The organism is Mycobacterium sp. (genome assembly GCF_052144515.1).
GTDB lineage: Bacteria > Actinomycetota > Actinomycetes > Mycobacteriales > Mycobacteriaceae > Mycobacterium.
In genome coordinates, this window is the sequence record NZ_JBKQQD010000106.1 from 1 (window position 1) to 57,671 (window position 57,671).

Annotated in this window: 46 protein-coding genes and 5 pseudogenes (1 of these 51 running past the window's edge); 21 read left to right on the top strand and 30 right to left on the bottom strand. The window is 66.4% G+C overall.

The genetic code is table 11. The annotated features are described in order from the left end of the window. Both ACLP9N_RS06040 and ACLP9N_RS06045 read left to right on the top strand, forming a co-directional pair. Positions 1–128 (top strand): annotated as a pseudogene (locus ACLP9N_RS06040) (acyl carrier protein); the annotation flags it as partial. 274 nt (positions 129–402) lie between these two features. Then, positions 403–3,000, top strand: coding sequence for a PEP-utilizing enzyme (locus tag ACLP9N_RS06045; protein ID WP_442406536.1), 2,598 nt, complete (start codon positions 403–405; stop codon positions 2,998–3,000). A 1-nt stretch (position 3,001) separates the two neighbouring features. Here ACLP9N_RS06045 and ACLP9N_RS06050 read toward each other — a convergent pair whose 3' ends face one another. The 5 genes from ACLP9N_RS06050 to ACLP9N_RS06070 all read right to left on the bottom strand — a co-directional run bounded on the left by ACLP9N_RS06050 (position 3,002) and on the right by ACLP9N_RS06070 (position 8,869). Continuing rightward, positions 3,002–5,239: an MMPL family transporter gene (locus tag ACLP9N_RS06050; protein ID WP_442406537.1), complete on the bottom strand. Its 2,238-nt coding sequence runs from the start codon at positions 5,237–5,239 to the stop codon at positions 3,002–3,004. A 122-nt stretch (positions 5,240–5,361) separates the two neighbouring features. Beyond that, positions 5,362–6,843, bottom strand: a complete 1,482-nt coding sequence (locus ACLP9N_RS06055; RefSeq protein WP_442406538.1) for an aldehyde dehydrogenase — start codon at positions 6,841–6,843, stop codon at positions 5,362–5,364. A 41-nt stretch (positions 6,844–6,884) separates the two neighbouring features. After that, positions 6,885–7,655 carry a class I SAM-dependent methyltransferase gene (locus ACLP9N_RS06060; protein WP_442406539.1) on the bottom strand — a complete coding sequence of 257 codons (771 nt, stop codon included), beginning with the start codon at positions 7,653–7,655 and terminating at the stop codon, positions 6,885–6,887. Between the two features lie 36 nt (positions 7,656–7,691). After that, positions 7,692–8,438 carry a hypothetical protein gene (locus ACLP9N_RS06065; protein ID WP_442406540.1) on the bottom strand — a complete coding sequence of 249 codons (747 nt, stop codon included), beginning with the start codon at positions 8,436–8,438 and terminating at the stop codon, positions 7,692–7,694. A gap of 80 nt (positions 8,439–8,518) precedes the next feature. Beyond that, positions 8,519–8,869, bottom strand: coding sequence for a hypothetical protein (locus ACLP9N_RS06070; RefSeq protein ID WP_442406541.1), 351 nt, complete (start codon positions 8,867–8,869; stop codon positions 8,519–8,521). 115 nt (positions 8,870–8,984) lie between these two features. Between ACLP9N_RS06070 and ACLP9N_RS06075 the strand changes: the two genes are divergently transcribed. Further along, positions 8,985–10,139, top strand: coding sequence for a glycosyltransferase family 4 protein (locus tag ACLP9N_RS06075; RefSeq protein WP_442406542.1), 1,155 nt, complete (start codon positions 8,985–8,987; stop codon positions 10,137–10,139). A gap of 53 nt (positions 10,140–10,192) precedes the next feature. Here ACLP9N_RS06075 and ACLP9N_RS06080 read toward each other — a convergent pair whose 3' ends face one another. The 3 genes from ACLP9N_RS06080 to ACLP9N_RS06090 form a co-directional block, all read right to left on the bottom strand. Then, positions 10,193–10,549, bottom strand: coding sequence for a type II toxin-antitoxin system HicB family antitoxin (locus ACLP9N_RS06080; RefSeq protein ID WP_442406638.1), 357 nt, complete (start codon positions 10,547–10,549; stop codon positions 10,193–10,195). 158 nt (positions 10,550–10,707) lie between these two features. Next, complete coding sequence (locus ACLP9N_RS06085; protein WP_442406639.1) at positions 10,708–12,378, bottom strand: hypothetical protein; 1,671 nt, start codon at positions 12,376–12,378, stop codon at positions 10,708–10,710. 16 nt (positions 12,379–12,394) lie between these two features. Continuing rightward, positions 12,395–13,699 carry a DUF3068 domain-containing protein gene (locus ACLP9N_RS06090; RefSeq protein WP_442406543.1) on the bottom strand — a complete coding sequence of 435 codons (1,305 nt, stop codon included), beginning with the start codon at positions 13,697–13,699 and terminating at the stop codon, positions 12,395–12,397. A gap of 94 nt (positions 13,700–13,793) precedes the next feature. Between ACLP9N_RS06090 and ACLP9N_RS06095 the strand changes: the two genes are divergently transcribed. Then, positions 13,794–14,981, top strand: a complete 1,188-nt coding sequence (locus ACLP9N_RS06095) for an acyltransferase family protein (RefSeq protein ID WP_442406544.1) — start codon at positions 13,794–13,796, stop codon at positions 14,979–14,981. Here the strand turns inward: ACLP9N_RS06095 and ACLP9N_RS06100 are convergent. Next, positions 14,947–16,440: an AMP-binding protein gene (locus ACLP9N_RS06100; RefSeq protein WP_442406545.1), complete on the bottom strand. Its 1,494-nt coding sequence runs from the start codon at positions 16,438–16,440 to the stop codon at positions 14,947–14,949. The two genes, ACLP9N_RS06095 and ACLP9N_RS06100, sit on opposite strands and share 35 nt — an antisense overlap. After that, positions 16,437–17,417: a phosphotriesterase-related protein gene (locus ACLP9N_RS06105; RefSeq protein WP_442406546.1), complete on the bottom strand. Its 981-nt coding sequence runs from the start codon at positions 17,415–17,417 to the stop codon at positions 16,437–16,439. The genes ACLP9N_RS06100 and ACLP9N_RS06105 overlap by 4 nt, the downstream gene beginning before the upstream one ends. Positions 17,418–17,491: 74 nt before the next feature. Between ACLP9N_RS06105 and ACLP9N_RS06110 the strand changes: the two genes are divergently transcribed. From ACLP9N_RS06110 to ACLP9N_RS06120, 3 genes are all read left to right on the top strand, one after another. Next, positions 17,492–19,198 (top strand): acyl-CoA dehydrogenase family protein, encoded by a 1,707-nt coding sequence (locus ACLP9N_RS06110; RefSeq protein ID WP_442406547.1) that lies wholly within the window; start codon positions 17,492–17,494, stop codon positions 19,196–19,198. A gap of 145 nt (positions 19,199–19,343) precedes the next feature. Further along, on the top strand, positions 19,344–20,015 hold the full coding sequence (locus ACLP9N_RS06115) for a TetR/AcrR family transcriptional regulator (protein WP_442406548.1): 672 nt from the start codon (positions 19,344–19,346) through the stop codon (positions 20,013–20,015). Next, positions 20,012–20,950 (top strand): R2-like ligand-binding oxidase, encoded by a 939-nt coding sequence (locus ACLP9N_RS06120; RefSeq protein WP_442406549.1) that lies wholly within the window; start codon positions 20,012–20,014, stop codon positions 20,948–20,950. Before ACLP9N_RS06115 ends, ACLP9N_RS06120 begins: the two co-directional genes overlap by 4 nt. Positions 20,951–20,961: 11 nt before the next feature. On the opposite strand, the gene ACLP9N_RS06125 is transcribed toward ACLP9N_RS06120, so the two are convergent. Beyond that, positions 20,962–22,338 carry an NADP-dependent succinic semialdehyde dehydrogenase gene (locus ACLP9N_RS06125; RefSeq protein ID WP_442406550.1) on the bottom strand — a complete coding sequence of 459 codons (1,377 nt, stop codon included), beginning with the start codon at positions 22,336–22,338 and terminating at the stop codon, positions 20,962–20,964. A 90-nt stretch (positions 22,339–22,428) separates the two neighbouring features. Between ACLP9N_RS06125 and ACLP9N_RS06130 the strand changes: the two genes are divergently transcribed. Then, entirely contained in the window at positions 22,429–24,078 is a 1,650-nt protein-coding gene (locus ACLP9N_RS06130) for an acetolactate synthase large subunit (RefSeq protein ID WP_442406551.1), read from the top strand. Positions 24,079–24,106: 28 nt separating this feature from the next. Here ACLP9N_RS06130 and ACLP9N_RS06135 read toward each other — a convergent pair. Continuing rightward, positions 24,107–24,799 (bottom strand): annotated as a pseudogene (locus ACLP9N_RS06135) (DNA-binding protein); the annotation flags it as partial. Positions 24,800–24,851: 52 nt separating this feature from the next. On the opposite strand from ACLP9N_RS06135, the gene ACLP9N_RS06140 reads away from it, so the two are divergent. Beyond that, positions 24,852–25,172 carry an SHOCT domain-containing protein gene (locus ACLP9N_RS06140; protein WP_442406552.1) on the top strand — a complete coding sequence of 107 codons (321 nt, stop codon included), beginning with the start codon at positions 24,852–24,854 and terminating at the stop codon, positions 25,170–25,172. Positions 25,173–25,177: 5 nt separating this feature from the next. Here ACLP9N_RS06140 and ACLP9N_RS06145 read toward each other — a convergent pair whose 3' ends face one another. From ACLP9N_RS06145 to ACLP9N_RS06155, 3 genes are all read right to left on the bottom strand, one after another. Further along, positions 25,178–26,626 (bottom strand): lipase maturation factor family protein, encoded by a 1,449-nt coding sequence (locus tag ACLP9N_RS06145; protein ID WP_442406553.1) that lies wholly within the window; start codon positions 26,624–26,626, stop codon positions 25,178–25,180. Between the two features lie 78 nt (positions 26,627–26,704). Further along, positions 26,705–30,922 (bottom strand): alpha-(1->3)-arabinofuranosyltransferase, encoded by a 4,218-nt coding sequence (locus ACLP9N_RS06150; RefSeq protein ID WP_442406554.1) that lies wholly within the window; start codon positions 30,920–30,922, stop codon positions 26,705–26,707. A 70-nt stretch (positions 30,923–30,992) separates the two neighbouring features. Beyond that, positions 30,993–31,166 (bottom strand): DUF2613 domain-containing protein, encoded by a 174-nt coding sequence (locus ACLP9N_RS06155; RefSeq protein WP_065443914.1) that lies wholly within the window; start codon positions 31,164–31,166, stop codon positions 30,993–30,995. 122 nt (positions 31,167–31,288) lie between these two features. Here ACLP9N_RS06155 and ACLP9N_RS06160 point away from each other — a divergent pair, with 122 nt between their 5' ends. The 5 genes from ACLP9N_RS06160 to ACLP9N_RS06180 all read left to right on the top strand — a co-directional run bounded on the left by ACLP9N_RS06160 (position 31,289) and on the right by ACLP9N_RS06180 (position 35,420). Next, positions 31,289–32,437 (top strand): glycoside hydrolase family 3 N-terminal domain-containing protein, encoded by a 1,149-nt coding sequence (locus ACLP9N_RS06160; protein ID WP_442406555.1) that lies wholly within the window; start codon positions 31,289–31,291, stop codon positions 32,435–32,437. 47 nt (positions 32,438–32,484) lie between these two features. Then, positions 32,485–33,111: a TetR/AcrR family transcriptional regulator gene (locus ACLP9N_RS06165; RefSeq protein ID WP_442406556.1), complete on the top strand. Its 627-nt coding sequence runs from the start codon at positions 32,485–32,487 to the stop codon at positions 33,109–33,111. 9 nt (positions 33,112–33,120) lie between these two features. Further along, the gene (locus tag ACLP9N_RS06170) at positions 33,121–34,377 is read left to right on the top strand and encodes a chloride channel protein (RefSeq protein ID WP_442406557.1); all 1,257 of its coding nucleotides are present in this window, start codon (positions 33,121–33,123) and stop codon (positions 34,375–34,377) included. A gap of 61 nt (positions 34,378–34,438) precedes the next feature. Continuing rightward, positions 34,439–34,831, top strand: a complete 393-nt coding sequence (locus tag ACLP9N_RS06175; RefSeq protein ID WP_442406558.1) for a helix-turn-helix domain-containing protein — start codon at positions 34,439–34,441, stop codon at positions 34,829–34,831. A 4-nt stretch (positions 34,832–34,835) separates the two neighbouring features. Further along, entirely contained in the window at positions 34,836–35,420 is a 585-nt protein-coding gene (locus ACLP9N_RS06180) for an RES family NAD+ phosphorylase (RefSeq protein WP_442406559.1), read from the top strand. Here the strand turns inward: ACLP9N_RS06180 and ACLP9N_RS06185 are convergent. Both ACLP9N_RS06185 and ACLP9N_RS06190 read right to left on the bottom strand, forming a co-directional pair. Beyond that, positions 35,415–36,257, bottom strand: a complete 843-nt coding sequence (locus tag ACLP9N_RS06185) for a MaoC/PaaZ C-terminal domain-containing protein (RefSeq protein WP_442406560.1) — start codon at positions 36,255–36,257, stop codon at positions 35,415–35,417. The two genes, ACLP9N_RS06180 and ACLP9N_RS06185, sit on opposite strands and share 6 nt — an antisense overlap. Before the next feature lies 1 nt (position 36,258). Further along, positions 36,259–37,623: a 3-oxoacyl-ACP reductase gene (locus ACLP9N_RS06190; RefSeq protein ID WP_442406561.1), complete on the bottom strand. Its 1,365-nt coding sequence runs from the start codon at positions 37,621–37,623 to the stop codon at positions 36,259–36,261. Positions 37,624–37,800: 177 nt separating this feature from the next. Between ACLP9N_RS06190 and ACLP9N_RS06195 the strand changes: the two genes are divergently transcribed. Further along, on the top strand, positions 37,801–39,102 hold the full coding sequence (locus ACLP9N_RS06195) for an acetyl-CoA C-acetyltransferase (RefSeq protein WP_442406562.1): 1,302 nt from the start codon (positions 37,801–37,803) through the stop codon (positions 39,100–39,102). A 257-nt stretch (positions 39,103–39,359) separates the two neighbouring features. Here ACLP9N_RS06195 and ACLP9N_RS06200 read toward each other — a convergent pair whose 3' ends face one another. Beyond that, complete coding sequence (locus ACLP9N_RS06200; RefSeq protein ID WP_442406563.1) at positions 39,360–41,195, bottom strand: acyl-CoA dehydrogenase; 1,836 nt, start codon at positions 41,193–41,195, stop codon at positions 39,360–39,362. 201 nt (positions 41,196–41,396) lie between these two features. On the opposite strand from ACLP9N_RS06200, the pseudogene ACLP9N_RS06205 reads away from it, so the two are divergent. Both ACLP9N_RS06205 and ACLP9N_RS06210 read left to right on the top strand, forming a co-directional pair. Continuing rightward, positions 41,397–42,398, top strand: a pseudogene (locus ACLP9N_RS06205) (isopenicillin N synthase family dioxygenase); the annotation flags it as partial. 55 nt (positions 42,399–42,453) lie between these two features. Next, on the top strand, positions 42,454–42,951 hold the full coding sequence (locus ACLP9N_RS06210; RefSeq protein WP_442406564.1) for a flavin reductase family protein: 498 nt from the start codon (positions 42,454–42,456) through the stop codon (positions 42,949–42,951). A gap of 137 nt (positions 42,952–43,088) precedes the next feature. Here the strand turns inward: ACLP9N_RS06210 and ACLP9N_RS06215 are convergent, their stop codons facing one another. From ACLP9N_RS06215 to ACLP9N_RS06230, 4 genes are all read right to left on the bottom strand, one after another. Beyond that, positions 43,089–43,835 (bottom strand): succinate dehydrogenase/fumarate reductase iron-sulfur subunit, encoded by a 747-nt coding sequence (locus tag ACLP9N_RS06215; RefSeq protein ID WP_442406565.1) that lies wholly within the window; start codon positions 43,833–43,835, stop codon positions 43,089–43,091. Further along, positions 43,835–45,763, bottom strand: coding sequence for a fumarate reductase/succinate dehydrogenase flavoprotein subunit (locus ACLP9N_RS06220; protein ID WP_442406566.1), 1,929 nt, complete (start codon positions 45,761–45,763; stop codon positions 43,835–43,837). The genes ACLP9N_RS06215 and ACLP9N_RS06220 overlap by 1 nt, the downstream gene beginning before the upstream one ends. A 43-nt stretch (positions 45,764–45,806) precedes the next feature. Next, entirely contained in the window at positions 45,807–46,634 is an 828-nt protein-coding gene (locus ACLP9N_RS06225; protein ID WP_442406567.1) for a hypothetical protein, read from the bottom strand. A gap of 90 nt (positions 46,635–46,724) precedes the next feature. Beyond that, a complete protein-coding gene (locus ACLP9N_RS06230) occupies positions 46,725–47,024 on the bottom strand; it encodes a hypothetical protein (protein ID WP_442406568.1) in 300 nt (99 codons plus the stop codon). A gap of 118 nt (positions 47,025–47,142) precedes the next feature. On the opposite strand from ACLP9N_RS06230, the gene ACLP9N_RS06235 reads away from it, so the two are divergent. After that, on the top strand, positions 47,143–47,910 hold the full coding sequence (locus tag ACLP9N_RS06235) for an isocitrate lyase/PEP mutase family protein (protein WP_442406569.1): 768 nt from the start codon (positions 47,143–47,145) through the stop codon (positions 47,908–47,910). A 1-nt stretch (position 47,911) separates the two neighbouring features. Here the strand turns inward: ACLP9N_RS06235 and ACLP9N_RS06240 are convergent, their stop codons facing one another. Beyond that, a complete protein-coding gene (locus ACLP9N_RS06240) occupies positions 47,912–48,262 on the bottom strand; it encodes a winged helix-turn-helix transcriptional regulator (protein ID WP_442406570.1) in 351 nt (116 codons plus the stop codon). An 18-nt stretch (positions 48,263–48,280) separates the two neighbouring features. Between ACLP9N_RS06240 and ACLP9N_RS06245 the strand changes: the two genes are divergently transcribed. Further along, positions 48,281–48,439 carry a hypothetical protein gene (locus ACLP9N_RS06245; RefSeq protein ID WP_442406571.1) on the top strand — a complete coding sequence of 53 codons (159 nt, stop codon included), beginning with the start codon at positions 48,281–48,283 and terminating at the stop codon, positions 48,437–48,439. 57 nt (positions 48,440–48,496) lie between these two features. Here ACLP9N_RS06245 and ACLP9N_RS06250 read toward each other — a convergent pair whose 3' ends face one another. After that, complete coding sequence (locus tag ACLP9N_RS06250) at positions 48,497–48,937, bottom strand: Hsp20/alpha crystallin family protein (protein ID WP_442406572.1); 441 nt, start codon at positions 48,935–48,937, stop codon at positions 48,497–48,499. Positions 48,938–49,162: 225 nt separating this feature from the next. Between ACLP9N_RS06250 and nirB the strand changes: the two genes are divergently transcribed. Both nirB and nirD read left to right on the top strand, forming a co-directional pair. Then, on the top strand, positions 49,163–51,733 hold the full coding sequence (gene nirB / locus ACLP9N_RS06255; RefSeq protein WP_442406573.1) for a nitrite reductase large subunit NirB: 2,571 nt from the start codon (positions 49,163–49,165) through the stop codon (positions 51,731–51,733). Further along, positions 51,730–52,086 (top strand): nitrite reductase small subunit NirD, encoded by a 357-nt coding sequence (gene nirD / locus ACLP9N_RS06260; protein ID WP_442406574.1) that lies wholly within the window; start codon positions 51,730–51,732, stop codon positions 52,084–52,086. Before nirB ends, nirD begins: the two co-directional genes overlap by 4 nt. 1 nt (position 52,087) lies before the next feature. On the opposite strand, the gene ACLP9N_RS06265 is transcribed toward nirD, so the two are convergent. The 6 genes and pseudogenes from ACLP9N_RS06265 to ACLP9N_RS06290 all read right to left on the bottom strand — a co-directional run. After that, the gene (locus ACLP9N_RS06265) at positions 52,088–52,540 is read right to left on the bottom strand and encodes a TetR/AcrR family transcriptional regulator (protein WP_442406575.1); all 453 of its coding nucleotides are present in this window, start codon (positions 52,538–52,540) and stop codon (positions 52,088–52,090) included. A gap of 50 nt (positions 52,541–52,590) precedes the next feature. Beyond that, a complete protein-coding gene (locus tag ACLP9N_RS06270; protein ID WP_442406576.1) occupies positions 52,591–53,295 on the bottom strand; it encodes a sirohydrochlorin chelatase in 705 nt (234 codons plus the stop codon). Further along, a complete protein-coding gene (locus ACLP9N_RS06275; RefSeq protein WP_442406577.1) occupies positions 53,292–54,437 on the bottom strand; it encodes a uroporphyrinogen-III synthase in 1,146 nt (381 codons plus the stop codon). The genes ACLP9N_RS06270 and ACLP9N_RS06275 overlap by 4 nt, the downstream gene beginning before the upstream one ends. A gap of 78 nt (positions 54,438–54,515) precedes the next feature. Further along, positions 54,516–55,921: pseudogene (locus tag ACLP9N_RS06280) on the bottom strand (nitrate/nitrite transporter). Between the two features lie 205 nt (positions 55,922–56,126). Beyond that, a pseudogene (locus ACLP9N_RS06285) lies at positions 56,127–57,320 on the bottom strand (MFS transporter). A gap of 159 nt (positions 57,321–57,479) precedes the next feature. Continuing rightward, on the bottom strand, positions 57,480–57,671 hold the final stretch of the coding sequence (locus ACLP9N_RS06290) for a GNAT family N-acetyltransferase (protein WP_442406578.1). The gene runs 354 nt beyond the window's last position; 192 of the gene's 546 nt are visible here — the last part of the coding sequence; its start codon lies off the right edge, out of view; its stop codon occupies positions 57,480–57,482.

Below are 57,671 nucleotides of genomic sequence, written 5' to 3' on the forward strand. Positions count from 1 at the left end.
AAGACCTCGGGTTTGACTCGCTGACCGCTGTCGAGCTGCGCAACCGCCTGAAAACCACCACCGGACTAGCCCTGTCACCCACCCTGATCTTCGACTACCCCACCCCCACCGCAGTGGCCCGCCACCTACTGGACAACTTCCAGGGCGACGGCACCGGCAACGATCCGGTCGTCAATGAGGAAGGCATTCGACAGATCTTGACGTCGATACCTATTTCACGGCTGCGCGAAGCCGGGATTCTGGATAGCTTGCTGGGTCTGGCGGATTCACCGGGATCGGCAGTGACAACAGAAGCCGAGATTCCGACGCCCGCTTCAATTGACAGCATGGATGTGGAAACCTTGGTCAAACACGTTACCGATAATTACTCGAGTCAGAAGTGATTAGGCGAAGGGCCGGCGGATGAAGATCGTCGTAACCGGGGCAGGCGGCGTCGTTGGTCGTGGAGTCGCGTCCAGGCTGCACAATGCTGGCCACAACGTGGTTGGCTTGGCCCGTCGACGTCCCGATAGCTGCTCTCTGGCAATGGATTTCGCCGAAGCAGATATCTGCGACGCGAAAGCGGTCCGGCGTGCCGTCACAGGCGCAGAGGCTGTTGTCCACTGTGCTGGGGGTTCCGCCCGTGGGGTGGCCCGCGATGTCAACGCCGCTGGCGCGACTAATCTGCTTGAGGCGATGACGATCTCCGGTTCCCGGCGGATCGTTTTCGTCTCGTCCGCACAGGTCTACGGCACACTTGCGGACCGGACCGCCCCACTGACCGAGGACGAGGTCCCGGCCCCGGCAGTCGAGGCGATGATAGCCGAGGCCGGTGTCGAATGGGTCGCGGTCCGTTCGGCGTTGGTGCTTGGTCGCGAAGTAGACAATGCTCTGCTCCGATTGTTGGCCACTCCGATGCTGCTCGACGTCGCGAGCTCCGGGGATCACCCGCTACAGGTCGTGCACACCGATGACATACAAAGACTCCTGGTCCGCGCGGTCCTGGATGACGACGTCGAAAGCGGCGCCGTCAACCTTGCCGCGCCCGGGGTTCTGACCCTCAAGGAGCTGGCGGCGACCATCGGACGTCCGCTGGTGCGGCTTCGTCTAGGGATGCTGCGTCGTGCGCTCTCGCTATTGCCAGGGCCCGAATGGGTTCTGCCACTGAACTTTTCACTGATGGACACCACGCGGCTGGAAAATGCGTGGGGATTCGAGCCGGTTTGGAGCGCACACGAATGCGCGGCTGATCTCAGGCTCGCGGTGCGCGGACGGGTATCTTTTGCCGGGAGAACGATATCGGTGCCATGGCGAGTGGGCCGTGTTGACGGCATTCCGGCGGTCGAAGGCGCCGCAGTCGACGGAGTCATGCCAGTGCCGGCTGGCCCCGAGGGTCGCAACGGTGAGTTCGATACCCCGATCGACCCGCGCTTTCCGACCTTCGTCGCGACGAACCTGGCCGAGGCGCTGCCCGGACCTTTCTCACCGTCGTCCGCGTCGGTGACGGTACGGGGCGTGCGCGCCGGTGGGGTGAGGATCGCCGCGACGCTGCGGCCTGGAGGTGTGGTGCAGCGCGAGATGGGCTCGCGAACCATCGGAGTATTCGCGCACCGACTGTATGGAGGAGTGACCTCCGTGCACTTTATGAGCGAAATCGTGCCGTTCGCCAACACATCAACGATACTCGGCCAGTTCTTCGGTCCCACGATCGCCGCCATTCCGCTGTTCGGCGCGGAGCCTCCCCCGCGCGAATCCCGCAGCGCCGCAGGACAACTGCGCGACATCCTGATTTATGGCGCGAAATTCGTGGGGATCAGCGCGGGATCCATCCGCGACACCAGGGATTTCGTCGCCGATATCGACCGGTTGGAGCGATCTGTTGGCCAAGACTTCACCGATATGAGCGACCAGCAGCTGCTCAGCCAGATCGCTTTGACGCGCGACCATGCCGTTCACGGCTGGGTCTTGGCGTCGGCGTCGATCTTGTTGTGCACGGCCCACGGCTTTTTCCTGCGTCGTTTGACCGGACATGACATTACGCCGATGGCCGGGCCGGATCTGGTGAGTGCGCACGCGCTGGATGCGGTACGCCGGTTGGTGGCTCTGGCCCAACGCGATCCCGTCGTGACAGAACTCCTGACCGAGCCAGGCGAGCATCTTGACGTGCTGCGCGAGCAGGTACCCGAGTTCTATGCCGCTTTCGCCGCCGAGTTGGCATCTATCGGGCATCGCGGTCCGGCCGAAGCGGAGATGCAGTCGAGCACCTACGCCGATAACCCTGAACTCTTCATCCGGATGGTGGCAAAGTCGCTGGGTGCCCCAGCGCCCGTGACACCTCAAGGTCCGCGGATCCCGATCCTGGCCCGCCCGATTGCCACGCTCGCCGCGCAACAACTGCGAGATCGTGAAGTGCGTCGCGACAAGGTGATTCGTGCCATCTGGGTGTTGCGGCTGATGCTGCGCGAATACGGGCGCAGGCTCACCGCCGCCGGGGTCTTCGAGACCGCAGAAGACGTATTCTATCTGCTCGTCGACGAGCTTAATTCGTTGCCGCCCAATGTCTCTGACGTCGTGGCGCGGCGTCGCGCCGAGCAGCGTTCGCTGGCTGCGGTATACCCGCCGCTGGCTTTTTCTGAAAGCTGGCGGCCGGCAGACACGTCGGTGCCGGTACTGGCCGTCGGCGAGACCATGTATGGCCGCGGCATCTGCGGCGGACGAGTCCGTGGTCGCGTGCGCATCGTCCGCCCGGAGACAATCGACGACCTACAGCCAGGTGAGATTCTCGTCGCCGAGGTCACCGACGTCGGGTATACGCCCGCCTTCGCCTATGCCGCGGCCGTAGTGACCGATCTCGGTGGTCCGATGTCACACGCGGCTGTGGTAGCAAGGGAATTCGGCGTTCCGTGCGTTGTCAACGCCGACGGCGCCTCGAGGCGGCTTCCGGGGGGATCGGTTGTCGAAGTGGACGGCGCCACCGGCGAGATCCGCGTCATCGAACTGGGTTCAGCGATCGTGACCTGAGTTATCTGCTTGCCTCGGTCTGCGGGCGTGCTTCACCGGTCCGGACATGACCGCGCAACCAGGCGATCGGATGCGGTGCCCACCAATTGGCGCGGCCCAGCACATGCATGAACGCGGGAACCAGCAGCATGCGCACCAGGGTGGCATCCATGAGCACCGCCAACGTGAGACCCAGTCCAAACATCCGCACGATGGACACCTGGGCAGCGATCAGTGCCGCGAACGAAATCGACATCACCAAGGCCGCGGCCGTCACCACGCGGGCGACGCGAGCCAGGCCCAGGGCGACGCTCTCGTCGTTGTCGGCGCGGGTCTGACCACTTTGCAACCAGTACTCGTTGATACGAGAGATCAGAAACACCTCGTAATCCATCGACAGCCCAAACGCGACGCAGAACAACAAAATCGGGATATTCGGCACCAACGTGCCGGTGACAGTGGTACCGAGTCCGCCGAGGTGGCCGTCCTGGAAAACCCAGACCAGCGCGCCGAATGCGGCGGTAAGCGATAAGGCGTTGAGTAGCAACGCCTTCAACGGCAGCACAACGCTGCGGGTCAGCAGGAACAGCTGCACAAAGGTGACGGTCGCGATCACCCCCAGCACTAACGGCAGGCGAGCGTTGATCGTCGCCGCGCTGTCGTGGGTGATCTGAGCGGTCCCGGTCAGCTGGACACGCTCGCCGGAAGGTCCCGGCACCACGTGCAAGCTGTCGAGCTGGCTCTCGGAGGCCGCGGAGAATAGCGGCGCTGTGCTGGACACGGTCAAGAAGGCGCTGCCATCGGCCATCGCGGTGGGGGCGGTGGGCGGCCCCACCCGCGCACCGTGTACGTAGGAGCCGACAGGCGCCGACACGGAGGACACGTCGGCGACCCGAGACAGCTGCGCCGCGTAGCGCGCCAGCTCAGCGGTGCTGACATCACCGCTGCGGGGGATGACCACGGTCACCGCGGAGGCGGGGTCGCTCGGGAAGTTCTCGCGCAGCTGGTCGCCTACTTGGCGTGTGGAGGCCGAGCCGGGTAACACCCGATCGTCGGGGAATCCCCATCGCACGCCGAGGAACGGCGCACCCAGCAACACCAGCAGCGCGATCAGCGGAAGCCCGACCAACACGGCCCGGCGCATCACGAACTTCGTCAGCCGGTACCAGAAGAGTTGTTGCAACGGCCGGGGCGCCGGGTCTGGGCGGCGCAGCAGCCGACGGCCCAAACGTCGCACGTCCAGCGCATCGATGCGGTCGCCGAGCAGCACGATGGCGGCCGGCGCCACCAACAACGCGGCCACCGCCGTCAGCGTCACCACCGCAGCACCGGCGAAGGCGAACGATTTCAGGAAATACATCGGGAACAGCGCCAGCGCGCCCATCGAGAAGGCGACGGTCAACGCCGAGAACAACACGGTGCGGCCCGCGGTCGCCATGGTGCGGGTCAGCGCCGTGTCGAGGGCCGCGCCGTCGGCCCGCTCTTCGCGGAACCGGCTGATGATCAGCAGTGTGTAGTCGAGCGCCAATGCCAGGCCCAGTGCGACGGCGAGGTTCAGCGCGAAGATCGACACCTCGTTGGTCAACGCGATGGTGCGGAGCACGGCGGTCGTGCCCGCGATCGCCAACAGGCCCACCGCCACCGGCAACGCGGCCGCCAACAGCCCACCGAACACCCAGACCAGCACCAGGAAGCTGAGCGGGATCGCGATGGATTCCATCACCAGCAGATCCTGTTTGGTTTGCGTATTGATCTGCACGTAGGCCATCGCGGGGCCGCCGGCGCGGACCGTGACACCGGCGTGGGGCACAACCAGCTGCCGAACCAACGCTTTCGCGTGCTCTTGTCCCTGGCTGCCACCGCCGGAAATGGCGGCGATGACAAGCCCGGATTTGCCGTCCTTGCTGGTCAGCGCCGCCGCACCGGCCGGTGGGGCCGTCCAGGTCGAACTCAGCGCACCGACAAACGGCGAATGGTGCAGCTGTTCGACGATATCGGTCGCGACGGTCCGCGCCGCCGCGCTATGCACGCCCCCTTCGGCGGTGATCATGAAGATCAACTGCAGGTCGCCCTGACCGAACTTGTCAGCCAGTAGCCGGCCGGCGCGCGACGACTCGGCCGCCGGGTCCTGAAGGCCGCCGGCCGACAGGTTCTTTGTGACCGAGGAGCCGTACCAGCCGGCCCCTACGGTGAAGAGCACCGCCACCGCGACGATCAACCCCGGCGCAGCGATCGCCAGACGCGCTAACCGGTGCAGCACGGCATTCCTCACTTAGGCCGTAAATGGTTCCCACCACCTAAGTACCACGCCCCCCGAGGCAACGTGCCGCGCCACACCTGCTTCCGACAGGGGCTGGCCTCCCGGGCTGCCGCTAGCTGACCCTAGTTTTCCAGGGTGTAGCCCATCGGCATCAGCACGCTCTTCTGCTGGGTGAAGTGCTCGACGCCTTCCGGGCCGTTCTCGCGGCCGATGCCGGAGTTCTTGTAGCCGCCGAACGGACAGCACGGATCGAACGCGTACCAGTTGATCGCGTACGTCCCGGTGCGGATCTGCTCCGAGATCTCAATGCCGCGTGGCACATTGGTGGTCCACACGCTGCCGGCCAGCCCGTACGCCGAGTCGTTGGCGATCTTGATCGCCTCGTCCTCGGTGTCATACGGAATGATGCTGAGCACCGGACCGAAAATCTCCTCCTGGGCGATCGTCATCTTGTTGTCGACGTCGGCGAACACCGTGGGCTGCACGAAGAATCCGCTGTCCAGTCCCTCGGGACGGCCGCCCCCGCACACCAGCCGCGCGCCCTCCTCGACGCCCTTGGCGATGTAGCCCTCGACCCGGGCGCGCTGCTTCTCCGAGATCAGCGACCCGATCTGGGCGGCCGGGTCCGACGGCGTCCCGACCGGCAGCGCCTGCACGAAGGTACTGACCGCGTCCACGATTTCGTCGTACCGCGAGCGTGGCGCCAGGATGCGGGTCTGGGCCACGCACGCCTGTCCGGTGTTCATGATCCCGGAGAACACCAGCATCGGGATCGAGGCAGCCAGGTCGACGTCGTCGAGCAGGATGGCCGCCGACTTGCCGCCGAGCTCCAAGGTGCATGGCTTGAGCATCTCCGCCGCACGCTGGCCGATCTCCTTGCCCACGGCCGAGCTGCCGGTGAAGGAGAAGATGTCGATGTCCCGGTTGGACGTCAGCGCCTGGCCGGTCTCGATGCCGCCGGGCACCACCGACAGCACACCCTCGGGCAGGCCGGCCTCGGCGAACACCTCCGCGAAAGCGTTTGCGCTCAAAGGTGTTTCGGCGGCCGGCTTGAGCACGACCGTGCAGCCGGCCAGCAGCGCCGGGCCCAGCTTGTTGATCGCAAGGAACAGCGGCACGTTCCACGCCACGATCGCACCCACCACACCGATCGGCTCACGATGGACGATGGTCTGCCCGTAGCCGCCGTTGCGGATCTCCTGCCACTTGACCTGTTCGACGGCGGGGCCGGCGAAGAAGTTCATCGCCCCGATTCCGCTCATCCACTGCATCGTCTCGACGGAGGTCGGCGGCTGGCCGGTCTCGAGGCCGAGCAGCTTGATAAATCCGTCCTTGCGCTCCTCCATCAGCTTGAGCGCGTTGGCAATAACGGCTGCGCGCTCCTTCGGCGGCGTCGTGGGCCAGGGTCCGCTGTCGAATGCGGCGCGTGCCGCGGCGACCGCGGCGTCAACGTCGGCCGCTGCCGCCAGCGGCACCTTGCCGACGTACTCGCCGGTGGCCGGACAGTGCACCTCGATGACTTCGGAGGTCGACGGCTCGGTCCACTTGCCGCCGATGAAGAGTTTGTCGTATTCGGTCTTGGCTTGGGTCTCGGTGTCGCTCATGGCCGCCACCCTACCCAAGCCGAAGCGAAACGAGAACATGTTCATTCTTGTGGCTGGAGCACCAGCACGAGATTGCTGACCGCGAACTCGCGCAGCACCGGCACCGACGTCAGCCACCACGCCCATCGGGGGTGGTAGCGCGGGAATGCGGCTATCGCCGCCCCGGTGTTCTCGGCCCAGTTCAGGCCCTCGGCGGCGGACACCGCGAACAACGACGACCCGTAGTTGTTTTTCGCGGGGTGACCGTGTTTGCGGGCATACCGGGCCGCGGCGCGCTCGCCGCCCAGGTAGTGGGTCAGGCCCATCTCGTGCCCGCCGAACGGGCCCAGCCAGACGGTGTAGGACAGCACCGCCAGGCCGCCCGGCCTGGTCACCCGCAGCATCTCGGCGCCGAGCCGCCACGGCCGCGGCACGTGTTCGGCGACATTAGACGACAGGCAGATGTCCACCGAGTCATCGGCGAACGGCAGCGCCATGCCCGACGCGCGCACGAAGTCGCCCGCCCCCCGACCGACAGCCGGGCCGGCCGCGTGGATCTCGCTCGGGTCGGGTTCGACGCCGACGTAACGGACACCTGCATCGCCAAACGCCGTCGCGAAGTATCCGGGCCCGCCGCCGACGTCGAGCAGCGTGCGGCCGACCGGGGGTTCCCCGTGGATGCCCTGCCACAGATCACCGACCATCGCCGCGGTGTCGGCTGCCAGTGCGCCGTAGAACCGGGCCGGGTCGGACTGTTCGTAGCGGAACTCCGACGCCAGCCGCACCGAGCGGGCAAGCGTTGCCCGCTGCGCGAAGAGGTCGGTCACGGCCACTGGGCAACCCTACGGTCGGCGAAACGTGAAGCAGCGCTAAGCCTGTTGGTCGTGCCTTTGCAGATACGGGGCCAAGCCGAATTTCTCGACGAGCGTCAGCCAATCCGCCCCCGAGACCGAAAAGTCGGGAGGTTCATTCACCCGCTGACGCACGTTGCCCGGCCAGGAAAAGCGACGGTCCAAGCCCCCGACGGTGTCACGACATCCGATGCTTAGCGGTTGCACACCAGGAATGGATACGACCAGGACGGGGGTCGTGGACATTGACTCGGCCGTCCTCTGCTCGAACATGCGGCCCACGATTTGGTCGGGCGATCCGAGCGCGGACCACCCGTATCGGAATTGGTACGTTTCCGGTGTCGCGCTCACCTGCGCCACCCGCCCCGAGGCCACCAGCGTATTGCTGTTCGGGTCGACCACCTGAATTGCATCTGCGCCCACGTCAATGGCTAGGCGAGGTTGGTTGAGTGATTTCAGGAATTGTTGTTTTCGCCGCATTGCGAATGGCCCCATCTGCTGGATCAACAGCGGGCTGGGGAACAGCAGGCACCGAATCGGTTCCCCCGGAGCGGCCGGGCGTGCATCCAGCCTCTGATTACTCTGGCGGCCGGCCATTGTGAGAATCTCACCAAAGTCTGTGGCCGCCACCCAGGCGTCGACATCCACCGGCAGGCCGTAGCCGGCGTCGGGCGCTTCGAGCCGGGTTCCAGCAGCAACGCGATAATCTCGGCCGCCGAGGACGAAGCGGTGCTGGCCACAGTGCAGGTGCAGCGTCGTACCCATCGTCATACCGCCAGATACCCCCCACACGCCCAGCTTCGCGTCGGTGAACGGATATACATCACTCGGCCGCTTACTGACAGTCAGGGCATCGCTTGTGACGTCGATGAAAATCTTTCCGTGTTGAGACCGTTAGACCACCAGTACCAGCCGGCGACACCGCCAAGAAGGACAACCACAAAGCCGTAGCGGATTACCACATCCATGATCTCGGCGAGAGGTCGTGACCCGCCGCGCATGATGTGCGACTGCACACCCATGTACAGCCCGCCGAAGACGGCACAAAACGCGAGGATCGCGACCACCATGACGAGGTAAGACCTGACGGGGTGGTTTTGCCACGCAGGTGTCGTCTTGGAGGCCATTTTCGAGCCCCAGAACGGAGGATGCGCCACAAACCTGCGCGACGCAGCCGACTCATTGCTGATGCTCATCGTGAAACGATCCCACTGTCGGATCGGCCCCGTAAAGACGTAAAGATTTGCGTATTGAGCCGGAGCGCTGGTCGCGCCGTTTCGCGGTGCCCAACACCGTCTAGGCTGTCGAACAATGTCTGGTCTCCGCTCCGTGTTGCTGCTGTGCTGGCGCGATACCGGGCACCCGCAGGGCGGCGGCAGCGAAACATACTTGCAGCGCGTCGGCTCGCAACTCGCGGCGTCGGGCATCGACGTCACGCTGCGCACAGCCCGCTATGCCGGTGCGCCGCGCCGCGAAATCGTCGACGGCGTGCGAATCAGCCGCGCCGGCAGCCGCTATTCCGTTTATGTCTTGGCCTTGCTGGCGATGGTCGCTTCGCGCATCGGACTCGGGCCGCTGCGACGAGTGCGCCCCGACGTCGTCATCGACACCCAGAACGGTTTGCCGTTCCTGGCGCGGCTGGTGTACGGCCGGCGGGTGGTGGTGCTCGTGCATCACTGCCATCGCGAGCAGTGGCCGGTGGCCGGGCCGGTGCTCGGTCGGCTCGGCTGGTTTATCGAGTCGCGGTTGTCGCCCAGGGTGAACCGCCGCAATCAGTACGTGACGGTGTCGCTGCCGTCGGCCCGCGACCTGTTCGCGCTGGGCGTCGACAACGAGCGGATCGCGGTGGTGCGCAACGGTCTCGACGAAGCGCCGGCGCAAACGTTGTCCGGCCCGCGCGCGGCCGCACCGCGACTGGTGGTGCTCTCGCGACTGGTGCCGCACAAGCAGATCGAGGATGCGCTGGAGGCGGTCGCCGAGCTGCGGGAGCGGATATCGGGCCTGCACCTCGACATCATCGGAGGCGGATGGTGGCGGCAGCGACTCGTCGACCATGCGCACCGGCTCGGCTTGTCCGACGCGGTGACGTTCCACGGCCACGTCGATGACGTGACCAAACACCTTGTGCTGCAAAGCTCTTGGGTCCATGTGCTGCCCTCACGCAAGGAGGGCTGGGGTCTGGCGGTCATGGAGGCCGCCCAGCACAACGTGCCTACCGTCGGCTACCGCTCCTCCGGCGGACTGTGCGACTCGATCGTCGACGGGGTCACCGGGATATTGGTGGACAACCACGCCGAGCTGGTGGATCGCCTTGAGCGGCTACTGTGCGACCCGGTCCTGCGTGACCAGCTCGGCGCCAAGGCGCAGGCGCGCAGCGTCGAGTTCTCCTGGACGCAAAGCGCCGACGCGATGCGCACCGTGCTGCAAGCCGTGCAAGCCGGCACGCTAGTCAGCGGCCTGGTTTAGCACTCGGTGTCGCAGCAGCCACACCAGCACCGGCGGCTTGATATCACCATCCGCTAATCGAAATCGAAGAGGCCGCCAAGTGGCCGGTCAAGCCTCCCCGAAAGTTTTTGGACCACCCACTGATTCATCGACACGTTCTGATCAGCGGCTTCGATGACGAGCTGCGCGTGCAACGCCGGCGAGGTCCTCACCACAAACTTGCCGCAGTATTGCCGTTCCGTTAGCGGCGCCGGCACTTCTTCACCATCTGCTTTCCGCTCGGCGATGAACTCGTTGACGGCTCGCTCGACAGCCGCAGTAGCCTCCCGCAGGGTCGGTGCCCATCGCGACAGCCACGGCAATTCGATACACCGGCTAACGTATTCGCCGTGCTCAGGCCACCATTCGGCGCGGTAGGTGTAGTGGTTCATCGTCGCGTGATATCGCATGCGCCATCAAGTTGCAGAAGGCACCACCTCCCCGCCGAGAGACTCAAGTGACTGTTGAGCCTCATGAGGTCCAATCCTCCTAACCCCAGCCGATCAATGGCTCGCCCCATGACGGAGCGTTTCACGGGGCGCGACGAACGTCACTTCAGCGTCGCCCTTACTCGCACCGCGCCTGCTCCACACCCAACCAACAACGCCAGCCACACCCAATCCGCGGCCATCGTCGCTCGGAGGCGGGCGGAAGACGCACCGGTCTCCCGTCCGCCGATCCGGTACAACGCCAGCCCGCGATCGTGGTACACCGGTGAGAGCCGGTCCAGGGTGCGTGCCGCCGCACCCATGTCACCGGGGGAGTCGGATTCGACGACCAGCCACGCCACCCCGGCCGACGCCAAAGCCGACGGGTCGGGCCCGGTCAGCAGCAACTCCTGCACCGCCCGGGCGTGAGCGCCCTCCCCGGGCACTGTCACCCCGGAAATGACCAGGTCACCGGTTGCCAGCACGTCACCACGGACCCAGCGCTGCAACGGATCGAGAACCGGCGCGGGAGCGGACCAGGCGAAGCGCCGCATGGTGCCGGCGGGCAACACCGCCACCGGGCCGGGTTGAGCGTTGATCGCCGCCGCCACGGCCGCCCACCCCGCCGGATAGTGCACCGGCTCCACGCGGCCCCACACCCCCCAGGCCAGGTCGGGCAGCGCCAGGATCAGCGCCAGGCAGCCGACCGACGCCGCCAGCGCGGGTTTGAGCCATCGGCGCAGCGTCACCACCGCGCCGGCGCCGGCAAGCGCGTATCCCGGTACCGCGAGCGCCACCCACTTCTGCCCGTCGCGCAACACCCCGAGACCAGGCGCGACGTCCACCACCGCACCCAACACGTGCAGGCCGGGCCCGGTCGCCAAACCCGCCGGCACGACGACGGCCACCGCCGCCAGCACCAGCAGCGGCACCGCCGCGGCGCGACGCACGACGGCCGGCAGGCCGGCCGCCACCACACCCAGCAGCACCGCGGCGGATGCCACCGCGAAAAGCGTTGTCCGCGAACCGGGTACGGCCTGGTCGTTCCAGATACCGCCGAGGCTGGCGAGGCTGACAAGGGTGCCGAGACCGGGCTCGGCGCGCGCCGCGAACGCTCTCACCCCGAGCTCGTTCGCCGCCATGTGCGCCGTCAACGACGAGCCCGCCACCGCTGCCGTCAGCCAGGGCAGCGCGGCCACCACCGCAACACCCAACGCCGCGGCCGCGCACGGCCAACGCGGCCTCCCCGCACCGGGCGCGACCACGCAGACCAGCGCCACCGTCGCGGCGAGCAGCAGTCCGGTCGGGGTCAGCCCGGCCAACGCGACCCAGAACCCGAGCCCGAAGAACCCGCCACCGGAAGACCGCAGCTCCAGCATCGCCGCCGCCACCCAGGGCAGGCAGCCGTAGCCGACCAGCAGGCTCCAATGACCCTGCAGCAGCCGTTCGGCGACATAGGGATTCCAGATCGCCAGCGTGATCGCGACGAACTGACCGCCGGCTCCCGCCGACGGCAGCACGAAGGCAACCAACCGGGCCGCGCCCCATCCCGCGAGCCACAACCCCAACACCAGCAGCGCCTTCACCACGACGCCGCCGTCGACGAGCGAAGAGGCCAGGGCCACGGCGAAATCTTGCGGCGTCGCCCGCGGAGCCGACGTCAGCCCCAAAGCGCTATCGGACAGATACGACCGCGGTGTGGACACCGCGTCGCGCAGCAGCAAGTACCCGGGCCTCAACAGCGGCGCAACCACGAGCAGCGCCAGGAACAACGCGTACCCCGGCCGGGCCATGCTGGCCCGCACAGAGCTAATCCCGTTCGGGCGGGCCGGGGCTCGACGGCCCAGGCCCCGGCTCCGGCGGCTCCGAATCGGGCGGGGCCGACTCTCCCGAACCCAGCTGGGGCGGGTCCGCCCCAGGTGGACTCGGATCCTCACGGAGATCGGGGCGCTGCGTGGGCAGCTTCTCGGTCTCGGCTTCGGCACCGGGTACTCGTTCCTCGGTGTGGCCGAAGTCTTGGTCGTCGCGGTCGCGGCCGGGATCGGTCAATGCGCTTTCGGTCCGCAGGCTGAACGAGGCGAGCAATGCGCCGCCGATCAGCGCGATCAAGCCGACCGCGGTGAACGTGATCGGCAGCACCCGCGACCACAGCGCCAGCCGGTCGCGTTCGTCGCGAGCGGAATTGACCTGGGATTCGACGGTGTCTTGCGTCGAGGTGACCTTGTAGTCGGCCAGCGTCAGCTCGGGCTTCAGCGGATCACGGGCGAAGTAGTGGTTGGCGTGCTCGGTTTCCTTGACGATGGTGCCCGACACCGGGTCCACCCAGAGGGTCCGCTGCGCGGCGTAGTAACGGACCATGGTGATCTGCTCCGCCGGGTCGCCACCCTGCAGGCCCCACATCGCCGCGGAGGCGGTGACTTTGCTGTCTTCTTGGCCGGGGTACAGCGACGGGTAGGCGACGGGAGCCGCCAGCGTGCCGTCGGCGTTGTAGCCGATGTTCTGGGTGAAGCGGTACGTGGTCAAACCGTTGATGTCCTCTTGGCCTTGGTAGTTGACGTCAAAGGCCTTCTGCGCGATCGGATCGAAATAGGGATACGTCTTCTTCTCGGTGTGGAACGGAAACCGGTAGGACAGCCCGTCGTGTCGTAGTGGCATGGCGGTCGGCGGGTTCTCGTCATTGATGGTGCGCGGTTTCTGGACCGAGCCGCCGGTGTGGGTGTCGTCCGAAACAGCCAGCGCGGTTTTGCGGTTGAGGGTGACGGTGTCGACGATCGCCAGCAGCAGTCCGCTGTCCTTTTGTTTATCGGTGCGCCGGACCGAGGTGCCGGCTTGAAGCGTGACCACATCGGCGTTGGCGGGCGACTCGACGGTGATCTGTTGCTGGGACACCAGCGGCACGTTCTGGTTGACGACGACGTGGTCACTGGACAGAGACGTCGAGTCGAGCGCCGTCGATGCGGTGCCGTCGCTGACCAACGTGGTGTCGATGTTGAGCGGGATCTTGGTGATCCTGCTGCTGGTGTACGTCGACAACAGCAGCGCGGCGATCAACAGGGCAGCTCCGAGTCCGATGGTTCCGCATGCGGCGAACCGCAACATGACGGCTCGGTTCACGTTGGTGTGACCTCCTTCGTCAGCCGCCGACCTGACCAAGCAGCGAAGCAAAACCCGTTCGACCCTAACAGCAACACGCGGCAGGCAGACTGTGATGGTGACCGGTGGCCAGCAGGTGGGTGGGACCCGCAGTTTCCTGCCCGCCGTCGAGGGTATGCGCGCCTGCGCGGCCATGGGTGTGGTGGTTACGCACGTCGCATTTCAGACGGGGCACTCCAGCGGTGTCGCGGGCCGGCTATTCGGCCGTTTCGACCTCGCGGTGGCGGTGTTTTTCGCGCTGTCGGGATTCCTGTTGTGGCGCGGGCACGCCGCGGCGGCACGAGACCCGGGCCTTAAGGATCTGCGGCCCGCCACCGGCCACTACCTGCGATCGCGGGTGGTCCGCATCATGCCGGCCTATGTGGTGGCCGTCGTGGTGATCCTGTCGCTGCTGCCCGACGCCGATCACGCAAGCCTGACGGTGTGGTTGGCAAACCTGACGCTGACCCAGATCTATGTGCCGCTCACCCTGACCGGCGGCCTGACCCAGATGTGGAGCCTGTCCGTCGAGGTCACCTTCTACCTGGCACTGCCGATCCTGGCGTTGTTGGCCCGCCGGGTCCCGGTACGCGTGCGGGTGCCGGCGATCGCCGCCCTGGGCGCCCTCAGCTGGGCCTGGGCCTGGGTGCCCATATGTTCGGGGCACACCCAGCTTGGGATCAACCCGCTCAACTGGCCGCCGGCGTTCTTCTCCTGGTTCGCGGCGGGAATGTTGCTGGCCGAGTGGGTCCACAGCCCGATCGGATTGCCGCACCGGTTGGCGCGCCGGCGGGTGGCGATGGCGGTGCTAGCGGTGCTGGCCTACCTGGTGGCGGCCTCCCCGTTGGCCGGCCCGGCGGGGCTGGCCGTGGGCAGCGACCTGCAGTTCGCGGTGAAGGCGGCCATGGGCTCGGTGGTGGCGTGGGCGCTGGTGGCGCCGTTGGTGCTGGATCGCCCCGACACTCCGCACCGGCTGCTGGGCAGCACCGCGATGGTGACGCTGGGCCGCTGGTCTTATGGCCTGTTCATCTGGCACTTGGCCGCGCTGGCCATGGTGTTCCCGGTGATCGGGACGTTCCCGTTCACCGGGCGGATGGCAGAAGTGTTGGTGTTGACGCTGATCTTCGGCTTCGCGATCGCGGCCGTCAGCTACGGCCTGGTCGAGTCGCCCGCCCGGGAAGCGTTGCGGCGCTGGGAGAAACGCACCCAGCCGGCGCCAACAGGCCAGGTCATCGATGCTGAGGCGGACTCAATCGCGCCATGATCTCGTCGCGCACCGCCGAGCGGCGTGCCTTGCCGGCGTCGTCGCGCAGCGGGGTGTCGACGAATTCGACGATGTGCGGCACCTTGTATGACGAAATACCTTCGCGCAGAAACTCTTTCACGCCTTCGGCATCCAGCGCCGAGCCGTCGGCCGTGTGCACCAGAGCGTACGGCACCTGGCCGAGATCACCGGAGTTCGGGTCGGGTACACCGACGACGAGGCACGACAGCACTTCTGGGTGCGCCGACAGTGCGCCCTCGACCTCGGCGGGGTAGACGTTGCGGCCGCCGACGGTGAACATGTCGACCCGGCGGTCCGACAGGTAGAGAAATCCGTCTTCGTCGAAATGGCCGAGATCACCCAGCGAGTCCCAGCCGTCGCGGCTCTTCGCCGTGGTGCCGACGTAGCGGTACGTCGGCGCGCTACCGGGGTTGGGCCGCATGTAGATCTCGCCGACCACCCCGGGCGGGCAGGGATTACCGTCGTCGTCGAGGACCTTCATCTCCCCGGCGACCACGACGCCGACCGAGCCCCGGTGCGTCAGCCACTGATCGCCGGAGATGAAGGTGAGCGCTTGTAATTCGGTGCCGCCGTAGAGTTCCCAGACGACTTCGGGACCGACGAGCTCAATCCATGCCTCCTTGACAGAAGGCGGGCACGGCGCCCCCATGTGCCAGAACCGTCGAAGCGACGACAAGTCGTAGGCCTGCGCGTCGGCGTGGTAGACCGGCAGCGTCCGCTGCATGATCGTCGGCACCGTCGTCAGGAACGTGACGCGGTGGTCGGTGATCAGCCGGAGGAATTGCTGCGGGTCGAACCGGCTCATCAACACCAGGTGGTGGCGCATCAGCAAAGCGATTGTCGCGGTGGTGAAGCCGGTGTTGTGGGACAGCGGGATCGGCACCAAGGTGGTGTCGCCCTCCTGCGCGCCGAGCGGATAGCCGATGGCGGCCGGTATCCGGCTGTCACCGCCGGATTCGATGAGCTTGGGCCGACCGGTGCTGCCGCCGGACCCCATCGCTTTCCACACCGGCGAGACCGCTTCGGGCAATGCGGCGTCGGACAATGCCGGATTGGAGGCCGGGTCAGGAGTGAAACCGGCTGGCACGCTTGGTATTTCCGGTTGGTCACGACCCACCAGCAAGGCGGGCGGCCGCAAGTCCAGCAGGCCCTGTAACTCCGCGTCCGGCAACCGTGCGGACAGGGGCTGCGGCACCGCGCCCAGCTTCCAGCACGCGACCGCGGCCTGGATCCACTCGATCGAGTTGGGCAGCACCATGGTCACGTAGTCGCCGACGCCGACGCCACGCTCGGCGTAGGCCCGGGCCAATCGGTTCGTCGACCGGTCGAGCTCGGCGCGGGTGATGGTCAGCCCATCGCAGGTGACTGCGGGCTCGTCGGGGGCGAGGGCGGCCAGCGCCGAAATCTGCGCGCCGATCGGTGGGATCGGCCCCGTCACTGATACCCGCCCTGACGCTCGAAGATGCGGCGCGGGTTGCCGACCAGCATGGTGTGCAGCTGCTCGTCGGTGACACCGCGTTGCTTGAGTGCGGGGATCACGTCGTTGTGGATGTGCAGGTAGTGCCAATTCGGCATGATCACCGGAACCGCTTCCTCGGGCAACGCGTCGAAGTAGCAGTTGGCGTCGTGCGAGAGCACCATCTTGTCGGCGTGCCCGCGCTCGCACATCGTCGCCACGGTGTTCACCCGGTCCTCGAACGGTGAGATCGCGTCGATGCCGAACCGGTCCATACCCAGGTAGGAGCCGGCGGTGACCAGCTCCTCGAGGTAGCCGATGTCGGTGCTGTCGCCCGAATGCCCGATGATCACCCGGCTCAGGTCCACGCCTTCCTCTTCGAAGATGCGCTGCTGCTCCAGTCCGCGCCGCAAACCCGCATGGGTGTGGGTGGAAATCGGCACCCCGGTGCGCTTGTGCGCCTGGGCGACGGCGCGCAGCACGCGCTCGACGCCGGGGGTGACGCCGGGTTCGTCGGTGGCGCACTTGAGGATCCCGGCCTTAATCCCGGTGTCGGCGATGCCCTGCTCGATGTCGCGCACGAACATGTCGGTCATGATCTCCGGGCCGCCCAGCAACCCGCCGGGTCCCTCGTAGTGGAAGCGGAACGGCACGTCGTTGTAAGTGTAAAGGCCAGTCGCCACAACGATATTCAGCTCGGTGGCCGCCGCCACCCGGGCGATGCGCGGAATGTAGCGGCCCAGCCCGATCACGGTGAGGTCGACGATGGTGTCCACGCCGCGGGACTTCAGCTCGTTGAGCCGACTGATGGCGTCGGCCACCCGCTTTTCTTCGTCGCCCCAGGCGTCGGGATAGTTCAGCGCGATTTCGGTGGTCATGATGAAGACGTGCTCATGCATGAGCGTGACGCCCAGATCGGCGGTATCGATGGTTCCGCGAGCGGTATTTAGTTCTGACACGTACCTGATGCTAAGTCGCTGCTGCCCCTAATTAGAAGGTTCACCAACAGGGTCGTTTGCAGTACGTTTCCCTCATGCTGCTCAATCCCAACCGGTTGCAACGCAAATACCCGGACGCGCGCTCGGGGGAGATCATGGCCGCGACGGTGGACTTCTTCGAGTCGCGCGGCAAGGCGCGGCTGAAGCACGACGACCACGAGCGCGTGTGGTACTCCGGCTTCCTCAACTTCATCGCCGAGGAACGCATTTTCGCGCCCCTGCTGACGCCAACCGAGTACGGCGCCGGCGATTGTCGTTGGGACACCTACCGGATCAGTGAGTTCGCCGAGATCATCGGCTTCTACGGGCTGAGCTACTGGTACCCCTTCCAGGTGACCGCGCTGGGCCTGGGCCCGATCTGGATGAGCAACAACGAGGACGCCAAGCGCAAGGCCGCCGCCCAGCTGGAGCAGGGCGAGGTGTTCGCCTTCGGCCTGTCCGAGCAACGACACGGCGCCGACGTCTACAAGACCGACATGATTCTGACCCCGTCGGAACACGGCTGGACCGCCAGCGGCGAGAAGTACTACATCGGCAACGCCAACGTGGCCCGGATGGTCTCGACCTTCGGCAAGATCGACGGGACCCCAGAAAACCCCGAGTACGTCTTCTTCGCGGCAGACTCCCAGCACGACCGCTACGACCTGCGCAAGAACGTCGTCAACTCGCAGAACTACGTGGCCAACTACGCGCTGCGCGACTACCCGGTCACCGAGGCCGACATGCTGCACCGCGGCATGGACGCGTTCCACGCCGCCCTCAACACCGTCAACGTGTGCAAGTACAACCTGGGCTGGGGCGCCATCGGCATGTGCACGCACGCCATGTACGAGTCGATCACCCACGCGGCCAACCGCTACCTGTACGGGACCGTCGTCACCGACTTCAGCCACGTGCGGCGGCTGCTGACCGACGCCTACGTGCGGCTGGTCGCGATGCGGCTGGTCGCCACCCGCGCCTGCGACTACATGCGCAGCGCGTCGGCCGACGACCGGCGCTACCTGCTCTACAGCCCGCTCACCAAGGCCAAGGTCACCAGCGAGGGGGAGCGGGTCATCACCGCGCTGTGGGACGTCATCGCCGCCAAGGGCGTGGAGAAGGACACCTTCTTCGAGACGGTGTCCCGCGAGATCGGCCTGCTGCCGCGGCTGGAGGGCACCGTCCACATCAACATCGGGCTGTTGGCCAAGTTCATGCCCAACTACCTGTTCGCCCCCGATGCCGCACTGCCCGTGATCGGTCGCCGAGACGACGCGGCCGACGACTCGTTCCTGTTCGCCCAGGGACCCACCGGAGGCCTGGGCAAGGTCCGCTTCCACGACTGGCGCGCGTCGTTCAACGGCTACGCCCACCTTCCCAACGTCGCGCTGCTGCGCGACCAGATCGACGTGCTCGCCGAGATGCTGGCCTCCGCCACTCCAGATGCGGCGCAGCAGAAGGACATCGACTTCGCCTTCGGCGTGGGCCAACTCTTCGCGCTGGTCCCGTACGCGCAGCTCATCCTGGAGGAGGCCCCGATGTCCCGGGTCGACGAGCCATTGATCGACGAGATCTTCGCGTTGCTGGTGCGCGACTTCAACACCTATGCCGTTGAACTGCAAGACAAGGCGGCGACGACGGACGAGCAGGCGCGTTTCGCGATGCGGATGATCCGGCGCCCGGTCAACGACCGCGGCCGCTACGAACAGGTCTGGAAGGAACACGTGCTGCCGCTCAATGGCGCCTATGAAATGCGCCCGTGACCATCGCCGTGCCGAACGTGACGGTGCAGTCACGCTCTACTTCCAGCGTGACCGCGGCGTCACGTTCGGGCTCTGTGGCGCGCCCTTGACTGTGACGCCGATCACAGTAGAATGACCACTGGTCATCCACGCAAAGGGGGGTTGCATGCCGACAGTGACGTGGGCGCGTGTCGATCCGGCCCGGCGCGCCGCGATCGTGGAAGCCGCCGAGGCGGAGTTCGGGGCGCACGGATTCTCCGGGGGCAGCCTGAACGTCATCGCCCGGCGGGCGGGAGTCGCCAAGGGCAGCCTGTTCCAATACTTCGCCGACAAGCGCGACCTCTACGCGTTCATCGCCGACATCGCCAGCCAGCGGGTGCGCTTCTATATGGAGGGCCGCATCCGCGAGCTCGACCCCGGCAGGCCGTTTTTTGAATTCCTCACCGACTGGCTCGACGCCTGGATTGCCTACTTCGCCGATCACCCGCACGAGCGTGCGCTGCACGCCGCGGCGACGTTGGAGGTGGACACTGAGGCGCGCGTAAGTGTGCGCAGCGTCATCCACCGCCATTACCTGGAGGTGCTGCGGCCGCTGGTGCGCGACGCCGCGGCGCAGGGCGACCTGCGTGCGGATGCCGACAACGACGCGCTGCTGTCGCTGCTGCTGTTGATCTTTCCGCACCTGGCGCTGGCTCCCCACATGCGCGGATTGGATCCGGTCCTCGGGCTCGACGAGCCCACACCGGAACAGCCGGCACTGGCCGTGCGCAGGCTCGTCGCCGTCCTGTCGGCGGCATTCTCCCCGAATCCGGCCATGAAATCTGAGGAGGTCACGTGATACGGACACGTTCAGGCTCGCTCGCTGCGGGCGGGCTCAACTGGGACAGCCTGCCGTTGAAGCTGTTCGCCGGGGGCAACGCGAAGTTCTGGGATCCGGCCGACATCGACTTCTCCCGTGACCGGGCGGACTGGGAGAAGCTGGCCGACGACGAACGGCACTTGGCCACCCGGTTGTGCGCTCAGTTCATCGCCGGGGAGGAGGCGGTGACCGAGGACATCCAGCCGTTCATGGCCGCGATGCGGGCCGAGGGCAGGCTGGGCGACGAGATGTATTTGACGCAGTTCGCGTTCGAAGAGGCCAAGCACACTCAGGTATTCCGGCTGTGGCTGGATGCCGTCGGGATCACCGAGGACCTGCACTGCTACCTCGATGAGCTCCCGGCATACCGGCAGATCTTCTACCAGGAACTCCCGGAATGCCTCAACGCCTTGACAACAGATCCTTCACCGGCCGCCCAAATCCGCGCTGCCGTGACCTACAACCACGTCGTCGAGGGCATGCTGGCCCTGACCGGTTACTTTGCCTGGCACAAGATCTGCGTGGACCGCGGCATCCTGCCCGGCATGCAGGAGCTGGTCCGACGCATCGGGGACGACGAGCGGCGCCACATGGCCTGGGGCACCTTCACCTGCCGGCGCCACGTGGCCGCCGACGACGCCAACTGGACGGTCTTCGAAACGCGGATGAACGAGCTCATCCCGTTGGCGTTGCAAGCCACCGAGCAGAGTTTCGCCCTCTACGACCCCATCCCGTTCAACCTGTCGGTGGAGGAGTTCGTGCAGTACTCCTCCGACAAGGGGATGCGACGGTTCGGCACGATCTCCAGTGCCCGCGGCCGGCCGGTCGAAGAGATCGACCTCGACTACTCGCCGGTGCAGCTCGAGGACACCTTCGCCGACGAGGATGAGAAGGCCTTGGCCGCAACGGCCTAGGCGTATCGGGGCTAGCCGACCCAGACGGTTTTGGCGTTGCAGAACGCGCGGATCCCGAGCCCCGCGAGCTCGCGACCGTAGCCCGACCGCTTGACGCCACCGAAACCCAGCTCCGGGTATGACACCGTCATCCCGTTAATGAAGACCAGGCCGGCCTCGATGTCGTCGACGAAGCGCTGCTGCTCAGCTTCGTCGTTGGTCCAGGCGTTGGACCCCAGCCCGAAGGTCGTGGCGTTGGCGATCGCGATGGCCTCGTCGATGCCCGAAGCGCGGTACATCGATGCGACCGGGCCGAACACCTCCTCGGTGTACAGCGCCATGTCCTTGGTGATCTCGGTGACCACCGTGGGCGGGTAGAACCACCCCGGCTGGTCGAGACGCATGCCGCCGCAGCGGATCTTCGCCCCGGCCGCGACGGCGTCGTCGACCTGCTGTGCGATCTCGTCGCGGCCCGACTCGGTGGCCAGCGGGCCCACATCGGTGTCCGGGTCGGTCGGGTCGCCGACCTTCAGCGCCTCCATCCGCTCGACGAACTTGTCGACGAACGCGTCGTAGATGTCGGTGTGCACGATAAAGCGCTTGGCGGCGATGCAGGACTGGCCGTTGTTCTGTACCCGGGCGGTGACCGCGGTCTTGACGGCCTCGTCGAGGTCTACGGACGGCATGACGATGAACGGGTCGCTGCCACCGAGCTCCATCACGGTGGGTTTGATCTCATCGCCACAGATGGCGGCGACCGATTGGCCGGCCGGTTCGCTGCCGGTGAGGGTGGCCGCCTTGACCCTGGGGTCACGCAGGATGCGCTCGACGGCGCTGGACGAAACGAGCAGCGTCTGGAAGCAGCCCTCCGGGAAGCCGCCGCGGGTGATGACGTCGGAGAGATACAGCGCAGACTGCGGCACATTGGAGGCGTGCTTGAGCAGGCCGACGTTGCCCGCCATCAGCGCGGGCGCGGCGAACCGGACGGCCTGCCAGAGCGGAAAGTTCCACGGCATCACGGCCAGCACCACTCCGAGCGGCTGGTAGCGGATGTAGGCCTTTTTGGCGCCGACCTTGCCCGCGTCCGCCGGCCCGTCGGCGAGCAGCTTCTCGGCGTTCTCCGCGTAGTAGCGAAAACCCTTGGCACACTTCAGCGCTTCGGCTTTGGCCGACTTCAGGGTCTTGCCCATCTCGAGGGTCATCATGGCGGCGACGTCGTCGGCTTCCTGCTCCAGCAGGTCGGCGGTGGCGTTGGCCCATTCGGCGCGCTGGGCGAAGGTGGTGGAATGACGATAGTCGAGGAAGCGCTCGTGGGCGCGCGCTATCGCGGCGTCGACTTCGTCGTCCGTTGCAGGGGTGAAGGTCTTGACTGTCTCGCCGGTGGCCGGGTTGACGCTGGCGATGGGCACGCTGACCCTCCTTTATGGGGTTCGTTGGGGTCCATTGCAAAAAGGTCCAACACCTAGCGTGCCACTATCGTTCCCAGAGGGAGGTGTCGGATGAGTAAAGCCGCTCAGCTGATGGTCAGGTGCCTGGAAAACGAGGGCGTGTCTGTCGTCTTCGGGATACCCGGCGAGGAGAACATCCGCTTCATTCAGGCGTTGGCCTCTTCGAAGAGCATCCGGTACGTGCTGACCCGGCACGAGCAGGGTGCGGCGTTCATGGCGGAAATGTATGGGCGAGTCACCGGCCGCGCGGCGGTGGTTTCCGCGACCCTGGGCCCGGGCGCGATCAACATGCAGCTCGGCGTCGCCGACGCCACCACCAACAGCACCCCGATGGTGGCGATCTCCGCGCAGGTCGGCCAGGATCGCGAGTACAAGGAGTCACACCAGTACGTCGACCTGGTGTCGATGTTCGCTCCGATCACCCGCTGGGCCGCCGGCGTCCCCACCGCGCGCGCCATACCGGAGATGTTCCGCAAGGCGTTCAAGGTCGCCGAGACCGAACGCCCGGCCGCGGTCTACTTGGCGGTGCCCGAGCACATCGATGCAGACGAGGACGATTACGACCTGACGCCGTTGCCGCGCAACGTCGTTCGTGCCGAGGCCCCGGCGCCCGGTCAGGTGGAACGCGCCGTTGACATCCTGCGCACGGCGGAGCGGCCGGTGGTGCTGGCCGGGCACGGCGCCGCCCGCGCCGACGCGACCAAGGCGCTGGTGCGGTTCTCCGAGGAATTCGCCATCCCGGTGGCGAACACCTTTCACGGCAAGGGGGTGATGCCCGACGACCACCCCAACAGCATCGGGACCATCGGCTTCATGCGGCACGACTACGTCAACTTCGGGTTCGACAACGCCGACGTTGTCATCGCGGTCGGCTACGAACTGCAGGAGTTCGACCCGGTCCGGATCAACCCGCAGGCCGACAAGCAGATCATCCACATCCACCGGTTCCCGGCCGAGGTCGACGCCCACTACTCGGTCGGCGTCGGGATCATCGGCGACATCAGCGCCTCGCTCGACGCGCTGACGGACGCGCTCGCCGGCCACGGCTACGAGGCCGATCCGGAGATCCCCGGCTCCGGCCTGCTGGCCGAGGAATTCGCCAGGGGGCAAGAAGATTCGCGCTACCCGCTGGCGCCGCAGCGGGTGGTCGCCGATACCCGCGCGGCAATGGGCCGCGACGACGTGGTGCTGGTGGACACCGGCGCTACCAAGATGTGGATGGCGCGGCTGTATCCGACCTACGAACGCAACACCTGCCTGATCTCAAACGGCTTGTCCACCATGGGCTTCGCGCTGCCGGGGGCGCTCGGTGTCAAGCTGGCCAGGCCCGAGTCGAAGGTGCTCGCCGTGGTGGGTGACGGCGCGTTCTTGATGAACTCGCAGGAGATCGAGACCGCTGTCCGGGAGCGCATACCGCTGGTGGTGCTGATCTGGGATGACGGCGGATACGGCCTGATCGAATGGAAGATGGACCTCGAGCTCGGAGCGCATTACTACGTACGGTTCGGCAACCCCGACGTGGTGACTTATGCGGAAAGCTTTGGCGCCAAGGGCTATCGGATCACCAGCGCCGCGGAGTTATTGCCAACTTTGCAGGCCGCACTCGACGACGACGGCGTGTCGCTGATCTGCTGCCCGGTCGACTACTCCGAGAATCTGCGGCTCACCGACCGGCTCGGTGAGCTGGACGAGACGCTGTAGTTCAGTCGCCCACGAGGCTGGTGATCGGTGCCTCCGTGTTGCCAACGACTTTCCCGTTCCGAGGCTCATGGCCGACTGGGGCAATTCGTGCGATCCGCGACTCGATGTCGTAGGGCACGATGATGGCGGTCGCACCCCGGATGCGGCTGACGGCGCGGGCCATCTTGTCCGCGGTGCGGTCGTGCAGTAGCCGGCCCAGCAGCGGCGAATAGGTTCGACGCGGCAAAAGCACGGTGACCATGGTGTTCGGATGATTGCTGAGCTCGCGCCAGACGAAATCGTGTGCGGCCTTACTCAGGTGACGATCCGGGCAGTTGATCACCTGCAACGGGGTGTCGTGTTCGAAGCGGTCCCAGCGCTCCCGCAGCGCCATGGCATGGTCAACGTCGATGACAAAGTGCACCGCGGTGAGCTCGTCGGCATGCATCCCATCGCCATGACGCAGGGCCTCGATCTCGGCGAGGTCAATCGAATCCACGAACACCAGCACCCGTAGTCGCGGATGCCGAGCCAGGTCGAGATGTTCGGTCTGCGCCATTTCCAGCACGGAAGCCTCGGCGCGGTATTTCTGGTTGAGCCGCATCAAGATCAGCACCAGCACCGGAAAGACGACAACAATCAGCCACGCGCCTTCGGTGAACTTGGCCACCACGAAGATCCCCACCACGACCGTCGACATGATCCCCGCCGACAAGTTGACCACCAGCTTGCGTCGCCAACCCCGCCCGATCGCGTTGGCGTTGCCGGCTGCCAGCATCGGCGCCGACGACGCGATGGCAACCGGTTTCGGAGGCACCTTTGGCGACATCGCGCTGGCCAGCACCGCCGCGTGGGCCGTGGGCGACACGTTTGGCGCCCGCGGTTGTGAGCCGGGCAAGGCGGCTGCGGCTGGGCGGCAGGCAATGAGGGCGGAAGGCGCACCGGTTACCGGTGAGGGCGCACCCGCGCAGAGCGACCCGCGCACTGTGGTGACGGGAGTCGCGGCCGAGATACGTGAATTCGCCCGACTGCGCGACGAGGGCCTGATCAGCGACGAGCAATTCATCGAGCAGAGGAATCGCCTGCTCGACATCTCTCCTCCAAGCCCAGGCTAATTACGTTAGCGGCCTTGATATTTCGTCGCGTTATGCAGCGTCATGGGCCGGACGTAACCGCCTACCAGCGTGCGACGCCACCATGCCCGGTCACGCCGCAGCTCGGCCGGGGTGGTGAAGCGGTACACATAGAGTTGCGCGCGCACATACCGGGCCGGCGATTCCGGAAAGGGATTGTGCGCCAACAGCCGCAGCGTCGGCGGATCATTGCGCAGCAGCCGCTGCAAAAACGGTGTCAGCCAGGGCTGCGCGTAGGCCGGCGAGATCGCCGCGAACCACATCAGCCAATCCAGCCGCAGGTGATAGGGCGCCCATTGTCTCGGTAGCCGCCGCACCGCACCCGGCTTGCCCTTGAATTCGTATTCCTTCCACAGCGTCTGCTTGGTGATCTCCGGCTCGTCGGTGCCCTCGATCACCACCTCCCTGCGGATGCGACCGATGCTGCCGAATGCTCCGTAAGTATTCGCCAGGTGAAAGGGGTTGAAGGACATGTTCATCCGCTGATGAGAGGAAAGCATGTTGCGCGCCGGCCAGTAGCTCAGGAACACCATCGCGGCCGTGAACGCGATCACCAGCGCGGTAAACCACGATGGCGGTCCCGGCAGCGCTGGCAGCGCACGGATCGGCAGCAGCGCCGCCACCGACCTGTCGTCGATCGCGCTGCACGCCAGGATGATCGTGACCCAATTGAGCCACGCGAAGTTGCCCGAGATCACCAGCCACAGCTGGGTGACGACGATGATCGCTGCGGCCACGCTCGCCACCGGCTGCGGAGCGAACAACCCGAACGGCACGACGAGCTGGGCAAAGTGGTTGCCCGCCACCTCAATTCGGTGTAGGGGCTTGGGCAGGTGATGGAAGAACCAACTGAACGGCCCCGGCATCGGCTGGGTTTCATGGTGGTAGAACAGGCACGTCAGATTGCGCCAGCACGGGTCGCCGCGCATCTTGATCAGCCCGGCACCGAACTCGACCCGGAACAGCAGCCATCGCGCCAGCCACAAGGTCAGCACCGGGGGAGCAGTGCGGTCATTGCCGAGGAAGATCGCCAAAAATCCCGTCTCCAGTAGCAGCGACTCCCAGCCGAACCCATACCAGGTCTGCCCGACGTTGACGATCGACAGATACAGCACCCACAACGTGAGCCACATCAACATCGCGGCCCACAACGGAACCAGGTCAGCCGCCCCGGCCACGACCGCCGCCGACAGCGCCGCCCCCGACCAGGACACGGTGGCGAACAGCCGATCGGAATAGCGCAGATGAAACAGGCTTGGGCTGCGCCAGAAGGACTGTCTGGCCAAATACCGTGGTACCGGCAGCATCCCGTCTTCGCCGATGAGTGCCCGGAACTGCCGCGCGGCGGCGACGAAGGCGATCAGGTAGAGGGCTGCCGCGCCACGCTCGAGCACCAGCCTGCCCAGCCAGTACTCGGGTGCCGAAAACCATCCCATGGCCGTAACTCCTCGGGCGCCGGCGAACACACCAACGCGCGTATCCAGTCAACCAGCCGGTAAACCCGTAGCCAACTACTAGTCACGAGCCAGCGGCTCGCAGCAAGGCATGCTCACCACCGACGCGGCCACCGCGGCGAGCGAAATCAGGGCCAGCAGTTGCACATTCGCGGAGTGGCCAGCGTAACCGTCGACGGATCGCCAGGGGTGCCGGGACAGTGCGGCTCCGGCCAAGATCAGCCCGCTGGCGCTCAGCCACACGGTGGCGCGGTCGCGCAATCGCTCCCGGCGGCGCAGCCCGTACCGCAGACCGAGGGCGGCGCCCGCCACCACGGCCCCGGCCGCGCCGGCGATCACCGCCCCGGCGGCCAATACCGCGACCGCGGCCACGGCCCCGGGCGCCCAGGGGTGTGCCGGTGCCTCGTCGGCGCGTGTGCGCCGGATACGCCAGAAAGCCAGCAAGGCCAACAGCGGCAGCAGCGCCAGGCCCAGCGCCAGACCCGCCCGGTACAGCGAGTTGGACGCGAAGGTCAGGGTGATGGTGCCGGGGTTGCCCGCGGGCACCACCCAGCCCTGCTGCCAGCCGTTGACGGCCACGGGCGTCAACCGCGCCCCAGTGCTGGTGCGCGCCACCCAGCCGGGGTTGATGCTTTCGGGAATGACCAGCACCCGGGGGGTGGCCGATGCGTAGGCACGTATCTCTCGGCGGCTCGCGTCCCATGCCCCCGTGGCCGCCGGAGCCACCGAGGGGCTACCGGCGGCGGCGCCGCCCGCGGTCGACAGCTGGGCTCCGTCCACGACGAACACCTCGCCGGGGCTGATGAGCAACTCCTGCTGCCCGGTCGGCAGCGCGATCGGGTCGCGGTCGCAGGCGACGGCGCGAACCGGTCCGCCGTCCAGCAGCGCGCCTGCCGTCGTTTGGATCGAGGTGTGCACAAACCGGCCGGCCACCGCGATCACCGGGCCGTGGTCGCAGTCGACGACGATCTCGCGCGACCGGTTGCGGGCGGCGTCGGCGGGTGCAATCGGCCTGCCGTCGGCGCCAAGCGCCGCGACATCGGCCAGCCCCGGCGGCTTGAGCTGGTCAAATCCCAGCGCGTTGCGGTCGATGACGTCTTGCCAGTCGAGCAGGCTGAGGGTGACGGTGTCGGTGACCCGGGGTTGCAGCGACAGCGTTTGTGGCTGGCCCACATCCAATTTCCGAACCTGCGGGCCGTCGCCGAGGTTGACGGCCACCAGCGTCGGGTGCGTGGGCAAGCTCGACCGGCTGGGGAGCAGGCGCAGCCCGGCGACCTCGGTCGGCCGCGGCAGGGTGAGGGTGAGCGTCGGCGGGGTCTTGTGTTGCACCACCCGCTGCGGTGCCGTCCATGCGGTGGCCGGGTCGCCGTCGGTGGCCGCATATGCCGAGCCGAGGATGTCGATCCCGTCGGAATCGCCGTGGGCCTGAGTGGTATCCGGCTCGGCGATCAGGTCGGCCAGCTTGGGACCCTGCCGCGGTCGCACCCACAGCGTCGGGGTCACCGACATCGGACTCGGAACGGTCAGCGTGCGGCTGAAATTGACCGGCTCTTCGGGCGCGAGCGCCATCGACGCCGCGCAGCGCATGCCGTCGGGTGCCGGGGCGCAGCCCGGCCTGCCGAGCAGCTCCGACCCCAGGTCCCAACCTCCGACCGCCGAGCCAGGTGGTGGCCCGGGAACCCGGACGGTGTGCCGCAGAGTGAGCGGGTGGGCGAATCCGGACGCGTCGTACTGAGTGATCGTCAGGTCGGTGATGCCGAACTGCACGCCGGCCGACCCGTCGTCGGTGGCCGCGGCGGTGAGTCGCACCCACGGGGTTTCCCCGTAGGGCAGCGCCACGGTGAGCGGCTTGCCGGCCTCGTCGAAGCGCAGGGTGGTGCTGCCGGTGGCGGTCTCGATCTCGATGCGGCGGACCTGGGCGCCGACGGCGGTCGCACTGGGCGTGACCGTCATGACGGCGTTGCTCACCGGGTGGTCGAAATCCACCTGCAGCCACTGCCCGACGGCGGCCTGCAGCGCGTTGGACACCCACGCGGTTGCCGGGTCGCCGTCGATCGCGGCGGTGGGGGAGGTGGCCGGCGCGACGTCGGGCATGGCGGTGGCATCCGACGATGAGCTCGACACCGTGATGCGGCCGCCGGTCCACCCGCCGAAAACCGTGTCGGTGCCTCCGACCGGGTAATCCGGCACCCGGTTGTAGGTACGCCGGGCGTCTCCGGCCGCCCGGATCGCCGACGAGTGTTGGTCCACCCGGCCGTAGTCCGTCTCGCGCGCCACCGGGGTGTCGGTGACGGTGACCCCGGTCCCACTGGGCATCGGCAGCCCGGCGCTCCGGGCATCGGCGTTCATCAACACCGGACCCAACGCCGGCTGGCCCAGTAGCCGGCGTCGCTCGTCGAGGCGCAGCAGTACTTCGGGCCCGCCGTCGATACGCGGCAACCCGTCGATATCGGCGAAGTAAGGCGCACCGGGATCGCTGGCAACTGTGACTCGGTAGATCTCCACGGCGGGATAGCGCGGGCGCAGCCCGCTGTCGGCGACGAAGCCCGCCAGGGTGCCGGGGCCCACCGGCGCACCGAACTGCGCCACCTGCTGCAGCCCTGGTGACCCCGCGATGGCGCGGTGCACCAGGATCGGGCGCGCCGACCGCGATGTCTCGGGGTCTAGGTCGTTGCGCAGCACCACGTACGAAATGCCTTGGCGGGCAAGGGTATCGGCCAGGCCAACCGAAGGGCGCCCGGCCGCGAACAGGCGTTGCACCGAATCCAGCGCGCGGATCGTCTGCGGCGGTGTCAGTGGGATGGAGTCGCGGACTCCCCACGGGCTGCTGCCGAGCACCTGCAGCGGCTCGTCGTGGCTGGTGCCCCACACCTGGGTGGCGAACGGCGCGCCCGGGACCACCAGGACGCGTTCGCCAGTGGGTGTTCCGGTCTTAGCGGCATTGTGCTCGCTGAGCCAGTCGGCGGCCTCGTGCCAGTACTGAGGTATCGCGCCGAACGCGCCCGGCGGGGTGAGCCGGCCCGTCCAGGCCAACGAGGTGCTGACCATCAGCGCGGTCAGCACGACAATTCCGGCCGCCATCCGCCTGTCGCGTTCGGGATGCGCGAAAACGCCGAGCCACAACTGCACCGGCGCACTACCGGGAAGCGGTATCCGGCCCAGCACTTGCGCCAAGCCGAGTACCAGCGGGATCCGGATCACCGATCCCAGCTTGTGCACGTTGCGCAGGGGTGCGCCGCCGGCGTCCAGGAACGCCTGTATCTGGTGGGCCAGCGGCGAGCCCAGCCCGCCACTGTAGCCGGCGGCCATCAAGACCACCCCGATAAGCAGCATCGTCACCAGCCGCCCCCGCGCCGGCATATCGCGACTGGCCAGGCCGGCCAGTCCGGCCGCCGCGACCAGGCAGGTGGCCAGAATGGCGACCGATCCGGTGACCAGCGGAGCGCCCGCGGTGGCGGTCGGTGCCACGAACGGGGTCCAGCTGTCGGTGCCGCGCAGCATCTCGACCAGCGACGACCACTGCGTCGTCACACCGGAGGATTCGATGAAGTCCAAGAAGGGGGGGCTGACGTTGCGCAGCAGAACCAGCGCCACCACCCACCACAGGATCGCCAGGGCGACGGTCAGCAGCGACCACGCCGTGTAGCGCCACCACGACCGGTTCGGCCGGTGGCAGGCCCACCAGATCACGGCGGGCAGGCAACCGGCCAGCGTCGCGATGGCGTTGACCGCGCCCATCAGCGCGACCGCCAGCCCGGCCTGCGCGGCGAGGACGCGCACCGATCGGCCAGCAGTACCGCGCAGGGCAAGGATCGTGGGCAGCAGCACCCACGGCGCCAGCATCATCGGCAAGGTTTCCGACGAGATCGAGCCGAGCGTGGTCAGCACCCGGGGCGACAGCGCGAACGCCGCCGCGCCGATCACGCGCGACGACGGGCTGCCGATGCCCAGCGCCTCGGCGACCCGCAGCAGACCCCAGAAGCCAACCGTCAACAGCAGCGCCCACCACAACCGCTGGGTGATCCACCCGGGCACTCCCAGCAGGTGGCCGATCAAAAAGAACGCGCCGTGCGGAAACAGGTAGCCGTAGGCCTGATTCTGCGCCTGGCCGAACGGCAGCTCGCTGTTCCACAGGTTGGTCGCCCGCGCCAGGAAGCGCAGCGGGTTCGCGGTGAGGTCGAGTTTGGTGTCGGGGGAGATCTGTCCCGGGGATTGCGCGAACGTCAACGCCAGCGCGACCGCTCCGACCAACAGCAGCCACCTGCGGGACAGCGGCACGGCCGGCGAGTCCGGTTCCGCAGGCTTAGCCTGCGCTGCCCGAGCCGCCCGAGCCGTCCTGGCCGCCGGGCTAGCTACGGTTCCCGTACTCAACCCTGTTGAGCACCGACGACTGCGGATCGCCGCCCGGAAGGGGCGGCTTGGTGTCCTGCTGCACCATCAGCGTGATCCCGAAGATGGCGGCCGCGCCCAGCAGCAGCCCAACCACCACGCTCGCGGCGGCGGGCGCAATGATCCGGTTCATCGATCGGCTCCTCGGGGCTTGCGGTCGCAACAGCCAACCTAGCAGGCCCGGCTATGGCCGGAGCTCTTAGCGGGGCGGCCCCGGATCCGCAAGCCGGGATCGGGCCGTGACACCATGGCCCGATGGCTTTTCCGCGTACCCTGGCTGTGCTTGCCGCCGTGTCGGCGCTGCTGATGGCCTGCAGCCACACCGGCCCGAAGCCTTCGGCCACACCGTCAAGCAAGGTCACCACGCCGACGGCCGCGCCTCCGACGCCGAACTGCGGTGACCCGACCACGTTGCCGCCGCGCGACAAACTGGCTCAACTGCTGATGGTCGGCATAAAGAACGCCGACGACGCCCGAGCCGTCGTCGCCAACCATCACGTCGGCGGTATCTTCATCGGGAGCTGGACCGACATGTCGATTTTCGACGGCCCGCTGGCCGACATCGCGGCCAACCCCGGACCGTTGCCTCTGGCGGTCAGCGTCGACGAAGAAGGCGGACGGGTCTCGCGGTTGAAGTCGAGGATCGGCACGGCGCCGTCGCCCCGGCAGCTGGTCCAGAGCCAAACCCCCGTCGAGCAGGTCCACGACCTGGCGCTGCAGCGCGGTCAGGCGATGAAAAAGCTGGGCATCACCATCGACTTCGCCCCGGTGGTCGACGTCACGGACGCCCCGGACGACACCGTGATCGGCAACCGGTCGTTCAGCTCTGATCCACAGACGGTCACCGCCTACGCCGGGGCGTTCGCCCAAGGCCTGCGCGACGCCGGGGTGCTGCCGGTGCTCAAGCATTTCCCCGGCCACGGCCATGGCTCCGGCGATTCACACACCGGTCGGGTGACCGCGCCGCCGCTGAGCCAGCTGCAGGGCAACGACCTGGTGCCCTACCGGACGTTGGTCACGCAAACCCCGGTCGGCGTGATGGTGGGTCACCTGCAGGTTCCCGGTTTGACCGGTGACGACCCGGCCAGCCTGAGCAAGGCCGCGGTGGACCTGCTGCGCGACGGCATCGGCTACGGCGGCCCACCCTTCGACGGCCCCGTGTTCAGCGACGACCTGTCCAGCATGGTCGCGATCTCGAGCAAATACGGCGTATCCGACGCGGTGCTGCGCGCCTTGCAGGCCGGTACCGACGTCGCCCTGTGGGTCACCACCGACGAGGTGCCCGCGGTCCTGGACCGGCTGGAAAAGGCGCTGGCAGCAGGCGAATTGAAGATGCCGGATATCGACGCTTCGGTGAAGCGAGTGGCCGCGATGAAGGGCCACAGCCCGAAGTGCGGGCCCTAGTGCTTACTCTTAGGTAGAGATAGAGGGGTCATAGAGGGGTAGGCGAAATGGCAGGTGGTACCAAGCGACTGCCGCGTGCTGTCCGTGAGCAGCAGATGCTGGATGCCGCCGTGCAGATGTTCTCGGTCAACGGCTACCACGAGACCTCGATGGACGCCATCGCCGCCGAAGCGCAGATCTCCAAGCCGATGCTGTACCTGTATTACGGCTCCAAGGAGGATCTGTTCGGCGCCTGCCTGGACCGTGAGATGAGCCGGTTCATCGAAGCGGTGCGCGCCGACATCGACTTCAACCGGAGCCCAAAGGACTTGCTGCGCAACACCATCGGGTCGTTCTTGCGCTACATCGACACCAACCGGGCGTCGTGGATCGTGATGTACACCCAGGCCACCAGCTCGCAGGCGTTCGCCCACAAGGTGCGTGAGGGACGCGAGCAGATCATCGACCTGGTGGCCGGGCTGCTGCGGTCCGGCACCCGCAACCCGCGAGCCGACGCCGAGATCGAGACGACGGCCGTGGCCCTGGTGGGTGCGGGCGAGGCGATAGCCAACCGGCTGTCCACCGGCGACACCGAAGTCGACGAGGCGGCCGAACTGATGATCGACCTGTTCTGGCGCGGCCTGAAAGGCTCGCCGGCGGATCGGGATCTCGGCCAGAACGTCGTAGCGGGCTAGATTTGTCGGGTGCCCTGGTCCCGGCCGCGCCCGAATCTGGACTTCTTTTGCGCGGTCGTCATCGTCGGAGTGCTGGCCGGGGTCGCCGGATTATCGACAACGTTCGTGCTGCGCTTCGTTCAGCACGTCACGTATCACTACACCTTCGGCACGCTGCTGCAAGGGATCACCGGCAGCAGTCCGGTACGCCGCGCCCTGGGACCGATGGTCGGGGGCGCGTTGGCCGGGCTCGGATGGTGGATCCTGCGGCGCAGAGCCGAGGTGCGGCCGCTCGAGGGGACCATCACCCGAGGTGACCGGGTACCTCGGCTGTCGTGGAGCATCGATGCGGTGCTACAGGTGCTGCTCGTCGGCTCCGGTGCATCCCTCGGTCGGGAAGGTGCCCCTCGTCAATTTGCCGCAGCCCTAAGCGATTTATGCATCGGATGGCTGAGGCGGCTGTCACCCCGGGACCGCCAGATCCTGCTGGCATGCGCGGCCGGAGCCGGGCTCGGCGCGGTCTACGCCGTTCCGCTCGCGGGCGCCCTCTTCTCGGTGCGCATCATCCTGAAAACCTGGCATCCGCGCGCACTGGGCGCGGCGCTGATCAGCTCCAGCCTGGCCGTCGCGATCGGCTCGGCGATCACCCACGACCATTCGAGCCTGGACTGGCCCAGTGCGCATTCGTCGTTTCAATTGACCGGGCGGGCAGTGGTGTTGGCGCCGCTGACGCTGGTGGTCGGCCTGGCGTTCAACCGGCTCATGGGGGCGGCGCGCCCCGCCCGCACGATGAGGTCCTGGGTGCTCGTTCCCGCGCTTGCCGGCGCGGGGCTGGTGATGGGTGTTTGCTCGCACTGGTGGCCCGAGCTGCCCGGCAACGGCAGGAGCATCCTGACGGTCGCCCTCGCCTCCGAAAAAATGGGAATGACGTTGTCGTCGGCGGCCGCGATTCTGGCATTGAAGCCGCTGCTCACCGCGCTCTTCCTGCGCGCCGGCGGCGCAGGGGGGATGCTCACGCCGTCGTTGGCCACCGGTGCTGCGGCCGGTTCGCTGCTCGTGCTGACCATAAACTGGGCGGCCGGGACAAACTTTCAGCTACCGGCAACCTCGTTGGCCGGTGCGGCCGGAGTGCTCGCGGTCACCCAGGGTTCACCGATCTGGGCCGCAATCTTCGTCTGGGAGCTGGCCCATCCGCCGTTTTGGCTGTTCGGAGTTTTCCTGGTCACCGCGACCGGAGCGCACGGCCTGAAGGTACTCACCGGGTTAGCATCCAATACGCAGCATTAGGCGCAACTTATTAAGCACTAGCTATGTAGCATAATGAGTAGGTGACCAGAAAGATGCGCGCATGACCCATGCCCGAACCGCACGCGCCAAAAAGCAGCGACCGGCCCGGCACGCAGATGACGGCGCTTCGCTCACCTTCGTGCGTGTTGTCGACGACGTGACGAGGGCGGGGATCACGCAAGTCGAGTTGGCACGAGCTGTTGGGTCCGGGCCACGTGCCGTGCAGAACTGGGCCAGTGGACACAACGCCCCACGCGGTGAGGCCGTTAAGCGCCTACTCGATGTCCGCACCGTGATCACGTTGCTCAGCGACTCCTATACCGACGAGGGCATCGATATCTGGCTTCACTCACGCAACCGCAACCTCGACATGCAGCGACCGATCGACCTGATTGTCGGCGGTGAGATCGACAAGGTAATTGACGAGGCCAAGTGGGTCGCCGGCGGCATGTAGCTCGATGGACTCTCTGCCGGCACGATTGTCCCGAGCCTCACCTGTCAAAGTCGTCGGCACCTGGCAACGCCACCTACCCGCGCGTTTTGCGGGAACCGCTCTACAGGGACGGTCAGCAGTGGGCAGGTGGGGTACCGCGGGCGGCTATCCCGTCCTCTACCTCGGCAAGCCCACCGACTCGGTTGTCGTCGAGGCCTACCGTCACCTGATTGATCCCGTCGTCGCCAGCGGCGGCGCGGTACCGCCCATCAGGCCGAGAGTCTTGATCACCTGCGAAGTGTCGGTAACAAACATCCTCGACCTCCGTTCAGCGGCCACCCTTGCGCTCAGCGGGTTGACCTTGAAGCAACTGCAATCCGATACGTCCGACAAAGCTGCTTACGCAGCCTGCCAGAGCGTCTCCGCGGCAGCTCACCAGCTCGAATTCCATGGCCTGATGGCCCCTGCGGCTACCAAACTGGGTGAAACGCTTGTGTTGTTCACTGATCTCTTCCCGCCGGATGAACACCCAGTGGGCACGGCCGAAGAGCTGTGGGTCCTGCTGCCGCCTGATCCTCGAAACCCGCCGCAGAAAAAACGATCTTCATAGCGCGCGCACCGTGCCGGTCAGGTGCGGGTAACCCTTGGCGATGTTGCGCAACGCGAGTTCCCAGCCGTCAGCACCCTCGTCGACGTAAAGCCCCGCGGTGGCGGGCAACACCACCGGCTTGGCGAAACGCACCGAATATTGCACGGCATCCGGAATTTTCGCCTCGATGTTGGCCAACACCGCTGCGGCACTGAACATCCCGTGCGCGATGACGGTGGGGAACCCGAAAAGCTTGGCGGCGACGGGATTGGTGTGGATCGGGTTGTGGTCGCCGCCGACGGCGGCGTAGCGGCGGATTCGGCTGGGCGTGATCCGCAGCACCGCGCTGGGCGGGGGAAGCTTGGGCTGCTTCTGTGGCGGCGGCTTGGGCTCGTCGGACAGGCTGGTGCGTTGCTGATGCAGGAAGGTCGTCACCTGGTGCCACGCGACGTCGTTGCCGACACTGACGTCGGTCACCAGGTCGACCAGTAGGCCCTTGCGGTGTTCACGCAGGTTTTCCGCATGCACCCGCACGCCGACCGTGTCGGTGGCCGCGATCGGCCGGTACTGCGTGATGTGGTTCTCGGTGTGCACGGATCCCATTGCGGCGAAAGGAAAGTCGAACCCGGTCACCAGGGACATCATCGTGGGAAAGGTCAGCGCAAACGGGTAGGTCAGCGGCACGTTGTTGCCGTAACGCAGACCGGTGACCGCCGCGTACGCGGCGACGTTGGCGTGGTCGATCGGCAATTCCTCGACGCGCACCGTGCGGGTGGGCAACTGGTTTCCGCGGGGCACGACCGGCAACGCCCCGGCAGCGGCGCGCAGCATGTTTCTCAGGCCGCTTGGCTGGTTCATCTTACGCCCCCAGCATGGCCTGGCCGCAGACGCGAATGACGTTGCCGGTCACCGCGTTTGACGCCGGGCTGGCGAAGTACGCGATGGTCTCGGCGACGTCTACGGGCTGACCGCCCTGCAACAGCGAGTTGAGTCGTCGGCCCACTTCGCGGGTGGCCAGCGGGATCGCGGCCGTCATCTGGGTTTCGATGAACCCCGGGGCGACGGCGTTGATCGTGACGCCTTTTTCGGCCAGTTGCGGTGCCAGCGCCTGGGTGAGGCCGATCATCCCGGCCTTGGTGGTGGCGTAGTTGGTCTGCCCGCGGTTGCCCGCGATGCCGGCCATCGACGACAGCCCGATTACCCGGCCACCCTCGCCGATGCTGCCGTTGCTGATCAGCCCCTCGGTAAGCCGAAGGGGGGCAAGGAGATTGACGGCCAACACGGCGTCCCAGCGGGCGTCGTCCATATTGGCCAACAGCTTGTCCCTGGTGATACCCGCGTTGTTGACCAGGATGTCGGCGTGCCCGGCGTAATGGTCGCGCAGATGCTCGGTGATCTTGTCGACGGCATCGCCGGCGGTGACGTCGAGCCACAGCGCGGTGCCACCGACGCGGCTGGCGGTCTCGGCCAGGGACTCGGCGGCGGATTCCACGTCGATCGCGACGACGCGGGCCCCGTCGCGGGCAAACACCTCGGCGATCGTCGCGCCGATACCGCGGGCCGCGCCGGTCACGATGGCGACCTTGGCGTCCAACGGGCGGTCCCAGTCGGCCGGGGGCGTGGAGTCGGCTGCCCCCACAAAGAAAACCTGGCCGTCGACGTAGGCCGACTTGGCCGACAGGATGAACCGCAGGGTGGATTCCAGGCCCGTCGCGGCCGGTTTGGCGTCCGGCGCCAGGTACACCAGCGCCACCGTGGCGCCGCGGCGCAGCTCCTTGCCCAGCGAGCGGGTGAAACCCTCGAGCGCGCGCTGAGCGATCCGCTCGTCGGTGCCGGCCGCGGCTTCCGGGGTGGTGCCGACGACCACCACGCGCGCGCAGTGGCCGAGGTTGCGCAGCACGGGTCTGAAGAACTCGTACAGCTGCTTCAGCCCGGCCGGCGTCGTGATACCCGTCGCGTCGAAGACCAGCCCGCCGAACGAGTCGGCCCACCGGCCGCCCAGGTTGTTGCCCACCACGTCGTAGTCCGTGTCGAGCGCCGCCCGCAGCGGCTCGACCACCCGGCCCTCCCCGCCGATCAACAACGATCCCGCCAGCGGCCGGTCACCCGGCCGATAACGGCGGAGGGGCTCCGGTTGCGGAACACCGAGTTGCTTGGCCACAAACGAACCGGGGCCGGAGTTGACGACCTGCGAGAACAGGTCGGACGAGCCTTTGGGAGCCACTGCGCTACCTTCCGTGTCGGGCTTGCCGTATGGGGGCGGTATAGGGCCAACCGTATCTCGGACGAACCCAGACGAACTTACTTGAGAGTAAGAACAGTGAGTAGTATGGCCCCGAGGGCCGATACCCAAACTGCTAGCACCGACGCATAAAGACACAGAGATACACGGAGACACATGGTGGCCTCGACAACCGAGAAGCGACGCGTCGCCGTCCTAGGCGGCAATCGCATTCCTTTCGCACGATCAGACCGCGCCTATGCCGAGGCGTCCAATCAGGACATGTTCACCGCGGCGCTGGGCGGGCTCATAGACCGGTTCGGGCTGGCCGGCGAACAATTGGGTGTGGTGGTCGGCGGCGCGGTGCTCAAGCACAGCCGCGACTTCAACCTGATGCGCGAATGCGTGCTGGGGTCGCAGCTATCCCCCTATACACCGGCGTTCGACCTGCAGCAGGCCTGCGGCACCGGCCTGCATGCCGCGATCGCCGCGGCCGACGGTATCGGCGCCGGGCGCTACGAGGTGGCGGCCGCCGGCGGCGTGGACACCACCTCGGATGCGCCGATCGGCCTGGGCGACGACCTGCGCCGCAACCTGCTGAAACTGCGGCGATCCAAGTCCAACGTGGAACGGCTCAAGCTGGTGGGGACGCTGCCCGCCAACCTCGGCATCGCGATCCCGGCCAACAGCGAGCCGCGCACCGGCCTATCGATGGGCGAGCACGCCGCCATCACCGCCAAGCAGATGGGAATCAGGCGCGTCGATCAGGACGAACTGGCCGTCGCCAGCCACCGCAACATGGCCGACGCCTACGATCGGGGCTTTTTTGACGATTTGGTCACACCTTTTCTAGGGCTGTACCGCGATGACAACCTGCGGCCCGATGCCAGCGTCGAAAAGCTGGCCGGGCTGCGTCCGGTTTTCGGGGTGAAGGCCGGCGACGCGACGATGACGGCGGGCAATTCGACTCCGCTGACCGACGGCGCGTCGGTCGCTTTGCTGGCCACCGAGCAGTGGGCATCCGAACACGCACTGGCCCCGCTGGCCTACTTCGTGGATGCCGAAACCGCGGCCGTGGACTACGTCAACGGCAACGACGGCCTGCTGATGGCCCCCACCTACGCGGTACCCCGGCTGCTGGCCCGAAATGGGTTGAGCCTGCAGGACTTCGACTTCTATGAAATCCACGAGGCGTTCGCCTCGGTGGTGCTGGCGCATCTGCAGGCCTGGGAGTCAGACGAGTACTGCAAGGGGCGGCTGGGCCTGGACGCCGCGCTGGGGCCGATCGATCGGTCCAGGCTCAACGTCAACGGTTCGTCATTAGCCGCCGGCCACCCCTTCGCGGCCACCGGCGGGCGGATCCTCGCGCAGGCCGCCAAGCAGCTCGCCGAGAAGAAGGCGGAGAAGAACGCGCCGGTTCGCGCGCTGATTTCGATCTGTGCCGCGGGCGGGCAGGGTGTCGCCGCGATTCTGGAAACGTGATGCTCCAGATTTTTTCCGCCGCGTGGTTTGTGGCCCGGGCAAGTGGGTATTTGACGGATAGCCCCGTGTTGTGGTCTGACCCCCGACCCCGACGACAATACGGGGCATCCCTACAAGCGAGCGCCGGTCAGCGCAGACGGGCGTGCGAAATGGGCCGCCGCTGGAGTGAGGGGATCCAGCGGCGGTCTTTTCTGTGCAGACACAAGATCCCCCGCCTCGAGGCGGGGGATCTTGTTTGCGATCTTCTAGAAAGCGGCTTAGAAAGCAGCTTCGTCGAGCTCCATGATGTCGTTGTCCAGCGTCTCGATCACCTCGCGGGTGCTGGCCAACAGCGGCAGGAAGTTCTTCGCGAAGAAGGACGCGACCGCGACCTTGCCCTCGTAGAACGACCGGTCGTCACCGGTGGCGCCGGCATCGAGCGCGGCCACGGCCACCGCGGCCTGTTGCTGCAACAACCAGCCGATGATCAGGTCACCGACGCTCATCAGGAAGCGCACCGAACCCAGGCCCGCCTTGTAGAGGCTGGTGACAGTCTGCTGTGCGTCCATGAGGTAGCCGGTCATCGTGGCCGCCATCGCCTGCACGTCGGCCAGCGCCTTGCCCAGCTGCTCGCGTTCGGTCTTGAGCCGGCCGTTGCCGGACTCGCTGTCGACGAACTTCTGGATCTCGCCCGACACGTAGGCCAGCGCCTGTCCCTTGTCGCGGACGATCTTGCGGAAGAAGAAGTCCTGCGCCTGGATGGCGGTGGTGCCTTCGTAGAGCGAGTCGATCTTGGCGTCCCGGATGTACTGCTCGATCGGGTAGTCCTGCAGGAAGCCCGAGCCGCCGAACGTCTGCAGGCTCTCGGTGAGCTTCGCGTAGGCCTGCTCGGAGCCCGCGCCCTTGACCACCGGCAGCATCAGGTCGTTGATCCTGACGGCCAGGTCGGCGTCGACGCCGTGCAGTGCCTCGGCAACCGCCGCGTCCTGGAAGGTTGCGGTGTAGAGGTACAGGGCGCGCAGACCCTCGGCGTAAGCCTTCTGGGTCATCAGCGAGCGGCGCACGTCGGGGTGGTGCGTGATGGTCACCCGGGGTGCGGTCTTGTCGGTCATCTGGGTCAGGTCGGCGCCCTGTACCCGGGACTTGGCGTATTCCAGGGCGTTCAGGTAGCCGGTCGACAGCGTGGCGATCGCCTTGGTGCCGACCATCATGCGGGCCATCTCGATGACCTCGAACATCTGCGCGATGCCATTGTGCACCTCGCCGACCAGCCAGCCCTTGGCAGGCACGCCGTGCTGGCCCAACGACAGTTCACACGTGGCCGAGACCTTCAGGCCCATCTTGTGCTCGACGTTGGTCACGAAGACGCCGTTACGCTCGCCGGGCTCGCCGGTTTCGAAGTCGAACAAGAACTTGGGCACGATGAACAGCGAAAGTCCCTTGGTACCGGGGCCGGCACCCTCGGGGCGGGCCAGCACCAGGTGGACGATGTTCTCGAACAGGTCGCCGGAGTCGCCGGAGGTGATGAACCGCTTGACGCCGTCAATGTTCCAGGAGCCGTCGTCCTGCTGGACCGCCTTGGTGCGGCCGGCGCCGACGTCGGAGCCGGCGTCCGGCTCGGTCAGCACCATCGTCGCGCCCCAACCGCGCTCAGCGCACAGCACGGCCCACTTCTTCTGCTCCTCGGTACCGAGGTGGTAGATGACGTTGGCGAAGCCTGCGCCGCCCGCGTACATCCACGCTGCGGGGTTGGCGCCGAGGACGTGCTCGTGCAGCGCCCACTGCAGCGCCTTGGGCATCGGTATGCCGCCCAGCGCCTCGTCGACGCCGGCCTTGTCCCAGCCGGCCTCGGTCAATGCGTGGACCGATTTCTTGAACGACTCCGGCAGCGTCACCGAGTGGGTCTTCGGGTCGAACACCGGTGGGTTGCGGTCGCCGTCGACGAACGACTCGGCGACCGGTCCTTCGGCCAGCCGGCTCATCTCCGTCAGCATTTCGTGGGCGGTGTCGACGTCCAGGTCGCTGTACTCGCCTTGGCCTAATGCTTTGTCAACGCCCAACACCTCAAACAGGTTGAATACCTGGTCGCGAACGTTGCTCTTGTAGTGGCTCACTACATTCCTCCTCGTCGAGAATGCCACTTGTGGTTGGGTACTAGGGCTAAGTTACCCACCAGTAACAGGCTTAACCTATACCCACCAGAAACTTGAACGCAACACAATGTGAGCTAAATTCCATTAGCTAACTAACCAACCGGTTGGCCTGGGGTTTTCCCGGCGCGGGCAGCCCGCTTCACCTGCGACGATGATGGTTCAATGATGAGTGTGGGCGACGTCACGGCACTCCCGGTGGTGGACCTGCGGGCACCGGCGGGCCAATTGCGCGACAACCTTCGCGAGGCGGCCCACGGGATGGGCTTCTTCTATCTGGCTGGTCATGGGGTCCCGGCGGCGCTGTCCGGCCGGGTGCTCGAGGCGGCGCGTGGGCTCTTCGCGCTACCCCCGGCGGACAAGGACGCCATCGCGATGGTGCGCAGTCCGCATTTCCGTGGATACACCCGGTTGGGTGGTGAGCTGACCCGCGGCGAGGTGGACTGGCGCGAGCAGATCGACATCGGACCGCAGCGCCCGCCGATCGGCGGGCCCGGCAAGCCCGATTACCTGTGGCTGCAGGGCCCCAACCAATGGCCGGCCGCGCTGCCGGAGTTGCCCGGGATCATCGACGAATGGGACGCCGCGCTGTCCCGGGTGGCCCGCACCCTGCTCCGGCACTGGGCAGCCTCCTTGGGCAGCCCGCCCGAGGTCTTCGACTCCGCCTTCGCCGGAACACCCGCCACGCTGATCAAGGTGATCCGCTACCCTTCCCGCGCGGCCACCGCACAAGGCGTGGGCGCGCACAAAGATTCCGGGGTGCTCACCCTGCTGCTGGCCGAGCCCGGCGCTCGGGGCCTGCAGGTGCGGCGCCCCGGCTCCCGGGAATGGGTGGATGTCCCGGCACGGGACGGGAGGTTCGTCGTCAACATCGGTGAACTGCTCGAAGTCGCGACGAGCGGTTACCTGCGCGCCACCGAGCACCGGGTGAACCTGCGGTCCACTGGGTGCGCTGGGTCCGCGGGGGCCGAGCGCATCTCGATCGCGTACTTCTTCAACCCGCGGCTTGACGCGCAGGTACCGATGCTGTCGCTGCCGGCCGAGCTGGCTGCCCGCGCCGAATTGCGTCCGGATCCGTCGGATCCGATCTACTCTGTCTACGGCCGCAACGCCTGGAAGAGCCGGTTGCGCGCTCACCCGGATGTCGCGGCGGCTCACGGGTACGCGCCCGGTAGGCTCGTCCGCGAGAATTCCGTTCCCGGCCTGAGGGGAATGAAGTCCGGTGAACTCGAACAGCAACCTGACGCCGACGTCACTGCGTGAGGCCTTTGGCCACTTCCCGTCCGGGGTGGTGGCCATCGCGGCCGAGGTCAATGGCGTGCGTGAAGGCCTGGCGGCCAGCACCTTCGTGCCCGTCTCGCTGGACCCTCCGCTGGTGTCGTTTTGCGTCCAGAACGTTTCGACGACGTGGCCCAAGCTCAAGGGCCTGCCGATGCTCGGCATCAGCGTGCTGGGCGAGGCGCATGACGAGGCCGCGCGCACCCTGGCCGCCAAGACCGGGGACCGGTTCGCCGGTTTGGAGACGGTGTCGCGCGAGAGCGGCGCGGTCTTCGTCAAGGGCACCGGCCTGTGGCTGGAAAGCGCGATCGAGCAACTTATTCCGGCCGGCGATCACACCATCGTGGTCCTGAGGGTCAGCGAGGTGACCGTGGACGCCGCGATAGTGCCCATCGTGTTCCACCGCAGCGAGTTCCGCCGGCTCGTCAACGGCGGTTGCTGAGTTCGTCCCGATAGCCCTGGATGCGCTGCGCGAGTTCGGCGCGGACGGACAACTCTCGGATCGCGGTTCGATGTCGTTGATGCTGGTTGTTTCTCGCATCAGCATCGGGTACCCGGTGCGACCCCGGCCTAACGGGCTTAACGCCGGAACAGCTTGTTACCCAGCCACACGACTGGATCGTATTTGCGGTCGGCAACCCGCTCTTTCATCGGGATCAGCGCGTTGTCGGTGATCTTGATGTTCTCCGGGCATACCTCGGTGCAGCATTTGGTGATGTTGCAGTAGCCCAGCCCGAACTCTTCCTGCGCCTGGTTGCGCCGGTCGCGCGTGTCGAGTGGGTGCATTTCCAGTTCGGCGACCCGCATCAGGAATCGTGGCCCGGCGAACGCCTTCTTGTTTTCCTCGTGGTCGCGGACCACGTGACAGACGTTTTGGCACAGGAAGCACTCGATGCACTTGCGGAACTCCTGGGAGCGCGCAACGTCGACCTGCGCCATCCGGTATTCCCCAGGCTGCAGATCCTTGGGTGGTGCGAAAGACGGGATCTCGCGCGCCTTCTCGTAGTTGAACGAGACGTCGGTGACCAGGTCGCGAATCACCGGGAACGTCCGCAGCGGCGTGACCGTGACGACCTCGTCCTCGGCGAACGTCGACATCCGGGTCATGCACATCAGCCGCGGCTTGCCGTTGATCTCTGCCGAGCAGGATCCGCACTTGCCCGCTTTGCAGTTCCACCGCACCGCGAGGTCGGGCGTCTGGGTCTGCTGCAGACGGTGAATGACGTCGAGCACCACCTCACCCTCGTTGACCTCGACGGTGAAGTCCTGCAGCGCACCGCTGGTGTCGTCGCCGCGCCACACCCGCAAGCTTGCGTTGTAGCCCATTAGCTCTCCGTCCTTGGGGTCCGTCCTGGGTGGTCGGCCAGCTCTTCGTCGGTGTAGTACTTCTCCAGCTCGGAGATCTCGAAGAGCTCCAGCAAGTCGGCCCGCATCGGTATCTGTGGCTGGCGGGTGACGATGATGCGGGAATCGCTGGTGTCGCCGTACCCGACACGGCACACCAGCAAGGTGTTGCGCCAATTGGCGTCCATGCCGGGATGGTCGTCGCGGGTGTGACCGCCGCGGCTTTCGGTGCGTTCCAGCGCGGCCTTGGCCACGCACTCGCTGACCAGCAGCATGTTGCGCAGGTCGATGGCCAGGTTCCAGCCCGGGTTGTATTGGCGATGGCCCTCGACCTGCACGTTCTGGTAGCGCTTCCAGAGGCCGTCCAAGTGGGCCAACGCCTTGGTGATCTCGTCCTCTTTGCGGATGATGCCGACCAGGTCGTTCATCGCCTGCTGCAAGTCGATGTGCAGTGTGTACGGATTTTCTGGGGCCGAGCCGTCTGTCGGCCCGTCGAACGGCTTGAGTGCCACCTTTGCCGCCGCGTCGACGGCCTCGGCCGAGACCGCCGGCCGGCTGCCCAGCGCCCGCACGTAGTCCGCGGCTCCCAGGCCGGCCCTCCGGCCGAACACCAACAGGTCCGACAGCGAGTTGCCGCCCAGCCGGTTGGAGCCGTGCATGCCGCCGGAACACTCGCCGGCGGCGAACAGCCCGGGGACCGTGGCCGCGCCGGTGTCGGCGTCGACCTCGACGCCGCCCATCACGTAGTGGCAGGTGGGCCCGACTTCCATTGGCTGCTTGGTGATGTCGACCTCCGCCAGCTCCATGAACTGGTGGTACATCGACGGCAGCCGTCGCTTGATCTCCTCGGGGGTCAACCGCGACGCGATGTCGAGGTAGACGCCGCCGTGCGGGGTGCCGCGGCCGGCCTTGACCTCCGAGTTGATCGCGCGCGCCACCTCATCGCGGGGCAGCAGGTCCGGGGTGCGACGGGCCGAGTCATTGTCCTTGAGCCACTGGTCCGCCTCTTGCTCGGTCTCGGCGTACTGGCCTTTGAACACCGGCGGGATGTAGCCGAACATGAACCGCGTGCCATCGGAGTTCTTCAGCACTCCGCCGTCACCGCGGACACCTTCGGTGACCAGGATCCCTTTCACACTCGGCGGCCACACCATGCCCGTCGGGTGGAACTGGACGAACTCCATGTTGATCAGCGTCGCGCCGGCCCGCAGCGCGAGCGCGTGCCCGTCGCCGGTGTACTCCCACGAATTCGAGGTCACCTTGAACGACTTGCCGATCCCGCCGGTGGCCAGCACCACCGCGGGGGCCTCGAACACAATGAACCGGCCGCTCTCGCGCCAGTAGCCGAAGGCTCCGGCAATCGCGCCCTGCTCTTTGAGCAGCTCGGTGATCGTGCATTCGGCGTACACCTTGATCCGCGCCTCATAGTCACCGACTTCGGCGTAATCCTCCTGCTGCAGCGACACGATCTTCTGCTGCATGGTGCGGATCAACTCCAGGCCGGTGCGGTCACCGACGTGCGCCAGCCGCGGGTAGGTGTGCCCGCCGAAGTTGCGCTGGCTTATCTTGCCGTCCTTGGTGCGGTCGAAGAGCGCACCGTAGGTCTCCAGCTCCCAGACCCGGTCCGGTGCCTCCTTGGCGTGCAACTCGGCCATCCGCCAGTTGTTCAGGAACTTCCCACCGCGCATCGTATCGCCGAAGTGGGTCTGCCAGTTGTCTTTCGGGTTGGTGTTGCCCATCGACGCCGCACAGCCACCCTCGGCCATCACCGTGTGGGCCTTGCCGAACAGGGATTTGCACACCACCGCGACCTTGAGGCCGCGTTCGCGGGCCTCGATGACCGCACGCAACCCCGCGCCGCCGGCACCGATGACGACGACGTCGTAGGAGTGCCGTTCGACCTCAGTCATTAAAACCTCGCTAAGCTATTCCTGGTAATCCGTGAAGGGCGTATCAGCCAACAAATCTCAGGTCCGGGATGGCACCACTGGCCACCAGCGCGATGTAGAAGTCGGTGAGCATCAGCGTGCCGAGTGTGATCCACGCGAACAGCTTGTGCCGCGTGTTGATCTTGCTGACCTGGGTCCAGATCCAATACCGCACAGGGTGTTTGGAGAAATGCTTGAGCCGCCCGCCGGTCACGTGCCGGCATGAATGGCAGGACAGCGTGTAGACCCACAGCATGATGACGTTGCCGACCAGGATCACGTTGCCCAACCCGAAGCCGAATCCGCCCGGTCCGTCCTCGGAATGGAACGCGACGATCGCATCGTAGGTATTGATCACCGAGATGATGCCAGCGATGTAGAAGAAGTAACGGTGGCTGTTCTGGATGATCAGCGGGAACCTAGTCTCGCCGGTGTAGTGGACGCGGGGCTCGGCCACCGCGCAGGCGGTGGGCGACTGCCACACCGTGCGGTAGTAGGCGCCGCGGTAGTAGTAACAGGTCAGCCGGAACAGCAGCAGAAACGGCAGCGACAGAGCCGCGTAGGGCAGCCACCACACATCCGGCAGGATCTGCGGCCAGAAGTCGCTGGCCTGACCGCAAGCCTTGCTGACGCACGGCGAGTAGAACGGCGTCAGGTAGTGGTACTTCGGGACGAAGAAGTAACCCTGCTGCAACCCGCGCGCCGTCGCATAGATAAGGAATGCGGCGAAGCCCAGGTCGACCCTCAACGGCGACATCCACCACCGGTCGGTGCGAAGCGTATTTCGCGCTATTCGTGCGCGGGTGGGTGAAAAGACGCCGGAGTCAGCACGGCTCGCCGTGGGTGCGCTCATCTAGTGTTCCTCTTCGAACGGGCTGTCTGGACGAAGGGTACACAGAGAGAACCCCCAATTTCTCGGGGGGCTGGGGTTGTCAGCAGGTTGTCAGTACCTGCTGTGACCTCCGACACCCTCGTCGTCGACATCGCGCCAGAAGTCGCGGTCGTAGTCGGCGTCGGGAATGGTGATCTTTTCGCCCTGCTGCTGCACGGTGGCGCGATCCAAATCCAATTCGGAAACGTCGGTATCGAGCAATTCGATGTCGCTGAGGATCCGATCGGCGTCGATGACGATGCGCCGCATCGCCGGGCTGTCGCCGTAGCGTGCCTTCAGCGCGGCCACACACCGCCGCAGGCCGCCGATGAGATCGTGCAGTTCGGTCAGTTCAGTAGCGGGGGCTGACAACTTCGATCTCCTCGGGGACGGTGGCATGGATCACAGTACGCCCCGATACTATCCACTGCGCGGACTTGATGTGCGCTAGACCGGATCGCCATTAGGAACCATAGGAAGCGGATCCCTTATGCCAGCTGGGTCGGGTCGAACCACGGCGCAGCGAGCTTTGACGCTGCTGGAACTGCATCAGCCGGGCAATCCGGTGATCTTGCCGACCGTGTGGGACGCGTGGTCGGCACGCCTTGCCACGGATGCCGGCTTTGCTGCTCTCACCGTGGGTAGCCATCCGCTGGCGGATTCGATCGGTAAACCCGACGGCGAGGGCATGTCGTTCGACGACGTGCTCGCCCGGGTCGCCCAGATCACCGCCGCGGTAGACGTCCCGGTATCGGTGGACATCGAATCGGGCTACGGGCTGCCGGCGGCCCGGCTGATCGAGGGCTTGCTCAGCGTGGGCGCTGTCGGGCTCAACATCGAGGACACCGTGCATTGCGACGGCAAGCGGCTGCGGTCTGCCGGTGAACACGCGGAACTGGTGGGAGCGCTGCGGTCGGCCGCCGATGCGGCCGGGGTCCATGTGGTGGTCAACGCCCGCACGGATCTCTTCCTGCGCTCCGATGGTGACGAATCCGACCGGATCGATCGGGTCGTGGCACGGCTGACCGAGGCCGCCGCGGCCGGCGCCGACGTGCTCTATCCGGTGGGCCGCCACGACCCGGAAACATTGCGCCGCTTGGCCAGCGAGTTGCCGCTGCCGGTCAACGCGATCGCGCTGCCCGGCCAGGACGACCCGGCATCGTTTGGCGCGTTGGGCGTCGGCCGGATCAGCTTCGGTCCCTTTTTCCAAGCCGCGTTGGCCTTGCGTGCCAAGGAAATCCTGGCCCGCTGGAGCTGAGCTAGACCGGATCCAGCATCCGATGTGGCCCTCGGAGCGGGCGGCTGACGGGATCGTCGCGACCCGGATCGCTTGGATCGCGGGGACGGCGCGGCGGGTGCGCAACGAGATCGGAGACGTCGGGGACCTGCCCGCACCGCTGACAGACGCGATCGTGCCCGACGAGGCCGTCGCACTCCGCGTGCCGGTAGGTCCGTCTGGTGGCTTTCTCCAGATAGTTCTCGTTGCCCCAGTTGATCATCGACCAGATCAGCGGCCACAGCTGCTTGCCCTTGCCGGTCAATTGATACTCGCCCGCGTCCTTTGTCAGCACGCTCTGTTCCACCAGGAACGCCAGCCGGTCGGCCAGCACCGCTTTGGGAATGCCCAGGTGACTGTGGAAGTCGCTGAATCGTCGTACCCCGTCAGTGCCGCGTTCGGCAGTCTTGGCATCGCGGAGGTCACCAAGGTGGGCGAAAGCCTGGACCGCAAAGTGGCAAACCTGTTGCGGGTCATCGGAGTTGACGCCGATCAGGCTTTCGGGGCCTGAGCCGCGAAAAGTCCGGCGGGGCCGATGAACCCCGCCGGATCGATTTTTCGCCGCGAGTTACTTGGTGATCGCGATCTTTTGCGCCTGAGTTCCGGCATACGCGCCGGTGACCCTTACCGTCAGCACGCCGGCGTCGTAGGAAGCCGTGATGGCCTCGCTGGTGACGTGGGCGGGCAGCTGGAACGACCGGCTGAACGATCCGTAGCGGATCTCCCGCAGGGTGCTGCCCTGGTTCTCCTCGGAGTGCTCGTCGCGGTGTTCGCCGTGGATAACCAGGCGACCCTTGTCCACCTCGACGTTCACGTCCTTCTCTACGTCGACGCCGGGCAGCTCCAGGCGGACCACCGCGTCGTCACCGTCCTTGACGATGTCTGCGGCCGGACGGAATCCGCTGCTCACAGGCCCGTTCCAGTCCGCTGCGGCAGCGGGGCCGAAAAAGTCGCGTAACCACCGGTCGGTGTCCCAGGCCGGGCGCGACCACAATGCAAGGTTGCTCATGGCTTCTCCTTCTGATTCCTTGAACTATGTTGTGAGTTTGCTGTGGCCGGCGCCTTGTCGGCCGGCTATCACTACCAACTTGAGTCGTCCACGCTTAAGTTCCACCTCGGCGTTCGCCCGGAGCGAACGCATCGCACACAGCAGGTTTTCAGCTGTGAGCACGACGTGATAGGTGCGTCACATTTCGTGATTTGTCCGGTAATTTCCCGCCCATAACCTCATGGCATGGCCCCTGCTGGATTTCCGCGTGCGCACTGTGCGGCCCGTCACATCATCGTGGTCGGGCACGGCATGGTCGGCCACCGGCTGGTCGAGGCGCTGCGTGCTCGCGACACCACCGGGTCGCTGCGGATCACCGTGCTGGCCGAGGAAGCCGACGCTGCCTACGACCGCGTCGGGCTGACCTCCTACACCGAAAGCTGGGACCGCGCCCTGCTGGCCCTGCCCGGTAACGACTACGCCGGTGACGAGCGGGTGCGTCTGCTGCTGAATACCCGCGTCGCCGAAATCGACCGCGCCACAAAGTCAGTGGTCACCGCCGACGGCCGGCGACACAGCTACGACACCCTGGTGCTGGCCACCGGGTCCTACGCCTTCGTCCCGCCGGTGCCCGGCCACGACCTGCCCGCGTGCCACGTGTACCGCACGCTCGACGACCTCGACGACATCCGAGCCGCCGCCCTCCGCGCGGGGGAGGCCGGCCGCACCGGAGCGGGCGTGGTGATCGGCGGCGGGCTGCTGGGCCTCGAAGCAGCTAATGCACTGAGCCAGTTCGGGTTACAGACACACGTTGTCGAGATGATGCCGCGCCTGATGGCCCAGCAGATCGACGAGGGCGGGGGCGCGCTGCTGTCGCGGATGATCACCGACCTCGGAATCGCGGTGCATGTCGGGACGGGTACCGACTCGATTGAGTCCGTTGAGCATTCCGACGTGCGGTTGCGCCTGAGCAACGGGGAAGTCATCGACGCCGGCGTGGTGATCTTCGCCGCCGGCATCCGGCCGCGCGACGAACTGGCCAAAGTGGCGGGGTTGAACCTCGCCGAGCGTGGCGGTGTGCTCACTGATTTATCCTGCCGGACAAGCGATCCCGACATCTACGCGGTCGGCGAGGTGGCCGCAATCGAGGGGCGGTGTTACGGCCTGGTCGGGCCCGGCTATACCTCCGCCGAGGTGGTGGCCGACCGACTGCTGGACGGCACCGCCGAGTTCCCCGAGGCGGACCTGTCGACAAAGCTCAAGCTGCTGGGTGTCGACGTCGCCAGCTTCGGCGACGCGATGGGCACAGGCTCGAATTGTCTCGAGGTCGCCATCAACGACGCGGTGAACCGCACATACGCCAAACTCGTGCTCACCGACGATGCCAAGACCCTGCTCGGCGGGGTGCTGGTGGGTGACGCTTCGTCCTATGGGGTTTTGCGGCCCATGGTCGGCAGCGAGCTGCCCGGGGACCCTTTGGCGCTGGTCGCACCGGCCCAGTCGGGTTGCGGCGCTTCGGCTTTGGGAGTCGGCGCGCTGCCGGACTCGGCGCAGATCTGCTCATGCAACAACGTCACCAAGGGCGACTTGAAGTGCGCGATCGCCGACGGCTGCGGCGACGTTCCCGCGCTCAAGGCGTGCACGGCGGCCGGCACGTCGTGTGGGTCGTGCGTACCGCTGCTTAAACAGCTGCTGGAAGCCGAGGGCGTGGAACAGTCCAAGGCGCTGTGCGAGCACTTCGGTCAGTCGCGCGCAGAGCTGTTCGAAATCATCTCCGCCACCGAGATCCGCACGTTCTCCGGGCTGCTGGAGCGCTTCGGCCACGGAAAGGGTTGCGACATTTGCAAACCCGTGGTCGCTTCCATCCTGGCCTCCACCGGCTCCGAACACATTCTGGAAGGCGAGCAGGCCTCGCTGCAGGATTCCAACGACCACTTCCTGGCCAATATCCAGAAGAACGGCAGTTACTCGGTGGTGCCGCGGGTCCCCGGCGGCGACATCAAGCCCGAGCATCTGATCCTGATCGGCCAGATTGCGCAGGACTTCGGGCTGTACACCAAGATCACCGGCGGCCAGCGGATCGACATGTTCGGCGCGCGGGTGGACCAGCTGCCGCAGATCTGGAAACGACTGGTCGACGGCGGCATGGAATCCGGCCACGCCTACGGCAAGGCGTTGCGCACGGTGAAGAGCTGCGTGGGCAGCGACTGGTGCCGCTACGGCCAGCAGGATTCGGTGCAGCTGGCCATCGACCTGGAGCTGCGCTACCGCGGGCTGCGAGCGCCGCACAAGATCAAGCTCGGCGTCTCCGGATGTGCGCGTGAATGCGCCGAGGCGCGCAGCAAGGACGTCGGCGTCATCGCCACCGAGAAGGGCTGGAACCTCTATGTCGGCGGCAACGGCGGCATGACTCCCAAACATGCCCAACTGCTGGCGGCCGACCTCGACACCGAGACGCTGGTCCGCTACGTCGACCGGTTCTTGATGTACTACATCCGCACGGCCGACCGCCTGCAACGCACCGCGCCGTGGGTCGAATCGCTTGTCGGCGGGCTGGATCACGTCCGCGAGGTCGTGTGCGAAGACTCGCTGGGCCTGGCCGCCGAATTCGAGGCCGCGATCGAGCGGCACGTGCAGAACTACGCGTGCGAATGGAAAGGCGTGCTGGAGGATCCGGACAAGCTGTCGCGGTTCGTCTCCTTCGTCAACGCGCCGGACGCCGTTGACTCGACCGTGTCGTTCACCGAGCATGCCGGACGCAAAGTCACTGTCCCCATTGGTATCCCGCGGATCCGCTCGTCTAAGGAGGAACTGTGACACTTCTCAACGACATTCAGGTGTGGACAACCGCCTGCGCGTACGACCACCTGATTACCGGCCGTGGCGTCGGTGTGCTGCTCGACGACGGCAGCCAGGCGGCGTTGTTCCGGCTGGACGACGGGTCGCTGCACGCGCTGGGTAACGTCGACCCGTTCTCCGGCGCGGCGGTCCTGTCCCGCGGCATCGTCGGCGATCGCGGGGGTCGCGCGACGGTCCAATCGCCCATCTTGAAAGAGGCTTTCGCGCTGGACGACGGTTGCTGCCTCGATGACCCGCGAGTGTCGGTGCCGGTCTACCAGGTCCGCGTCCTGCCCGCAGGCCAGATCCAGATCGCACGGCTGGCCGGGTAGCTCACCTGCCGATATCACCGACGAGGTAGCGCTGCATCGTCGGGCCGATGGCGTCGACGAGCTGGTCTACCGTCATCGAATGGATTGGCTCGGAGCGTATTCCGTAGCGCAGGATGCCCAGTCCGACGAGCTGAGTGGCGCACAACGACGCCCGGACGGCGATCTTGTCTGCCCCCAGCATCTTGAGCAGCGGGTTGAAGATCGGGCCGACGAACATGGACTGCACGATTTCGGCGGTTTTGGCCAGGCCGGTCGACGCGATCGCGCTGGCGGCAAACGGGCCGCCCCCCGCCGCGTCCCAAGTGGTGATCAGCAGGTGCAGCGTGCGGCGGCCTACGGTGTTGACGCTTCCGGTGAAGATACGGTCGATGAACTCCGGTGTGCCAAATGGCAAACGCAGCATCTTCGCTACCGGGTCAAGGATCCCTCGATATGGCTCTTCGCGACGGGCCATGGTGCCAGGATCACCCGTAGCCGATCAAAGATCAAGCATTGTCGACATTTTTAGCAACGGGCGCGCCCCGCGGGCATCGCTTCGCGGGGAAGTAGCACCGCCTCGCGGAACCGGCTCGCGACAAGCCGCGCCAGCCCGGGATGGTTGCCGAGTGCCGGGCTGACGACATCGGCGTCGCAGGCGCGCAACCGTTCCTGAAACAGGCCGTTGGCGAGTAGGTAGGAGGCGACCGCGACGCGCCGACCGCCGCGTCGGGCCTTAGCCACGGCCTCGTTCAGACGCGGCTCACCGGCGGCCACAAATCCCAGGTCCACGGGGGATCCGAGCAGCATGGACAGCAGCGCGGCGGTGGTGCGCAAGTCGGCGTGCGCTCGTTGATCCGACGTGCCCGCCGCCGCCAGAATGACCGAATCACCTCGACGCCAACCGGATTTCACCAGCTGCTCGGCCACTATCCGCACGACCCCCCGGCTCGGCCCCAGGGCCGGGGTCACGGTGACGTCGGGGTGCCCGCTGGCGGCGACGTGGGCGGGCAGATCGGTGCGCACGTGGTAGCCGCGGGACAAAAACGCGGGCACCACGATCGCGGGCCCGTCGGCACACGACAGCATCTCGCTGGGTGTCGGTCCCAACACGTCGACGAACGCAACCTGCACCCTGCGGCCGATGAGCGTGCTCACCCGGGCCGCGAGGTCGCCGATCATCTCGACACCCCCAGGTCTGCGGGTGCCGTGCGCGACGAGGAGCAGACTCATCCGACACCTGCCGGGACACCGACCGCAAGCCGGTAGCCGCGCTTGACCACCGTTGCGACAATGTTCTTGTCGTCCAATGCCGTTCGGAGCCGCAGCACGGCCGTGTCGACGGCGTGCGGGTCGTTGCTGTTGCCGGGCAGTACGCGCAGCAGGTCGTGGCGCGAGACGACGTCGCCGGGACGTTTCGCCAGCGCGCGCAGTATCGCCATGCCGGACGGCGACAGCAACTTGATCGAACCATCCACCAGTACGCAGGTTCCGCGGATGTCGACCACGTGGCCGGCGGCCACCACGGTGAACGAGCCCAGCAGCGGTAGCTGTTCGGTAATATGGCGGGCCAAGGCTCCCAACCGCATTCGCTCGGGCGATGACGTCGGGACGCCCTTTCGCTTCAACGGCTGGGAGGTTACCGGGCCCACGCACATCGCATGGACATCGGTGCGCAGTGCTTCCAAGAGCTGGTCCTCGATGCCCAGGTCGCGGCTGCGTTCCAGCACCGCCGCCGCTGCGGGCGCCGACGTGAAGCTGATCGCATCGAATTGTCGTCGGGCAATCTCGGTGACCAGCTGGTCGAACTCGCCGCCCAGTGCTGTCGACTTCCACCGGTACACGCGGATGGGCACGACTTCGGCACCGGCGGAACGCAATCCGCCGACAAATTCCGGGAACGGGTCCCACGCATCGGCCGCGCCGTGCAGTTGGATGGCCACACGCTTACCCGATACGCCTGACTCGAGGAGATACTTCAGCACATCGTGTGAGGATTCGGATTGTGGGGACCACTCCTCGCGCAGGTCGGCGGCGCGCAGCGAGCCGGTCGCCTTCGGTCCGCGGGCGACGATCCGGGCCGACGACAACGCCGCGATAAGCTGGTTAGACAGCCCCCACCCCTCGGCAGCGGCTACCCAGCCGCGGAAGCCGATACCGTTGTGCGCCAACAAAACATCTGGCGGCTCGGCGATCAACGCCTTGGTGTTGGCGTGCAGTTCATCATCCTCGGGCAACGCGATCATGTTGATCGCGGGGGCGCTGCAGACCTCGGCGCCCTGGCGGCTCAGCAATGCGCAGAGCTCCTCGGCGCGGCGCGCAGACGTCACCGCGATCCGGTACCCGGTCAGCGGTGCAGATTCTGGCTGGGTCATATCACCTGTCTATGCCTGGCAGATTTTCGCTGCGTTACTCCGCAATTGCTGACGCATTGCCCACCACTGAGGCTCCGATCACACCGCGGCGAGCTCGGATTCGGTTTCCGTCTCCGGCAGGCCGGTATGCGAAATCCGGCCGCGGACATACACCATCCAAGTCGTGATCGCCGCGACGACGTACGAGCCCAAAAACATCCAGTACGCCGAGGTCTCCGTGCCGCTGGTGAGGTAGGACTCGCCAGCGCCAGGTTGATTCCCACGCCGCCGAGAGCGCCGACCGCGGCACAGAAGCCGATCAGCGATCCCGACATCGCGCGCGACCAACGTCGGCGCTCAGCTTCGCTGATGTCCAGCGAGCGGCTGCGTGCTTCGAAGACCGACGGAATCAGTTTGAACACAGACCCATTGCCCATCCCGGACAGGATGAACAGAACCATGAAGGCGACCACTTGGAAGGTCAGTGGGCCGACCAGTGCGCTCGAGCGCGTGCCTGCGCCGTGATCGACGCTGCTGATACCGACCAGCAGCCCGGCGGCCAGGATCATGCCGCCGAGGACCCCCAGGGTGACGCGACTACCGCCGAGGCGATCGGCCAGCCTCCCGCCGTAGATCCGGGCCAGCGACCCCAATAGCGGTCCCACGAAGGCGATCTGTGCGGCGTGCAGCGACGCGTGCCTGGCGGTTTCGCCATTGGCCAAGAAGTTGACCTGCAACACCTGTCCGAATGCGAACGCGAAGCCGATCCAGGACCCGAACGTGCAGATGTACAGCAGCGAGATCACATACGTGTCGCGCTCGAACAGGATCGACCGCATGTGGTTCACCTCGATGCCGTGGTCGAGGTTGTCCATGAACATTGCCGCGGCGATGCCGACGATCGCCAACAACACCAGGTAGACCGCGCAGACCCAATACGGCGCTTGGTGCCCCGCGGTCGCCAGCACGAGCAGCCCGACCAGTTGGATCACCGCGACCCCGAGGTTGCCGACGCCGGCGTTGATCGCCAGCGCCGCGCCCTTGAGGCGTTGCGGGTAGAAGGCGTTGACGTTGGCCAACGATGCCGCGTAGTTGCCACCGCCCAGCCCGGTCAGCGCGGCGCACACCACATATGGCCACAGCGGCAGGCCGGGATTGGCCAGCAGCACCATGGTCCCGACGGTCGGGATCAGCAACACGAACGCGGAGAACGTTGTCCAGTTACGGCCTCCGAACACGGCGATGCCGAAGGTGTAGGGGATGCGTGCGCAACCACCGACCAGCGTGGCAACGGCGCCCAGTAACAGCTTGTCGCCGGCGGAGAACCCATAGACCGACGCGGGCATGAACAGCGCCATGACAGACCATAGGCTCCAGATCGAAAACGCGACGTGGTCGCCGGCCACTGTGCAGAGCAGATTGCGGCGGGCGATCTTGTTGTTGCCGCCTTCCCAGGCGTCGATGTCTTCGGGATTCCAATCCGTCATACGATGGCTGCGGCCCATGCGGTCTTGACCTTTCGTGGAGGGGCGCACCCGAAAAATACGAAGACGTATGCGCTGCCGTCTCTTTCGATGCTCACATTATGTACGAAACTCCGTCAACTCGATGTGGCCGTAATCCCCTGAAAGTTGAATCCGAGTTATCTGGTAGATCCCTGACAGGTGCGCTTTTTGTGAGCTGGAATACATCTCATGCTTTAAAAGTGCTTTATACATAAGCCAAACCGGCTTGCGAAGCAGGCTCGGGCGCGGCAACGGTGGTGGCCCGTAGTGGCCGGCGCACGTATATCGCCCAGGTCAGTACCGAGGCGGCGATGTAGAACAGGGCGAAGGCCCAAAATGCCGCTGTCGCGGTGCCGTTGCTCAAATAGGACTGTCGCAGGGCGAGATTAACGCCGACGCCGCCGAGCGCTCCGATCGCCCCGGTGAGGCCGATCAGTGCGCCGGCCATGGAGCGCGACCACTGCCGGCGCTCGGTTTCGCTGACTTGCAACGAGTGGCTACGTACCTCGAAGATGGTCGGAATCATTTTGTACACCGAGCCATTGCCGATGCCGGACAAGATAAACAGTGCGATGAAGCCGGCCACATGCCCGATCATCGTTGCCGCGGGTGCCGGCCCGGCGCATGACGCCCGCCGAAAGTGCTTAGACTGACCAGGATTCCGGCCGCCAGGATCATGAAGCAGAAAACGCCGAGGGTGACGCGGCCGCCACCGATACGGTCGGCCAGCCTGCCGTCGTATACCCGCGACACCGACCCCAATAGCGGTCCCACAAAGGCGATCTGGGCGGCATGCAGCGACGCCTGCGCCGTAGTTTGGCCGCTGGCAATGAAATTGATCTGCAGCACCTGTCCAAACGCGAACGAGAAACCGATGAATGAGCCGAAGGTGCCGATGTAGAGCAGAGCGATCACCCAGGTGTGGCGCTCGGAGAGCACCGCCCGCATGGTGCTCAGCTGGATTTGGTAATGCTGCAGGTTATCCATGAACAGCGCCGCACCGATCGCCGCGACCGCCAGCAGCACCAGGTACACCGCACACACCCAGTACGGCTGCCGGTTGCCAACGGTTGCGATTACCAGCAAGCCGACCAACTGGACTATCGGCACCCCGAGGTTGCCGCCGCCAGCGTTGAGCGTCAGTGCCCAGCCCTTGAGCCGTTGCGGATAAAACGCGTTGGATGTTCGTCATCGACGAGGCGAAGTTGCCGCCGCCGAAGCCGTACACCGATGTCGGCATGAACAGCACCATCACCGACCAGATGGACCAGACCGAGAACCCGATGTGCTCGGCGGCCACCGACCAGATCAGGTTGCGGCGGGCAATCTTTTTGTTGCCGGCTTCCCATGCCGCGGTGTCTTCCGGGTCCCAGTCCGGGAGGAGATGCGAACGAGCCAGCGAGATTCCCATGGCCGCACGCTATGAATTTTTTATTGCCCCGGCGCTGCGGGCGATGACCCCGGCGTGAATTTCCGATCACTGTCACCGCGGCGCCGGTGTGAGGGTCAGTCAAGTATGCCGAATATCGTTACGATACAAGGCAACTGGAGCGCGATATTACCAAACGTCTCCCTCGCGCCAATCGCACATCAAGTCGGCCGAGGTATCCAGGCTGATCCCCACCGGCAACACGAACACCGTTCCGTCGTCGTCGGGCGTGCGGGTCGGACCGGTCGGCGCCAGCACCGACGTCGGGCCGCGCCAAGGTAACCAGCCGCGCGACGCGAACAGACCGCCGGCCCGCAGCGA

What these genes read in the sequence shown, in the direction of transcription:
- ACLP9N_RS06080 (WP_442406638.1), bottom strand. Translation starts at nt 10,549, where the DNA reads ATGAACCACTACACCTACCGCGCCGAATGGTGGCCTGAGCACGGCGAA.
- nirB (WP_442406573.1), top strand. Translation starts at nt 49,163, where the DNA reads ATGGCCCCTGCTGGATTTCCGCGTGCGCACTGTGCGGCCCGTCACATC.
- ACLP9N_RS06180 (WP_442406559.1), top strand. Translation starts at nt 34,836, where the DNA reads ATGGACTCTCTGCCGGCACGATTGTCCCGAGCCTCACCTGTCAAAGTC.
- ACLP9N_RS06155 (WP_065443914.1), bottom strand. Translation starts at nt 31,166, where the DNA reads ATGAACCGGATCATTGCGCCCGCCGCCGCGAGCGTGGTGGTTGGGCTG.
- ACLP9N_RS06250 (WP_442406572.1), bottom strand. Translation starts at nt 48,937, where the DNA reads ATGAGCAACCTTGCATTGTGGTCGCGCCCGGCCTGGGACACCGACCGG.
- ACLP9N_RS06075 (WP_442406542.1), top strand. Translation starts at nt 8,985, where the DNA reads ATGTCTGGTCTCCGCTCCGTGTTGCTGCTGTGCTGGCGCGATACCGGG.
- ACLP9N_RS06270 (WP_442406576.1), bottom strand. Translation starts at nt 53,295, where the DNA reads ATGAGTCTGCTCCTCGTCGCGCACGGCACCCGCAGACCTGGGGGTGTC.
- ACLP9N_RS06095 (WP_442406544.1), top strand. Translation starts at nt 13,794, where the DNA reads ATGGTGACCGGTGGCCAGCAGGTGGGTGGGACCCGCAGTTTCCTGCCC.
- ACLP9N_RS06265 (WP_442406575.1), bottom strand. Translation starts at nt 52,540, where the DNA reads ATGGCCCGTCGCGAAGAGCCATATCGAGGGATCCTTGACCCGGTAGCG.
- ACLP9N_RS06085 (WP_442406639.1), bottom strand. Translation starts at nt 12,378, where the DNA reads ATGGCCCGGCCGGGGTACGCGTTGTTCCTGGCGCTGCTCGTGGTTGCG.
- ACLP9N_RS06160 (WP_442406555.1), top strand. Translation starts at nt 31,289, where the DNA reads ATGGCTTTTCCGCGTACCCTGGCTGTGCTTGCCGCCGTGTCGGCGCTG.
- ACLP9N_RS06070 (WP_442406541.1), bottom strand. Translation starts at nt 8,869, where the DNA reads ATGAGCATCAGCAATGAGTCGGCTGCGTCGCGCAGGTTTGTGGCGCAT.
- ACLP9N_RS06055 (WP_442406538.1), bottom strand. Translation starts at nt 6,843, where the DNA reads ATGAGCGACACCGAGACCCAAGCCAAGACCGAATACGACAAACTCTTC.
- ACLP9N_RS06115 (WP_442406548.1), top strand. Translation starts at nt 19,344, where the DNA reads ATGCCGACAGTGACGTGGGCGCGTGTCGATCCGGCCCGGCGCGCCGCG.
- ACLP9N_RS06225 (WP_442406567.1), bottom strand. Translation starts at nt 46,634, where the DNA reads ATGAGCGCACCCACGGCGAGCCGTGCTGACTCCGGCGTCTTTTCACCC.
- ACLP9N_RS06185 (WP_442406560.1), bottom strand. Translation starts at nt 36,257, where the DNA reads ATGAACCAGCCAAGCGGCCTGAGAAACATGCTGCGCGCCGCTGCCGGG.
- ACLP9N_RS06215 (WP_442406565.1), bottom strand. Translation starts at nt 43,835, where the DNA reads ATGGGCTACAACGCAAGCTTGCGGGTGTGGCGCGGCGACGACACCAGC.
- ACLP9N_RS06275 (WP_442406577.1), bottom strand. Translation starts at nt 54,437, where the DNA reads ATGACCCAGCCAGAATCTGCACCGCTGACCGGGTACCGGATCGCGGTG.
- ACLP9N_RS06065 (WP_442406540.1), bottom strand. Translation starts at nt 8,438, where the DNA reads ATGGGTACGACGCTGCACCTGCACTGTGGCCAGCACCGCTTCGTCCTC.
- ACLP9N_RS06220 (WP_442406566.1), bottom strand. Translation starts at nt 45,763, where the DNA reads ATGACTGAGGTCGAACGGCACTCCTACGACGTCGTCGTCATCGGTGCC.
- ACLP9N_RS06145 (WP_442406553.1), bottom strand. Translation starts at nt 26,626, where the DNA reads ATGGGATGGTTTTCGGCACCCGAGTACTGGCTGGGCAGGCTGGTGCTC.
- ACLP9N_RS06175 (WP_442406558.1), top strand. Translation starts at nt 34,439, where the DNA reads ATGACCCATGCCCGAACCGCACGCGCCAAAAAGCAGCGACCGGCCCGG.
- ACLP9N_RS06045 (WP_442406536.1), top strand. Translation starts at nt 403, where the DNA reads ATGAAGATCGTCGTAACCGGGGCAGGCGGCGTCGTTGGTCGTGGAGTC.
- ACLP9N_RS06165 (WP_442406556.1), top strand. Translation starts at nt 32,485, where the DNA reads ATGGCAGGTGGTACCAAGCGACTGCCGCGTGCTGTCCGTGAGCAGCAG.
- ACLP9N_RS06140 (WP_442406552.1), top strand. Translation starts at nt 24,852, where the DNA reads ATGGCAACCGGTTTCGGAGGCACCTTTGGCGACATCGCGCTGGCCAGC.
- ACLP9N_RS06235 (WP_442406569.1), top strand. Translation starts at nt 47,143, where the DNA reads ATGCCAGCTGGGTCGGGTCGAACCACGGCGCAGCGAGCTTTGACGCTG.
- ACLP9N_RS06130 (WP_442406551.1), top strand. Translation starts at nt 22,429, where the DNA reads ATGAGTAAAGCCGCTCAGCTGATGGTCAGGTGCCTGGAAAACGAGGGC.
- ACLP9N_RS06110 (WP_442406547.1), top strand. Translation starts at nt 17,492, where the DNA reads ATGCTGCTCAATCCCAACCGGTTGCAACGCAAATACCCGGACGCGCGC.